This is a genomic window from Novosphingobium aeonii (genome assembly GCF_052279045.1).
GTDB lineage: Bacteria > Pseudomonadota > Alphaproteobacteria > Sphingomonadales > Sphingomonadaceae > Novosphingobium.
On record NZ_CP176832.1, the window covers coordinates 556,187 to 610,678 of the forward strand.

The following is a 54,492-nucleotide window of genomic DNA, read 5'->3' on the forward strand; positions in this document are numbered from 1 at the left end:
CGAATGGGATTGCACGCTGGAGCGGAATGCGAAAGGCAAACTCGCGCTGCGGCTGGGCCTGCGCCAGATCAGCGGATTTCGCGAGGATTGGGCCGACGGTATCAAGGCGCACCGCCCTTACACCAACCTCGAAGACCTCGCCCGGCGTGCCGGCCTGCCCCAGCGTGCGCTCAACCTTCTGGCCGATGCCGATGCCTTGCGATCGATCGGTCTGGACCGGCGTGAAGGCCTGTGGGAAGCGCGCCGCACACCTACCGGAGAGTTGCCGCTTTTCGCCGCCGCCCGCGCCCGCGAACTGGGTGAGGAGCCGCCTGCGGCCCTGCCCGCCATGCCGCTTTCCGAACAGGTCGCGGCCGACTACCAGACGACGCGCCTCTCGCTGAAGGCCCATCCGATGAGCTTCCTGCGCCCGTTCTTCGCGGCAGAAGGCGTACTGAGATGCACTGAACTGGCACAGAAGAAGGGCAAGCACGTCAAAGTCGCCGGAGTCGTGCTGGTTCGTCAGCGTCCTGGAGAGGGCAATGCGATCTTCGTCACGCTGGAGGATGAAGAAGGGATCGCCAACGTGGTGATCTGGGCCCGGCTGTTCGAAACCTATCGCCGCGAAGTCATGGCCGCGCGGCTCATGGTAGTGGAGGGTATCGTCCAGGTCAGCCCCGAAGGCGTCGTCCACCTCATGGCCCAGCGCATCCACGATCGCTCCGCGGAACTGGCCCGGCTGTCGGAAGTTCACGAAACCGACCCGCCACTCTCGCGCGCCGATGAGGTGGTGCGCCCGCAGCATCCGCGCAATGTGCGAATCCTGCCGCGATCACGCGACTTTCACTGAACCGTCGATGGAGGAAATGGTGCACCCGACAGGATTCGAACCTGTGGCCTCTGCCTTCGGAGGGCAGCGCTCTATCCAGCTGAGCTACGGGTGCAGTGCTGGGGCGACTAGCAGAGCCTGCGGAGGACTACCAGCGCCAAATCAATCCATATCGTCATGGGCTTGGGAAAACATGGGGACGGATATCCCTCCGCCCCGCGCATACCCGCAGGGATCGCTTGAAAGTTCCCTCTATGTTCTTATGATGAAGGCATGGCCGACGCTGATTCCCCCCTCGCACCGCCGCTGACTTCGTTCGTTGCCAACGACGTCGCACGCGGAATCGGGCGACTTTTCGCCCGCAACGATATCTGGTGCCTGTCGGAAATGCCGCTGCGCTGCGGGCGCCGGGCGGATCTCATGGGGATCGACGCCAAGGGCCATGTCATCATCGTCGAGATAAAGGTATCCCGCGCCGACCTGCTCGGCGACGGGAAGTGGACCGACTATCTCGACTATTGCGACCGTTTCTACTGGGGCCTGCCGCCCTCGATCGACCGTGCGCCGCTGGAAACCGAGGCTTTTCTGCCGGAGCAATGCGGCGTGATCGTGGCCGACGGTTATGACGCGGAAATCCTGCGCCCTGCCCCGCTGCGCCAGCTTGCCGCCGCCCGTCGCAAGGTGGAGACGGAGAGGCTCGCGCGCGCATCGCTCCGGCGACTCGTCACGCTCGGTGATCCGCAGACGCTCAAATGGGGGAACGAGACGGCGTGAAAATGCAGGGCCTCACGGCCCCGCATTTCCCGAATTCGAAAGCGGCGCTACCGGCTCAGTGAACGAAGCGCGCGATGACGTCGCGGTAGGAACGGCTGACTTTCACCTGCGCGCCCGAATCGAGCACGAGGAAGCATTCGCCGTTGGTGTGCGGCTTGACCTGGCGAACCTGGTTGAGGTTGACGATGGTCGAGCGGTGAACGCGCTGGAACACGCGCGGGTCCAGGCGGCGTTCGAGATCCTTCATCGTTTCGCGCAGGATCAGCGAATTGTCGGCAGTGCGGATGCACATGTAATCGCCGGCCGCTTCGATATGCTCGATCGAATCGACATCGATGCGGAAGATCTGGCCGCGATCCTTGATGTTGATGAGCTTCTCGTAGCGGTCCGCGTTGGGATCGGCTTCCTCGGGGATGTGATCGATCGCATCGGGCGCCACTTCGGCCAGCACCGTCTTGAGCTTTTCCGCCTCGTCCGACGAACGCTTCTCGGCAAGGCGCTGGCGCACGCGGGCGAGGGTATCGTCGAGCTTGGTCTCGTCCACCGGCTTCATCAGGTAGTTCACCGCGTTCGCCTCGAAGGCGCGGACGGCATGTTCCTGATAGGCGGTGACGAAGACGAACAGCGGCGGTTCGATCTCCATGACCCCCTTCACCACCGAGAACCCGTCGAAACCGGGCATCTGGATGTCGAGGAAGACGAGGTCAGGCTTTTCGGTCTTGATCTTGCGGATGGCCTCGCGGCCGTTCGAGCAGGTGTCGATGATCTCGACATCAGGATACTTCTCCAGACGAAGCTGAAGGCCCTGGATGGCGAGTTTCTCGTCGTCGACGAGGATCGTGCGAATGGTCATCAGTTACTTTCTCCGGCCCGGCTAACGCACGTGGGCCAAATATGTTTCATCGCGCGGCGAAAACAGGCTGCCGCGGCTGCTCGATCATGTCTTCCGGGGTGGGTTGGCGCTCGGCGGGAAGTTCGATGAGCACCGCGAAGCCGCCCTCGATCGGTTCGATCGTCTCGAAACGGTGGTGTTCACCATAGGCTTGCGAAAGGCGGTCGCGAATGTTCGCCAGGCCAACGCCGGTGGAGACCGGCTCCCCTCCATCGTAAGTCATGCCCGACAACCTGTTGTCCGTCGTCGGACTTTGCAAGCCCGGCCCGGTGTCCGAGACGGTGATGCGAAGCATCGGCCCGACGAGTTGCGTGGTGATGGTGATCTCAGCCCCGGATTCCTGCGGAGTCACGGCATATTTGATCGAATTTTCCACCAACGGCTGAAGCAGCAGCGAAGGCAGCAGGCAGGTTTCGGTTTCCGGATCGATATGGAAGGTGGTGCGCAGCCGTTCCTCGAATCGCATGAGTTCGATGTCGAGGTAGAGTTCAAGCGTCTCCACCTCGGTTGCCACGGTAACACGAGCCGAGGGCTTGTTCACCAGAGTATAGCGCAGGAACGACGAAAGGCGGCTGAGCATGGCATTGGCCGGCTCGGTCTGCTTGAGCAGGACCAGCGTGGAAATCGAGTTCAGCGTGTTGAACAGGAAGTGCGGATTGAGCTGGTAACGCAGCATCGCAAGCTGGGCCTGCGTTGCCTGGTTCTCCAGCCGGATCATCTGGTCGTTCTGCTCTTCCACCTGAAGGTAGAAATTGATCGCGTAGTAAAGCGCCGACCATGCCCCCAGCAGCGTCGCGTCGAGGTAGAACACCCCGAGGAACAACTGGGTGAAGCTCGCATCGCTGTCCGTTCGGTAGAGCGAGATCACCCAGGCATCGATGAAGGCGTGCAGGCCCACCGCAAACGGCAGGATCAGCGCGGTCAGCCCCCAGGTCACCAGCGCGCGCCGCGTTATCAGCGTGCGATAGACCACCGACAGCACCAGCGAGATCGAGAAGCCAGTGATCGTCGCGATCAGCACCAGCACCAGCGAGGTCAAAGGCTGGGAATTGGCGATCGTGGACATCGTGCGGAGCAGCATGGCGCCACCCCACCCGACGAACTGGAGACGCCAGAAGGCCTTGTCCTTGTTGGCGAAGAAGGGGATCGGTTGGATCGGCAGCACGCTCATGCACGCTTCCTAGCCGAAATCGGTGCCGGGCGGAAACTGCCGAAAATGCGGAAAGACTCCTTCCTCAACCGCCGCGTGCTTCGGACACCGCATCCGATAGCTGGTCCACGCCGACCGCGCCGGAAATCAGCCGCTCACCCGCGACCCAGCTCGGCGTGCCGCTGAAGCCCAGCCGGCTGGCGATTTCGAGGTTGCGCGAAAGCTCCTGCTCCACCGCCGGGCCGGCCGCGACCTTGCGGGCGCGCTCCAGGTCGAGTCCGGCCTGCCGGGCGGCGGCCTCGATGCTCTGCGCATCGACCTGCCCCATGGCGAACATGGCATCGTGGAACTGCGAATACTTGCCCTGCTCGGCGGCGGCGAGCGCCATCTTCGCGGCAGCCGGACTTTCCGGCCCGATGATCGGCAGTTCGCGCACGACGATGCGCAGGTCCGGGTTCTTCTTCAGGAGCTGGGCCACGTCGGGCAGGCTGCGGCGGCAGTAACCGCAGGCATAGTCCGTGAATTCGACCAGCGTCACCTTGCCTTGCGGATTGCCCAGCACCGCGCCGGGGAACGGCGTCTCCACGTTCTGGCGCACGCCGGCAAGTTGCTGGCTGGCCTGCTTGCGCTGCAGATTCTCCATCGCCTGCGGCAGGATTTCGGGATGTTCGAGGATATAGTCGTGAACGATCTTCTCGATCGCCGGGCGGCCGCCGAACCAACCGCCCACGCCGACCAGAGCGACGCATCCTGCGATCACTGCGAATTTCGTGCCACTACCCATTTGTCTTTTCCAGAATCCCGTAATGTGTCCAGCCGCCCTAGCGGCGCTTCCTGGAACGTTCCAGTTCGGCGCGCGCCTGCATCTCGATATCCTGCGCGCGCAGCCAGTCCGGCGAGCCTGTAGGCAGGCCGGTTTCGGCCGCCTGCGCATTCATCAGCGCGGCATCCATCTGGCCCGTCAGCGATTGCTGTTCCGCGCTGGCGAGCCGGGCGCGCGGCATATCGCCGTTGGCGGCATAGATGGTGCCGAGCTGGTACCATGTGAACGGGTTCTCCCGGTCGCGCGCCACCGCGTTCTTCAGCACCGACTGCGCCTCGGCGAAATGGGCCGGGTCTTCGGTGGCGATCAGGGCGTGGCCGAACAGCGTGGCGATCAGCGGCTGGTAGCCGGTCAGTTCGGTCGCCTTGCGCAGCGGCACCAGGGCCTCCGCCGCCTGGCCCGATTCGAGCAGCACCTGCCCCTTCAGTTCCAGGAAATAGGGATCGTCGGGATCGACCATCAGCAAGGCATCGGTCTCGGCGCGGGCGCGATCGAGCTGCGACTGGCGGTGATAGGCATAGGCGCGGGCGTAATGCGCGGGCACCGAATTGTCCGTCTCGGGATAGACGCGCAGCACGTCGCGCGGCTCGGCCAGATAGCCGAACAGCTTGGCCTTCATCCGCACGAAGCGCTGTTGCAGCTTGGCATCGTCCGGCTTGGACCAGGCCGGGTCCTTTTCGTAGACGTCCTGCAAGGTCTGGATGCGGTCGCCGGTGAGGGGGTGCGTGGAGTAGAACTCGTCACCGTCCTGCGCCCGGTAGCCGTAGCGGAACTCGAGGTTCTGGAGCTTCTTGAAGAATTCCACCGAACCGCGCCCGCTGATGCCCGCCGTGGACAGGTATTGCGCGCCCGCCGCATCCGCCGAGGCCTCCTGCGAGCGGCTATAGGCGAGGTACTTGCCCATGGCCGCCTGCTGGCCCGCCATGATGACGCCCATCGCCGCTTCGCCGCCGCCCACGGCCGCGGCCGCCGCGCCCAGCAGGAGCGAGAGAATCGAGATATTGGTGGCCGGCTGCGCGCCCTGGTTCAGCACGGCGTGGCCGCCGGTGACATGGCCCAGTTCGTGCGCGATCACGCCCTGCACTTCGGCGGCGGTATCGGCCTGGTTGATGAGCCCGCTGTTGACGTAGACCGCCTGCCCGCCCGCCACGAAGGCGTTCACCGAGGAATCGTTGACGAGGACGATATCGACATGGCCGGGATCGAGCCCCGCCGCCGTGATGAGCGGTCGCGACATGTCCTTGAGCAGGGCTTCTGTTTCCGCGTCGCGCAGGATCGACTGTGCGCTTGCCGGCGCGGCGGACCAGCCGAGCAGCGCCAGGGAACTCAGGACGAGTGCGGCAATTCGCGCGAAGGGCATGCTCTCTCTTGGGGCTTTGCGGCCTGAACCGGTGCTGAAGCGGCGCGTCTCGCGCTTGGCCGCAGCCTAGCGGCGCGCCTCGCCGTTGCAAGGCGCGATCGCGCGCCGTTCAACCGAGCAGGTGGCGGGCGGCCCGGCGAAGAAGGGCCTCGTCATCGCTCACTTCGCCAAGGAAGCGCAGTTCGCCATGCTCGTCCCGGCGCGCGACCAATACGGTGAATTCGCTGGACCGGCCGATTTCCTCCTCCGCGCGCGGCGAAAGCCCGCGAAGGCCGCGAACAAGCCGCTCATGCCGGGAAAGGCTCGGAGACTCCTTCTCCCCCTCCGCGCGGCGAAGGCGGCGCTCGTCGCGCACCAGCGCCTTGATGCCGCCTTCCGTCCCGGCGATATGCGCAGCAAGCCTGCCGCATTCGAGGCCGAGCCGCATGCCGTGGGCGATCACGGCGGCAAATTCGGTCAGGCGGGTCTTGTCGTAGTCCGTCCCGAAGACGAGCTTGACCAGCGGAACCAGCGGCGCGCGGTCCTGCACCTTGAGACCGGCATCCTCGACAAGCGCGGCAAGGTCCTGCGGTGCATCGGCAGCGGCCAGCGCAAAATCGTAGGCCCTGCCCAGCGCCGCATAAAGCGCCTGCCGCGAACGATCCTCGCTGCCCATGGCAGCCCGCGCCAGTTCGCGCGCGGAAGCCAGCCAGTCCGCCAGTTCCATATCCGCCGTGAGTTCGAGCACATCGGCATCTAACCGGTCCAGATCGAGCACACCGCTGCCGAGCGTGATCGGCGATTCCAGAATTCCTTCCCCGCCGAACGCCACCTGAGGCAGCCGGTCCGTCAGCGACAGCACCTGCTCCACCGGCCCGTCGGCCCATTCCCCCAGCAACGCTTCCCGGCGCGGCGGCAGGTCGAGCGGCCCGAGTTCGGCACCGGGTTCGCCCAGCGTCTCGTCCACCGCGCGCATCAGCATGTCCGTGCTCGACTGGTCGGCGAGCTGCTTCCAGTTGATGACGCCGTAGATGCAGTCGATGGCGTCATGCCCGCGCGAAAAGGGCAGCAGGATGCCGCGATAGAGGATCGTCGCCCCGCGCTGGTTGACGAATTCGGCCTCGAACCCGATCGGCGCCTGATTCGCGAGGATCTGCATGTAGTGATCGGTAATGCGCGACAGCAGCGACCGACTCGGCACGTCGTCCAGCCGGTGAATCGCGCCCAGGGCGCCGCATTCCCCGGCGAGTTCGGCGCCGAGCCAGGCCACCGCCGGATTCTCGATCCCCGCCGAGAAATCGAGCAGGACGCTGTTGGGGCCGAAATCGGGAAGCGTTTCGGGATGAAGCTGGGCGATATCGGGGAACGGTCGGTCCTCGAGCAGGCTGGCCCAGAAATTGTAGGCCCGCACCTGCATGCGGCGCTCGTCCTGGCCGACCGGCGCAACGATCCGGTCGCGCGCGTCGTCGTCGTCGCCGGAGAATCCCGTCGTCGCCCCGTCCGGATCGGAAAACTGGCCGCGCAACGTATCCATCGAAAGCCCCCGCACATTCAACGGCATCGCTTGTCGCGCAACATGGTGAATTAAAGGTTTAGGCCCGGCCGCGTTGCCCTACGCGATCAGGTCGGACGCAGGACACCTTCACCGAGCCGGGGCAGCGGGGCCAGGAAGCGCAGCACCACGAAAGAAACGATGAGGAAGATCGAGGCGGCGTGCAGCGCGAAGGCAAGGTCGCGCCAGTCCGCCAGCGCGCCCCAGGTCCATGCGCCGAGCGCCATGCCGCCGAACGTCACCGCCTGGTAGATCGACAGGCAGCGGCCGAGGATATCGTCGGGAGAACGCAGCTGGACCGCCGTGTTGAGCGTGGTCAGGATCAGCACCCATGCCATGCCCGCCACGAAAGCGGCCGGGAGCGCGTAGATCAGTTCATGCGCGACCGCGACGAGCGAGAACGAGAAGACGAACATCGCCGATCCGAGGGCCAGAATTCCCTCCAGTCCCAGCATCCGGCGAATCTTGCCGATGAACGGCGCGGTTACGATCGAGCCTATGCCGAACAGGCCGAGCATGATCCCGAAGTCGATCTCGGTGCCGTGCATCGAATCGTTGATGACGGCGGGCAGCAGCCCCTGGTAGGCGGCAAGGCTGAAGCCCAGCGCAAAGCCGCGAATGAGCAGGCGGCGCAGCGGCCGGTTGCCGAAACAGAACCGCAGGCCGGTGGCCACCGCAGGCAGGATCGGGCGGCGGTTTATCTGGCGGGCTTCCGGCTTCCACCAGAGCAGCACGCAGATCAGGCCGACATAGCTGACCGCATTGATCGCAAAGGCGAAAGACACGTTCCACAGGGAGATCAGCAGGCCGCCCACCGCAGGGCCGATCGAGCGCGCGATGTTGAACGATATCGAATTCAGCGCGATCGCCTGCGGCAGCTTGTCATGATCCACCTGCTGGCGCACCGAAGCCTGCCAGGCCGGTGAATTGAGCGCGGTTCCCGTTCCCACGCTGAGCGTGAAGGCAAGCAGCAGGAACGGGGTCAGCCAGCCCGCATAGGCCATGATGGCCAGTGCCGCCGAAACCACCAGCATGCCGATCTGCGCTGCCAGCATGACGATGCGGCGATCGAAGTTGTCGGCGATGGCCCCGGCAAAGACGCCGAACAGCATGATCGGCACCGTGGCGGAGGCCTGCACCAGCGCCACGAGCTGGTGCGAAGGGGTCAGTTCCGTCATCAGCCAGGCCGCGCCCACGCCTTGCAGGGTGGAACCGAGGTTGGAGAACAGGTTGGCGATCCAGATCGCGCGGAACACCGGATACCGGAACGGCGAGAACGTGCCGTGTACGGGCGGCGGAACCAGGTCCGCGGTGGCCGTTTCAACCACCTCCTCGACGATGTCCTCTTCCCTGCTCACCGCTCCGGGGTAAGCGGCAGGATCGGGAGCGGCAAGCGCTTTAAATACTGCGCTGTGGCTGCCGCAAATTATCCATGCAGACTACAGGAGATAGCGCATCCTGATCGCGAGGCGGACGTCGGCCCCGCCCACGTCGAACGCGGCCTTCTCGAAGCTGGGCGGCCCCATCCGCACCGGCGCATCCCGGGAAAACCCGAATCCCTCGCGCGGCATCATCAGCGCGGTGTCGAGCTTGCCATTGCCGTTCTCGTCATGAATCAGCGAGATGGCATAGCGCCCCTCGGGAACCCTGCCGAAATCCAGCGTGACCGGCCCCGTCACGGCAACGGTAAGCTTGCGCGCGGCGGGATCCTTCTCGCAATTGGGGAAAGCCTTGGGATTGGTGGTGAGACAGGCCAGTACCTGCCCCTTCTGCGAGCGCAGCGCGGTGACCGCCACGCTCACATCCACTCCCGGTGCTGCGGCCCCACCGGCCAGCGGCGCGCAAAGCAGCAGGATCAGGGCGCCGAAACGCCCCGGTCGGTTCCGCACAGATGATCCCAGAAGCGAAAATAGAGGCCGTAATTGCATCGGTATAGCTCGTGATGGCGGTGATGATGGCTCGCCGTTATCAGCCAGTGGCCGATGCGCGAATAGACGAGGGCGCGGGGGAACATCTCCCAACCCATGTGATTGGCGATTCCCATCACCGTCATGATCGTCAGCACCAGCGCGAGCATGCCGACGTGGATCGGCACGACGAACACGAGCGCGGGAACCACCACGGCGCCGGTCACGGCCTCCAGCGGGTGAAAGCTCATCGCTGCCCAGGCGGTGGGCGGCTTGCTGGCGTGATGGACGGCATGCATCGCCCGGAACACCTTCGGCCGGTGCATCCAGCGATGGGTCCAGTAGAACCAGGTGTCGTGAAGGAAGAGATAGAGCAGCAGCGAAAGCGGCATCCACCACAAGGGGCGGGCCAGCGGATCGGTGTAGATCAGGGTCCAGCCATGGGCCTGCCAGCCCCAGGCGACCACGCCTGCCGGAATGCCGTAAATCGCCGAGGAGGCCAGCGACCAGCCGATCTCGGCCCTGATCTGGCGGTCCATGCCCCGATAGAGGCCCGGGCGCACCCGCGCGGTAACCCATGCGAAGAGACCCGAGGTCCCGAGATAGCGCAATCCCACGATCGCCGTCATCGTGACGGCTGAAACGCAGAGCGCCCAGAGGCCGGGACCGGAAATCGATGGCATGGCCGGGGCTTATGCGCCCGCGCCCGGCCCGTGGCTAGGGCGGCCCCAAAAGAAAAGGATGCAGAAAGGCCCGAGCCCCTGCATCCCTTCCCTTACGATCCGGTGCGATCCGGGTCGGCGATCAGCTCGCGCGGCGGACGGCGCCCTTGTGCGTGCCGACGGTCTTGGCGCCGCGCGGACGGAAACGACGCTTGCGCTCGCCCTGGTCCTCGGCGCCATGCTCACGGCGTTCGCCGCGCGGGGCATCGCTGCGCGGACGGTCGTCCCGGCGACGGTCGTCGCCACGGCGCTCGCCGGTACGCTCGCCCTGCGGACGATCGCTGCGATCGCGGCGCGGCTGCTGGCTGCGGTTGCGATCGCCGCCGCGTTCGTTGCGGTTGCCACCGCGACCGGCACCCTGCGGGGCGGCGGGAGCCTGGCGCGACGGCGCGGGCAGGCGGGCCGCCTGCTTCTGGAAATCCTCGGGCAGGCCAAGGGCAGCCAGCTTGACGCGGGTCAGCTTCTCGATGTCGCGGATATAGGGCTTCTCGTCCGGCGCGACGTAGCTGATCGCAACGCCATCGGCGCCGGCACGCGCGGTGCGGCCGATGCGGTGGACGTACTGTTCGGCAACGTTCGGGATTTCGAAGTTGTAGACGTGGCTGACGCCGCTGACATCGATGCCGCGTGCGGCGATGTCGGTGGCCACGAGGACGCGCACCGTACCCTGGCGGAAGCCGCCGAGCGCTGCGGTGCGCTGGGCCTGGCTCTTGTTGCCATGGATCGCGGCAGCCGGGATGCCGGCGGCGACAAGGTGGCGGACGACGCGGTCGGCGCCGTGCTTGGTGCGGGTGAAGACCAGCGCACGGTCGATCGCGCCGTGCTCCGCCTTTTCGGCGGCGTCTTCGGCCAGGCCGTCACGCAGGCTGAGGGTAAGCAGCGCCTGCTTCTCGGCCTGGTTGATGAAGGTGGCGTACTGTTCGACGCGCTCGGCCGTGGTCGACTGCGGGGCGACTTCGACCTTGACCGGGTTGTTGATGAACTGCTTGCCCAGTTCGGCAATCGCCTGCGGCATGGTGGCCGAGAAGAACAGGCTCTGGCGCTGCTTGGGCAGGAGCGCGGCAACGCGCTTGAGCGGGACGATGAAGCCGAGGTCCATCATCTGGTCGGCTTCGTCGAGCACGAAGATCTCGACATGGCGCAGGGTCAGCGCGCGGCTGTCGATCAGGTCGAGCAGGCGGCCGGGCGTGGCAACGAGGATGTCGGTGCCGCGCTCAAGCGCACGGGCCTGCTTGCCGGCGGGCACGCCGCCGAAGATGCACTGGACCGAAAGGTTCAGGAACTTGGCATAGCCGCGCATGTTGTCGGCGATCTGCGCCGCCAGTTCACGGGTCGGCGAAAGCACCAGCATGCGGCAGCCGGCGTTCTGGCGCGGCTTGGGATCGCTGGCGAGGCGGTGCAGCGAAGGCAGCGAGAACGCGGCGGTCTTGCCGGTACCGGTCTGCGCGATGCCGAGAATGTCGCGGCCCTCGAGCAGCGCGGGAATCGACTGGCGCTGGATCGGCGAGGGATCAGTGTAGCCCTTGGCCGCGAGCGCACGGAGAATCGGCTCGGCCAGACCAAGTTCGGAGAAATAGGACATGTGTCACTTTCACAAGGTGCGGGGCACGCGGAAGGTTCTTGGCCCGCGCACACAGCAAGGTGTCGTTACGGGCGACCCTGCGTGAAGAAGGAAGCTTGTTCAAAAGGACAACCGCTCGTCCGGGCCGGTCCGCATCGGGACGTCACGCTGCTCTCGGATTGCGGCAGGGAAGTACCCTACGCGCCGGTCGTCGGGGGCCATTTAGTGTGCACTTCGATAAAACGCAAGATAATTGCGTAAGTCGGCAGAGACGTTGCCGGCAAGCCCCGCCGGCTCAGGCCGAGAATCGGCGGGCGCGGTCTGCCAGGCGTTCCACCGCGGCCTCGTGGATCGCGGGCGAGCTGACCAGCACGCCAAAGGCGCGGGGGTCGTGCTTGTTGTAATTGAGAGGCTTGCCGAAAGCATCGGTCACGGCGGCGCCTGCCTCGCGTGCGATCAATCCGGCAGCGGCGATGTCCCACTCGTAACCCCAGCGCAGGGTCGCCAGCAGATCGGCCTCGTTCGCCGCGATCAACGCCATGCGCAGCGCGATCGAGTTCGGCTGGCTCACGAGCGTGAGATCGGCATCCTCGCTCGCCAGCTTCTTCGCCGGAACGCGTGCACCGGCCAGCGTCTCGCGGTGGCTGGCGCGCAGCGGCACGCCGTTGCGGCTGCTGCCCTTGCCCGCCTCGCCGTACCAGAATTCGCCGCCCGCATCGCGGCAACGCGCCGGAGCATACAGCAGGCCCAGCAACGGGCGGCGGGTGTTCACCAGCGCTACCGAGATGGCCCAGCCGTCCCTGCCGGCGATGAAATCGCGGGTTCCGTCGATCGGATCGACCAGCCAGACCAGTTCGTGCCCCTGCCGCGCGGGAGAATCGGCAGTTTCCTCGGAAAGCCAGCCCGCCGAAGGCAGCAGGCTGGAAAGTTCGCGCTTGAGAAAGGAATCGACCTCGATATCCGCAGCGCTCACGGGGCTTCCGGGCGTTTTTTCCCAGTGCTCAAGGACATGGCCGTCCCCCGGCCATCCGGCCATGGCGATACGTCCGGCTTCACGGACAATGGCTTCAAGTCTGTCGCGATCGATCATGCGCGAGTCGTTCTGGCTATCCGGACGATCTGGAGGGGTCAGGTGATCCCATTGCGCAGGGAACGGGACTTTTCAAGCGCGCAGGGATGTGCTTATGCGGCGCGGTAAAAATCGGGGCCCTCCCGCGCCTTTCCTCTGACACTCCAGCAGAAAGCGATTTCAGCAATGAACATTCACGAATACCAGGCGAAGGAACTGCTTGCCAAGTACGGCGTCGGCATTCCCGCCGGCATCGCCGCCCTCACCGTCGAGGAAGCGGTTGCCGCTGCCAAGCAGCTCCCCGGACCGCTCTATGTCGTGAAGGCCCAGATCCATGCCGGCGGACGCGGCAAGGGCAAGTTCAAGGAACTCGGCGCCGATGCCAAGGGCGGCGTGCGCCTTGCCAAGTCGGTCGAGGAAGTCGAAGCTTTCGCCAAGGAAATGCTCGGCAACACGCTCGTCACCGTGCAGACCGGTGAAGCCGGCAAGCAGGTGAACCGCCTCTACGTGACCGACGGCGTAGACATCGCCAGCGAATACTACCTGTCGATGGTCGTCGACCGCGCCACCAGCCGCGTCGCCATGATCGTGTCGACCGAAGGCGGCATGGACATCGAGGATGTTGCCCACAACACCCCCGAGAAGATCACCACAGTCACCATCGACACCGCCGCCGGCTTCCAGCCGCACCACGGCCGCGCCGTTGCCTTCGCCCTGAAGCTGACCGGCGACCTCAACAAGCAGGCGCAGAAGATCGCCAAGCAGCTTTACGAAGCCTTCGTCGCGCTCGACTGCGACATGCTTGAGATCAACCCGCTCGTCGAAACCAAGGACGGCAACCTGCTCGTCCTCGACACCAAGATGAGCTTCGATTCGAACGCGCTCTACCGTCACCCCGACGTGCAGGCCCTGCGCGACGAGACCGAGGAAGATCCGGCGGAAGTCGAAGCCTCGAAGTACGACCTGGCCTACATCAAGCTCGACGGCGACATCGGCTGCATGGTCAACGGCGCCGGCCTCGCCATGGCGACGATGGACATCATCAAGCTCAATGGTTCGTTCCCGGCCAACTTCCTTGACGTTGGCGGCGGCGCCAACAAGGAAAAGGTGACCGCGGCGTTCAAGATCATCCTGCGTGATCCGAACGTGAAGGGCATCCTCGTCAACATCTTCGGCGGCATCATGAAGTGCGACGTCATCGCCGAGGGCATCGTTGCCGCGGCGAAGGAAGTGAACCTCTCGGTTCCGCTCGTGGTTCGCCTCGAAGGCACCAACGTCCAGCAGGGCAAGGACATCCTGGCCAATTCCGGCCTGCCGATCGTCCCCGCCAACGACCTGGGCGATGCCGCCAAGAAGATCGTGGCCGAGGTCAAGAACGCAGCCTGATCCTTGGATCACACGCGATCCCATATCGGATAATGCAGCGGCGGGGGTTTACGAGCCCCCGCCGTTTGCGTTTGAAGCCGGGGTCCAAGCCTGCCTTTTCGAACTCAAAGTTATTCTGGGCCCGCCGTTTCTGCCGGGGCGATGCCACTTTTCGCGGATTTGCGATATGGCGCCCATTGTGATCCCTCGAAGGGCTCATCTCGCCGCCGGCAGGACTTGACGTATACGTCAATTGCCTATTAGGCGTGCCTTGAGTGGATTTAATCGAGCGGCTAAACAGTGCCGTGCCTGAAATGAGAGGACCCGATCAGATGAAGATCCTCGTGCCCGTAAAGCGGGTGATCGACTATAACGTGAAGCCGCGCGTGAAAGCTGACGGCACCGGCGTTGACCTTGCCAACGTCAAGATGAGCATGAACCCGTTCGACGAGATCGCGGTCGAGGAAGCCATCCGCCTCAAGGAAGCGGGCAAGGCTGAAGAGATCGTCGCTGTCTCGGTCGGCCCGGCCAAGGCACAGGACACGCTGCGCACCGCACTCGCCATGGGTGCCGACCGCGCGATCCTGATCGAAACCGATGCCGAAGTGGAACCGCTGGCCGTCGCCAAGATCCTCAAGGCGATCGTCGCCGAAGAGAATCCGGGCCTCGTGATCCTCGGCAAGCAGGCGATCGACGACGATTCGAACCAGACCGGCCAGATGCTCGCCGCGCTGCTGGGTCGCCCGCAGGGCACCTTCGCCAGCAAGGTCGAGATCGAGGGCGATCACGTTGCCGTGACCCGCGAAGTCGATGGCGGCCTTGAAACCGTCAAGCTCGCGCTTCCCGCGATCGTCACCACCGACCTTCGCCTGAACGAGCCGCGCTATGCTTCGCTGCCCAACATCATGAAGGCAAAGAAGAAGCAGCTCGATGTGAAGACCGCCGCCGATTACGGCGTCGACATCACCCCGCGCCTCAAGACCCTCAAGGTCTCCGAGCCGCCCGTCCGCTCGGCGGGCGTGAAGGTCGCCGACGTCGATGCGCTGGTCGCGAAGCTCAAGGAACTGGGCGTCGCCTGAGGGCACAGCCCGGGAAGGATTTGAAACGATGAAGACGCTCGTTTGGGTCGAACACGACAACGCGTCGGTCAAGGACGCGACGCTCCATACCGTCACCGCTGCCGCCAAGCTCGGTGAAGTCCATCTGCTGGTCGCCGGCTCCGGCTGCCGCGCCGTTGCCGAACAGGCCGCGAAGATCGCCGGTGTCGCCAAGGTCCACCTGGCCGACAACGCCGCCTATGAGCACGCCCTGGCCGAAAACCTCGCGCCGCTGATCGTCGAACTCATGGGCCACCACGATGCGTTCCTGGTGCCCGCCACGACCACCGGCAAGAACGTCGCCCCGCGCGTTGCCGCGCTGCTCGACGTGATGCAGCTTTCGGACATCCTCTCGGTCGAAGGCGAAAAGACCTTCACCCGTCCGATCTACGCCGGCAACGCCATCGCCACCGTCGAATCGAGCGACGCCAAGCTGGTCATCACCGTGCGCGGCACCGCGTTTGAAAAGGCCGCCGCCGAAGGCGGTTCGGCCGCCATCGAAGACGTGGCTGGTGCCGGTGACGCCGGTCTTTCCAGCTTCGTGGGTGCCGAACTCGCCAAGTCGGAACGCCCGGAACTGACCAGCGCCAAGGTGATCGTCTCCGGCGGCCGCGCGCTCAAGGATTCGGAAACCTTCGAACAGGTCATCCTGCCGCTCGCCGACAAGCTCGGCGCAGCTGTCGGCGCCTCGCGCGCGGCGGTCGATGCGGGCTATGTGCCCAACGACTACCAGGTAGGCCAGACCGGCAAGATCGTGGCTCCCGAAGTCTACATCGCGGTCGGCATCTCGGGCGCGATCCAGCACCTTGCGGGCATGAAGGATTCGAAGACCATCATCGCCATCAACAAGGACGAGGACGCCCCGATCTTCCAGGTCGCGGATGTCGGCTTGGTGGCCGACCTGTTCACCGCCGTGCCGGAGCTTACCGGCAAGCTCTGAGCGGCGCTGAAGGACTGAAACAACGGAACCCCGGCCAGATAATGGCCGGGGTTTTCGTTTAAGTGCAACAGTTTCCCTATATCGCCCTGGTCGGGCATCGGGGGATTCTGCATGAGATGGGTACCGAAACGGCGGGCAAGTTGGCTTGCTGCCGCCGCGTTGTTGTCGCCGGTTTCGCCAGCGCAGGCCGCTCAAGCAATCGACCTCCCGCGGAGCAGTCCATGGACTTTCCGCTACGACGCCGATTCCTGCGACATGGCCGCCGTTTTCGGGGCCGACAACCGCTCTCTCGTCATCACCTTCTCGGGATTCGCTCCGGACGAGCCTTTCCAGATCACGCTGGCCGGTGAGGGAATGGATTGGCACCTTCCCGAAGCCGAGGGCTGGATCGATCTTGGCAATGGCGCGCAACCGCGGCGCGTTACAGTTCTGAGCGCGTCGGGCGCCCATCAGGCATCCATGCTGCTCGTCACCGAAGTCGAACTGGAACCGGGGATCTCCGAAGGTGGAAACAGCACGAATTCCACGCTGACCTTCACTGCACCTTCGCGCATATCGTACAGGCTGGGAGTCAGCGGGTTCCACGATGCGATGCGCGTCATGCGGCAATGCACGGAAAATCTCGAACTCCAATGGGGCTTCAAGCCGTGGGAACAGCGTACACGCTCCCACCCCGAACCCACGCCCGGTTTCAAGGCCTGGATGCGCAAGGGCGACCATCCGGAATTCACGGTGCCTGAAGGTATCGGCGGCTTCCTGCGGTTCCGTCTCGGTGTGGATGCCGAGGGCCAGGTCACGGATTGCCATATTCAACGCGCGATCGGACCCGACAGCTTCGGCGAGCAGGTCTGCCGCCAGTTCGTCCTGCGGGGTCGTTTCATCCCCGCTCACGATGCCAAGGGCGCTCCGGTCGCGTCTTACTTCGCCGGAGCGGCCCTGTTCTGAAAATCCTGGAAGCGTGCCGCCCGGTCAGGAAACCCGCTCGAACAGATTAACGATAACCGTCTCTCCGTTTTCGCCGAGGTCGTGATTTCCGCAAGGAATGAAGCCCAGTGCTCCGGCCACCCGCTCGGAGGCTGTATTGCCCTCCTCGATCATGCAGGCAATGCGGCGTGGTCCGTGAGTCACGTCGAACCAATCCAGTACGGCGCGCATGACCTCCTTTGCCAGGCCGATTCCCCAGTGATCGTACCGGACGATCCAGCCTGCCTCGGGTACATCGTCCATGCCTTTTCCAAAGCCCCGCCAGCTATGGAACACACCGCAGTTGGCAACGATCTCGCCATTCCCGCCACGCCTGCGCACCGGGAAGGTCCCATAGCCGTGCAGCGCCCAGGACCCGCCGTTGCGCTGGAGGCGCTCGAAAACGCCCTTCTTCTCGGCTTGCGTAAGGCCGAGGAACCGCCGCGTCTCCTCATCGGCCAGCAGGCGGACCATATCGTCGAGATCGCTTGCCTGCGGCTTCCAGAGTTCGAAACGCTCGGTGACGAGCAGCGGGCCATCCAGCACGGCAAGGCTCACAGCAACTGGTCCGCAACGTGGATGCATACGCCGAACAGGCCGCCGACCAGCGTGCCGTTGATGCGGATGAACTGAAGGTCGCGGCCCACGGCGCCCTCTATGCGGTCCGTCACGGTGCGCGCATCCCAGCGCTTGACGGTTTCGGATACCAGCCTCACGATTTCCCCCCCATAGCGCGACACGATCCCGACGAGCGTGCGGCGCGCGAAACGATTGACCATGTACTGCAACCGCGCGTCGTCGCCCAGTGCCTGACCCAGTTGCGCAAGGCTTTCCCCCAGCGCACCGGACAACGCCTTGTCGGGATTGCGCACGGCCTTGAGCAAGGCCGCGCGGGTGCGTTCCCACATGCCGTCGAGCCAGGCGGCGACTGCGGGGTTTTCGATCAGTTCGTTCTTGATGCGCTCCACCTTCGCCTGCGTCTCGGGCTTGCTGCGCAAGTCCTCTGCAAGGTTGGCGAGCGCCTCGTCGATCCTGGCGCGTAGGGGATGGTCGGGCTGGACGATCACTTCGGCCAGCAGCCGGTAGGCGCCGTCGAGCACGCCGTTTGCCAGCCGCTCGTCCAGCCCGGTCCAGCGCATGATGCTGTTGGCGCGCTGATGGATCATCTCGCGGATCAGCGGCTCGTTGCTCTCGATAGCCTCGCCGATCTTGCGCAGCACGCTTTCGAGCACCGGCAGGTGCCTGCGGTCGGCAATCGCACTGGTCAGCATCTGGCCGAGCAGGGGCGCCGCATCGATCTTCTCGAGCTGACGGCGCAGGCCGGTCTTGACCATGCCGCCCATCTGCTCGGGATCCAGCGATTCGAGCACGTCGGCCAGCAGGTTGGCCGCGCCGGCACGAATGCGGGATTGCTCGTCACGCGCGGGATCGGAAAGGAACGCCCCGGTGGCGGCCGCAAGGTTGAAGCCCTTCAGACGCCGGGCGACGACTTGCGGCGTGAGGAAATTGTCCCTCAGGAACATCGCCATCGAATCGGCGATACGGTCCTTGTTGTCGGGAATGATCGCGGTGTGCGGGATCGGCAGGCCCAGCGGATGGCGGAACAGCGCGGTCACAGCGAACCAGTCTGCCAGACCGCCGACCATGGCCGCTTCGGTAAAGGAGATCGCGTATCCGAGCGGCCCGCTCCATTCCGGGTGCAGCACCGCCAGCCGTTTGAGAACGATGAAGGCCGCCGCCATGAACAGCAGCAGCCCCGTCGCGAACAGGCGCATGTGCCGGGCCCGGTCGTTCACGACCGGGCCGAGCCGGAAAAAGTCTTGCCGTGCCACGGAGATGCTACGCTTGGGGGCCGGCAATGTTCCTCCTGCTCTTGCTATTCGGCCGCGATCGGCTGGGGAAGTGCGATTCCACCCTGGCTGGCGGCATCCTCATGGGCGTGGTGCGGCTCGAACGTGAGCAGCTTGCGGCGCAGCCACGGACCCACCCGCTTTTCGAAGCCATCAGCCAGGCTGAAGGCAGCCGGCACGATCACCAGAGTCAGCATGGTGGACACCAGCAGGCCGCCGATCACGGTGATGCCCATCGGCGCGCGCCATGCCGCATCGCCCGAAAGCGAGATCGCGGTCGGCACCATGCCCGCCGTCATGGCCACGGTGGTCATGATGATCGGCTGGGCGCGCTTGTGCCCGGCGTCCATGATGGCCGTGAGCTTGTCGACACCCTTCTCCATTTCCTCGATCGCGAAGTCGATCAGCAGGATGGAGTTCTTGGCAACGATGCCCAGCAGCATCAGGATGCCGATGTAGACCGGCATCGAGATCGGCTGGCCGACGATCACCAGCGCCAGGAGACCGCCCAGCGGTGCCAGCAGCAGCGAGGCCATATTCACCAGCGGCGAGACGAAGCGCTTGTAGAGCAGCACCAGCACCGCGAAGACCAGGAAGATACCGCTGATCACCGCGATCACGAAGCTGTTGACCATCTCGGCCTGCCACTTGTCCTCGCCGACGGGGGCGTTCGACACGCCGGTCGGCAGGTTCTTCATGATCGGCAGGTTCTGGATCTGCTCCATGATCGGACCCTTGACCTGCCCTTCGCCAAGGTCGGCGCCGACGAAGATGCGGCGCGACTGGTTGTAGCGCTGGATCTGGGTCGGACCGGCACCGAAGCGAATCTCGGCCACGCGCTTGAGCGGCACCGAGCCGCCGGTTGCGGTGGTCACGGGAAGATTCTCGATCGTGGAATAGTCCCGGCGCGAGGCGCGGGCGAGAATGACCCGGATCGGGACCTGCCGGTCGCTCAGCGAGAACTTGGCAGCGTTCTGGTCGATCTCGCCAAGCGTGGCGATGCGGATGGTCTGGCTGAGCGCCGCCGTCGTCACGCCGAGCTGCGCCGCGAGGTCGAGGCGCGGCACGATCACCAGTTCCGGTCGCTGCAGGTCGGCGGCGATACGGGGTGCAATCACGCCCGGAATCGTACGCATCTGTTCAGCCAGTGTCTGCGCGGTCTTGTTGAGCAGTTCCGAATCGCTGCCCGAGAGCATCACCGAAATATCGCGGCCACTGCCGAATCCGCCCGACTGCGTGGCAAATGTCACGCGGGCATCAGCGATGTTCTGCAGTTCGGGCGCCATGCGGCGTTCGAACTCGATGCTCGTGGCCTTGCGCTGGTCGGCCGGCTTGAGCGCGATGTAGAGCGACCCCCTGCCCTCGCGCGAAGCCTCGAGGATGTGCTGCACTTCAGGCTGCCGTTCGAGCAGGTGCGTGACCTTGTCGGCCACCACCACGGTCTGCTCGATGGTGGTGCCGGGCACCATCTCGATGTTGACGGTGCTGGTGTCGTTGTTGGTGTTGGGCTGGAACTGCGAGGGCAGCCCCGCCAGCAACGCGAACGTCACGACGAGCGCATAGATGCCCGCACAGAATGCGTAGAACCGGTGGTCGTGCATCCGCGCGCTGATCCGCGCCGAGAAATAACGGTACCAGGTGCCCATGCGTCCGGCGAAGTGAGCCAGCCACCGCAGCGCCTTGCCGAGCACATAGATCGCCACGGGAATGCCGAGAGGTGCGATCGCCGAGGCCAGCACGAAGGCCGCCTTGCCCAGCCCCATCTTGCCGAGCACGAAGTTCGCGCCCTGGAAGATCATGTAGGCCGCGCCGATGCCCCCACCCAGCATGAGCAGGATCGCCACCATCGCGATGAGATAGTACCACCAGCGCGACGGCGCCTTGACCAGCCGGGACTTGAGACGAAGCGCCTCACGCGAATCCAGCGTCCAGGCCAGAACCTTGAGATAAAGGTCCATGCCCTTGCCGCCGCCGTGTTCGGCATGGCCGTGAGCCTTGAGGAAGTAGGCCGCGACCATCGGCGTGATAAGGCGCGCCACGGCAAGGCTCATCAGCACCGCCGCAACGACCGTCAGGCCGAAGGCCTTGAAGAATTGCCCCGGAATGCCCGGCATGAGCCCGACCGGCAGGAACACCGCGACGATCGAGAACGTGGTGGCGACGACCGCGAGGCCGATTTCGTCTGCCGCGTCGATCGATGCCTGATAGGCCGATTTGCCCATGCGCATGTGGCGCACGATATTCTCGATCTCGACGATGGCGTCATCGACCAGCACCCCCGCCACGAGGCTGAGCGCCAGCAGCGAGAGGAAGTTCAGCGTGAAGCCGAGCATGTCCATGAACCAGAACGTCGGGATCGCCGAAAGCGGGATCGCGATCGCCGAGATCATCGTCGCGCGCCAGTCACGCAGGAACAGGTAGACGATGACGATGGCCAGCACCGCACCCTCGACCAGCGCTTCCATCGAGCTGGTGTACTGTCCCTTCGTGTAGTCCACGTCGGAGAACAGGCGCGTGATGTGGATGTTGGGGTTTTCCTTGCGGATCTTGTCCAACGCCTTGGCGGCGCCGTCATAGACCGCCACGTCCGAAGCCCCGAGAGCCCGCGTGAAGCCGAAAGTCACGACCTCGCGGCCGCGCAGCTTGGCGATGCGGGTCTGTTCGGAATAGCCGTCGTAGACCTTGGCGATATCCGAAAGCTTGACCTGCCTGCCGCCGCCCAGGTTGATGCGGGTCTGTGAAAGTTGGTACGCATCCTGCGCATTGCCCAGAACGCGGACCGACTGGCGCGATCCGGCGATTTCCGCCTGGCCGCCGGCAGCGTCGGTGTTGACCTGCCGCAACACGCCGTTGATGTCGTTCGCGGTAAGGCCCAGCGCGATCATCCGCTGCGGGTCGACGACGACGCGGATTTCACGGTCCACGCCGCCGTTGCGTTCAACCGAGGCGAGGCCTTCGATCGAGAGCAGGGTCTTCGAGATCGTATCGTCGACGAACCAGCTGAGCTGCTCCATCGTCATGTCGTCGGCACTGACGGCGTAATAGGCCAGATTGTCGCCGTTGGCCTCGATCTTGGTGACCATCGGTTCGAGAATGCCGTCCGGCAGCTGCCCGCGCACCTGATCGACGGCGTTCTTGACCTGGTTCGTCGCGACGTCCGGATTGGTGCCGACCGTGAAGAACACCAGCGTGGTCGACGTGCCTTCCGAGGCGGTAGACTGGATTTCCTCGATCCCGGGAACGGACCGGACCGCGCCCTCGATGATCTGGGTGATCTGCGTCTCGATCTCGGTCGGGGCGGCGCCCGGCTGCGAGATCATGACGTGAACGCCCGGGAATTCCACGTCCGGCATGTTGTTCACGTCCATGCGCATGAACGAGACCACGCCGGCGATCATCACGCCGATGAAGAAGACGATCGGAATGATCGGATTGCGGATCGACCAGGCCGAGATGTTGCGTAGGCTCATCGCGCTATGTCCGATCAATCGGCCTTGGCGGCAAGCTGGGGCTTGACCTTGTCGCCGTCGTTGAGGAACCCGCCGGCACGCAGCACGATCTTCTCGTTACCGTCGATGCCGGACTTCACGACGATGCCCTTGCCCGTCACCAGACCGGTCTGGACGGCGCGGCGATGCACCACGTTCTTGGCGTCCACGACGTAGACGAACGAGCCCTTGTCGTCGTTCTGGATGGCCGATTCCGGCAGCACCGGAGCAACCGTCTGGCCGCTGTTGATCACCACGCTGGCAAACCCGCCCGGACGCAGGGCGTCATTATAGGCGAGCGCGATACGGGCGATGCCCTGGCGGTTTGTGGAATCGATGATCGGGGCGATCTGCCAGACCTGGCCGGTGAAGCTCTGGTTCGAGCCGGTCGGCGTCACGGTGGCTTCCACGCCGACGCTCAGCCGGGCGAGATCGTCCTCGCTAAGCTGGGCGAGCAGTTCCATCTCGCCGCCCTTGGCGAGGCGGAACAGCACGGCACTGCCGCCGCCCACGACCTGGCCAAGCTCGACATTGCGTTCGAGCACGAGGCCGGCCGCCGGAGCAACGATGTTGAGGCGGGCGGTCTGTGCCTGAAGCTGGCCGAGCGTGGCGCGCGCGACCCTGACCTGGGCGACGGCAGCGTCACGCGTCGCCTTCAGCCGGTCGACGTCGGCAGCGGAGATGAAGCCGCGGTCCACCAGTTTGAGCGCACGGTCGAGATTGGCCTGCGCAAGGCGCGCGTCTGCTTCTGCGACGGAGATCTGCGCGGACTGGCCTGCCTGCTGCTGGGCCTGCACCGAGCGGTCGATCACGGCCAGCACCTGCCCCTGCGACACCCAGTCTCCCGCTTCGACGAGCACGGAGCGGACCTGCCCGCCCTCGCCCACCGAACCGACCGGCATCGGGCGGCGTGCCGCCAGCGAACCGGTTGCGCTGATTTCGCCAACAACGGAGGCGCGGCCAGGCACGACCACGGTTACGGCGGGGGTCTGAACGTCGTTTTCGCCGGCGGCGCTGGCTTCACCTCCGCCGCGCGTGGCGAACCAGATGCCGATCGCGAGCACGACGGCGCCCACTATGGCGATCCACAGCCATCGGCGGGATGCACGATCCCGTTCGACATCCCCTTCAAGCGGGTTGCCCGGCGCGGTGAAACCTTCGTTCTCGCTCACATCGATCCTGCTGTCGTAATTCATCTTGTCACCGCAAAAACTGCGATTGCCCCCAATCCCGATGCCCGAACCGATTGCCTGATCCCGGAGGCGTCACCACCCGCGGGCCCGCCCGGCACCGGGGAGCACGATCCGCCGTCGGGGCGCGGGCACACGGGTCCGCGCCGCTGCAACGGCAAAATTTCCTGCGAACGGACATATACCTGCGACAAGCGAGTGGCAATCAGCAGTCGGCCTGTAGCCGACGGGGATCGACAAGCGTCGAGCGCAGGTAATCGGCGGGGCGTAATCCTTGGGTCCTCAAGGATTCGCCGGCCAAATACGGAAACGGCGCCGAACCGAGGTTCGCCGCCGTCTTCCGGGTCTTTCGACCCTCAACAAATTCGAGGCTCAGTACTTCTGCTGGCGCTCGTAAAGATCGCGGTAATGCTGGATTCGCGTGACGCGCAGGCCCTGCATTCCAGAACGGTCCACCGCGCGCTGCCATCCCGCGAATTCTTCCAGCGTGAGCTGATAGCGATCGCAGACTTCGTCGATCGTCAGCAGGCCGCCGTTCACGGCCGCAACGACTTCCGCCTTGCGGCGCACGACCCAGCGCGTGGTGTTCGGCGGCGGCAACGAATCAAGCGTCAACGGCTCGCCGAGCGGCCCGATCACCTGGGCAGGACGGATTTTCTGGTTCTCGATCATCATCACCCTCGTACGCCGGTGCTTCGATTGCCGGCGACAGAAGCGACATTGGCCTCCGCTGGCTTGCGATTGGCTGAAGCATTTGGGTTAACAGGTATTGAGACTGGCTCATACGTATGAATAACGAATGCGGCCGAGCCGGCGAAACTGCCAAAGCGGTGAAGCCTGACAGATTCGGGCCTGATGGAATCAGGCTCTGCCCACGCGGCGCGCAGATCGTGCGCCGCAAACAGTCGGGAACGCAGGGAAAACCAGTCGATCGGCGATGGGTCCGAGATGAACTCCTCGCTGTCGCGACCAGACGCATGCCCTGCTTTGCAGGTTTCATGATCAAAAGCGATGTTCATGGACAAGGCTTTTAGCGCCGCTTGGTCAAGGGACGGTAAAGGCGATGTTTACACTTTTTTAACGATTGTTAACGCGCTTGCGAAGCACGCCTTGGCCGCCCTTTGCGGTTAGATACGGCCCCCTCCTCTCGACAAAGGTAGGAATTCCGTGCGTTCGCCTGTATGGGGCGGCGCATGACCGCCCTTTCCGACCTTGAAGGACTGGTGGCCGGCCTCGATCCCGCCGCGCTGTTCCAGTTGCCCGCGCCGCTTTCCGCGCGCCGTATCGTCGTTGCCATGTCCGGCGGCGTCGACAGTTCGGTCGTCGCCGCGCTTGCCGCCGCGACCGGAGCCGAGACCATCGGCGTCACGCTCCAGCTTTACGATTACGGCGCCGCGACCGGCCGCAAGGGCGCCTGCTGCGCCGGCGACGACATTCGCGATGCCCGCGCCGTGGCCGATCGCCTCGGCATCGCCCATTATGTCTTCGATCATGAGAGCGCCTTCCGCGAGGAAGTGGTCGAGCGCTTCGCGGACGATTACATGGCAGGCCGGACCCCGATTCCCTGCATCCGCTGCAACATGGGGCCCAAGTTCACCGACCTGCTGACGATGGCGCGGGATCTTGGCGCGGATTGCCTTGCCACCGGCCATTACGTGCGCCGCGTCGAAGGCCCCGCCGGTTCGGAACTGCACCGCGCTTTCGATCCCGCGCGCGACCAGAGCTACTTCCTTTACGGCACCACTGAAACGCAGCTCGATTTCCTGCGCTTCCCGCTCGGCGGCCTGCCCAAGAGCGAGACCCGACGCCTTGCCGAAGCCGCCGGACTGCGCGTTGCCGACAAGCCCGACAGCCAGGACATCTGCTTCGTGCCCGACGGCGACTATGCGAAGATCGTCCGCGCCGTCCGCCCCGAGGGCGAGGCGCCGGGCGATATCGTTCACGCCCTTACCGGCGACGTGCTCGGCACCCATCGCGGCATCATTCATTACACCGTCGGCCAGCGCCGCGGCCTCGAGATCGGCGGCCAGCCGGAACCGCTTTACGTCGTGCGGATCGAGGCGGAGGGGCGCCGCGTGCTCGTCGGCCCGCGCAGCCTGCTGGGCGTCGCCGCTGCCACGATCACCGAATCCAACCGAATCGGCCCGCTCCCGGACGCGCCGCTGACCGCCAAGGTGCGCTCGCTGGCAAAGCCGGTGCCGATCACGCTCGAAGGGCCGCTTGGCGACGGGACGACGGCGAGGATCCGCTTCGAGAATCCCGAATACGGCGTCGCCCCGGGCCAGGCGGCAGTGATCTACGCGGGAGATCGCGTCGTCGGCGGCGGCTGGATCGACGGCACCGAAGCCGCCATTCCGCTGGACGGCTGAGTCAGTTCGCCCAGGGTTCGAGCTGGCAGCCGCGATCGGGCGCGAAAGTCGCGGTCTGGCTGGCCAGCAGCGGAACGCTGGCCTTTACGGCGTGCGCCTCCGTATCCTCGGACAGCATCATCAGGCCGGCGGTACGGCCAAGGCCGGCAACCGCGATATCGCCCTTGCAGGTCTTGAGTTCGCGTTCGGAAACAAAGCGGCAGGCACAGGCCACCCGCGCGCCATAGGCGGTGCTGACCAGCGCCTGTTCGCGCAGGCCCTTCCACGAGAAGCCCAGCACGATCGCCAGTACGACCACGGCAAGCAGCACGCCGTTCCTGAGCCAGCGGGACGGTTGTCGTTCGCCGCGGCGGCTGTCCCCCATCCCGTGTGTCCCCACTGTTGCCATCTTCCCGCGCCTCGCACATCACACCCCGCGTCATGCCGGTGCGCCGCCCTTCCCTTATCCTTGCCCTCTCCGTCCTGCCAGCCCTCGGCCTCCTGAGCGGCTGTGGACAGGACGCGCAGCAGGGCCCGCCGCCGCCCAGCGCGGAATCGCAAGCCGCGATCAAGGATGACGGCGGTGCCCCCCGCGAATCGCTCGGCCGCGCCATCGACGGCCTGTTCGGCGATGAAGAGGTAGGCCGCACCGATGCGCTGGTGGTGATGAAGCGCGGCTCGGTCATCGCCGAACGCTACGGTGCTGGGATCAAGCCCGAAACCCGGCTGCACGGCTGGGGCATGGGCCAATGCGTGACCGCGCTGATGATCGGGCAGCTCGTCAGCGACGGCCGCCTGCGCCTGAACGAATCGGCGCCGATTCCCGCCTGGCAGCGCCCGGGCGACCCGCGCGGCGAAATCACGCTGAAGCAGCTCCTGCAGATGCGCTCGGGCCTGCGCCATTCGGAATCGGGCCCGCCCGCCGCCAACGGCAACCCGGAAGCCGGGCTCGCCCGGCAATCCGACCGTATGCGGATGCTCTATCTCGACGGGCGCGACGACATGGCCGCCTACGCCGAGGCCCAGCCGCTGGAGGCCCCTGCAGGCGCGCGCTTCGTGAACAGCGCGGCGACGCCGGTGATTCTCTCCGACCTTGCGGCGCGCGTCCTTTCGCCCGACCGCAATCCCGACCGCCGCCGCAGAGCCGTGGGCGACTATTTGCGCAACCGCGTCCTGCTTCCGCTCGGCATGGATTCCGGCATGGCGGGGTTCGACCGCGCCGGAACGATGATCGGTTCGGCCATGATCCACGCCGATGCCCGCGACTGGGCCAAGCTCGGCGAATTCCTGCGCCACACCGGATCGATCCAGGGCGCCCAGATCCTGCCCCGACGCTGGGTGCAGTTCATGCTGGAGCCTTCGCCCCGCAATCCCGGCTACGGCGCGGGAGTCTGGCTCAACCGGGGGCGCGGCAAGAACGGCGGCGGTGACGAGGCCGTGTTGTTTCCCGGCATGGCCCCCGCCAATGTCTTCGCCTGCGTCGGCGAGCATGGCCAATACGTGATCGGATCACCCGACCAGCTTCTCACCATCGTCCGCCTGGGCGAGAGCGACCCGCAGCAGGAACGCCTCCTGCACGACCGGCTGGGCAAGCTGATGGCGATGTTCCCCGGCGGCATCTGAAAGCCCTTTTTGGCGCTTAAGAGGACTGATCGAGGTTCACGCGGATTGGCGGCAATACGTCCAGCCCCGCCTGCCCTGCTTCGTCCACCAGGCCTTCCGGATCGGGATGGATGAGGATTTCCGTGCCGGGGAACTCGACGGCGAGCCGGTGCTCCAGTTCGTCCATCACACGGTGCGCCTCGCGAACGGTCATGTTCGGGTCTACCCAGACATGAAACTGCACGAAATCCTTGTTTCCCGAAGTGCGCGTGCGCAGGTCGTGAACGCCGGTGATGTCGGGATGGCGGGCAAGTACCTGGAGGAAACGGTCCTTCTCCTCCTCGGGCCACTCATGGTCCATCAACTGGTCCAGCACGTCCTGCGAGGCCCTCCAGGCGCCCCAGCCCAGCCATGCGGCAATGCCGATCCCGAACAGCGGGTCCGCCCCCCTCAGCCCCGCATAATGGTCGAGCACGAGCGCCACGATCACAGCAAGGTTGAGCATCAGATCCGACTGATAGTGGACGCTGTCGGTCTGGATGGCGATGCTGCCGGTCTTTCGGATGACATGGCGCTGCCAGGCCACCAGCATCAGCGTCAACACGATGGCGGCCGCGGATACGGCAATGCCGCCTTCCGCCTTTTCGACCGTGCTCCCTGCCAGAAACTCCTCGACGGCGCGGCTGGCGATGGCGAGCGCGGAGATCGAAATCAGCACGATCTGGAACATCGCCGCGATCGCCTCCGCCTTGCCATGGCCGAAACGGTGCTTGTCGTCCGCCGGTTGCGAGGCGATCCAGACGCCGAGCAAGGTGGCGATACTGGCCACAAGGTCCAGCGCGGTGTCGGCCAGGCTGCCCAGCATCGCCGTCGAGCCGGTCGACCATGCCGCCCAGCCCTTGAGCGCGAGCAGGAACACCGCCGTGCCTATGCTGGCGATGGCGGCGCTGCGGTTCAGGGAGGCATGTTGATGCAAGGAAACGCTCCGGCAGGGCTCAGGGATAAAGCAGCGTGCTGGCCCAGCCGCCTTCGGCGTTCCGCACGAAACGGCGGCGTTCGTGAAGCCGGTAGGGACGGTCGTGCCAGAACTCTATCGCAGCGGGAACCACGCGGAATCCGCCCCAATGCGCGGGGCGCTCGATCTCGCCATCGCCGAAGCGGGCGCGAACTTCCTCGTAGCGGGCCAGGAACGTTTCGCGGCTATCGAGCGAAGCCGACTGGTCGGACGCGACTGCGCCAAGCTGCGAATCGCGGGCGCGCGAGTGGAAATAGGCATCGGCCTCTTCCGTGCTGACCGGCTCGAGCCGGCCCTCGATACGAATCTGGCGGCGCAGGCTCTTCCAGTGGAACAGCAGCGCCACGTGCGGATTGGCGGCTATTTCCTGGCCTTTGCGGCTGTGTCCATTGGTATAGAACACGAAGCCGTCCGGGCCGTAGCCCTTGAGCAGGACCATCCTGACCGAAGGCAGCCCGTCCGGCGTTGCCGTGGCCAGTGCCATGGCGTTTGAATCATTCGGCTCCGCTTCGCGGGCCTCGTCGTACCAGGCCTTGAACAGGGCGAACGGATCGCCGTGGGGAATGACTTCGCGGGCCTGTTCAGCTTCCATCTTCACTTCCTGACGAAATTATGTGCGGTCTTTGCCGGCGGGCAAGATAACCCTCCGGCTCCCCCCCGCTCCCCGCGCCTACAAAAGCACCGCGGTTGCGGCAATTCCTGATGGCCCAGAGGGACATGGGCAAGAACATGGCCGGTGCAATAGACGCACGGCCGGATCTAGGAAAGCACCGCTTGCCGTGCGGCTCGTCCCCACCTAGCTAGGATGCCATGGCAGCAGACCCTTATTCGACCCTTGGCGTATCGCGCACAGCCAGCGAGAAGGACATCAAGTCCGCCTATCGCAAGCTGGCGAAAGAACTTCATCCCGATACCAACAAGGACAATCCAAAGGCTTCGGAACGCTTCTCCGAGGTGACATCGGCTTACGACCTGCTTTCCGACAAGGACAAGCGGGCCAGGTTCGATCGCGGCGAGATCGACGCGGACGGCAACCCGATGGGCTTCGGCGGCATGGGCGGCGGCGGCGGATTCGGCGGCGGCGGTTTTGGCGGCGGGCCGGGCGGGCAGCGCGGATTCGGCGGCGGATTCGGCGGCAATGACGGGATCGACCTTGAAGACCTGTTCGGCGGCATCTTCGGCGGCTCCGGCCAGCGCGGACCCGGCGGCTTCGGGGGAGCCGGAATGGGCGGAGGCGGAGGACGCGGCCGTGCGGCACCGCGCGGCGCCAACGTGAATTACCGCCTTTCCGTGCCTTTGCCCGACGCAGCAGAGCTGAAACCGCAGCGCATCACCCTGTCGGATGGCAAGACCATCGATCTCAAGCTCCCTGCCGGACTTGAGGACGGCACCCAGATGCGCCTTGCCGGGAAGGGCGAAGCCGGCCCCGGGGGCATGGGCGACGCCATCGTCACCCTGAACATCCAGCCGCATGCCTTCTTCCGCCAGGATGGCGACGATTTGCGGGTGGATCTGCCGATCACCCTCGACGAGGCGCTGAATGGCGGCAAGGTCAAGGCGCCCACTGCCTCCGGCGCGGTGATGCTTTCGGTTCCGGTCGGTGCAAGTTCCGGCAAGGTGCTTCGCCTCAAGGGACGCGGCATGACCCGCAAGGACAGCAGCCGAGGCGATCTGCTCATCACCCTCCAGATCGTCCTTCCCGAACACGACGCCGACTTGGCCAAGCGTCTGGAAGGCTGGAAGGACAACCGCGACGTCCGGGCGAAACTCGGAATCTGACCCGGCATCGGCGGCGCGGCGCGGGACGGTTGAGCACCCCTGTGCCGCCCCGCCCTTGGCCAAGCCCCTGCCGGATTTGAATATCCGGCCCCGACCGCCTATGTCGGCAGGGTGAAAGGCGATCCGTCGACAGAACTGGCGACTACGGCCGCGATCTCGCCCGAGGCGCGTCGCCGCGCCGCCTTGCGCTGGCGGGAAATGCAGGAGCGGATTTCGCGCCCCCGGCCCAACAACCGGCCCTACACCGTCATTTCGCGCGTTGTCGCCGGCACCTGGGAAGATGGCTTCATTCACGCGGGCAATTTCGCGTACATGTCGATCGTCGCGCTGTTCCCCTTCTTCATCGCGCTGGCGGCAATCTACGCGGCGCTGGGGGAGCAGGGACAACTCGAAAGCTCGATCAATGCCGTGCTCGCCGCCCTTCCCCCGCGCGTGGAGGAAGCGCTGGCGCCGGTCGCACGCGATGCCGCAACCGCACGCCACGGCTGGCTGCTGTGGATCGGCGGCGCGCTGGGCCTGTGGACCACGACCAGCCTGATCGAGACTATCCGCGATATCCTCCATCGTGCCTACGGCATGACCAAGGGACTGAAATTCTGGAGAAACCGCCTGGCGTCGAGCGGGCTGATCTTCGGTTCGGTGCTGATGCTGCTGCTTTCGCTGTCCTCGCAAGTGATGATTTCCGTGATCGAGGAAGTACTGCTGACGCTGTTTCCGGGGCTCGGACGCTTCGATTACCAGATCACGATTTCGCGCGGGATCACTGCGATCACGCTGTTCGGATCGCTCTACGTCCTGTTTTTCCTGCTGACTCCCACGCGATATCAGGCCCGGCGTTACCCGAAATGGCCCGGCGCCCTGCTCGTCGCCAGCTGGTGGTTCGGCACGGCCTGGCTCCTTCCCAGAGTGTTGCGCAATTTCATCGCTTACGATTTGACGTACGGAAGTCTCGCCGGAGTGATGATCGCGCTTTTCTTTTTCTGGCTTGTCGGACTAGGGATGGTCGCAGGCGCGGAACTCAATGCCGCCCTCACCGTCAGTCCCGAGGAGCAGGAAATGCTCGCCGGCGGCGCAGGCGGGAGAAGCAGCACGACTGCACAGAACAACGAAGTACAGGAAGAACACGAATGACCGGTCTGATGCAGGGTAAACGCGGCCTGATCATGGGCCTTGCCAACGACAAGTCCCTGGCCTGGGGCATCGCGAAGAAGCTGCACGAACAGGGCGCGGAACTGGCCTTCTCCTATCAGGGCGAAGCGCTGGCCAAGCGCGTGAAGCCGCTGGCGGAAAGCCTGGGCAGCGATTTCCTCATCGATTGCGACGTTTCGGACATGGCAGCCCTCGACACCGCCTTCGAAACGCTGGCCGAACGCTGGCCCACGATCGACTTCATCGTCCACGCCATCGGCTTCTCGGACAAGAACGAGCTGCGCGGCAAGTACGTCAACACCAGCCTCGACAACTTCCTGATGACGATGAACATCTCGGCCTACAGCCTCGTCGCCGTCACCAAGCGCGCAGCGCCGATGATGCCCGAAGGCGGTTCGATCCTCACGCTGACTTATTACGGCGCCGAAAAGGTCGTGCCGCACTACAACGTGATGGGCGTGGCCAAGGCGGCGCTCGAAGCCTCGGTCATGTACCTTGCCAACGATCTCGGCCCGCAGAACATCCGCGTGAACGCGATCTCGGCCGGTCCGATCAAGACCCTGGCCGCCAGCGGCATCGGCGATTTCCGCTACATCCTCAAGTGGAACGAACTGAACTCGCCGCTGCGCCGCAACGTCACCATCGACGATGTGGGCGGTTCGGGCCTCTACTTCCTTTCCGACCTGTCCTCAGGCGTGACCGGCGAAACGCATCACGTCGACGCGGGCTACCACGTGGTGGGCATGAAGCAGGAAGACGCACCGGATATCGCGCTGAGCTGATCGGCGCTTTTGCCAGGCAAACGAAAAGGGGCCGGGAAGCGATTCCCGGCCCCTTTTCGCGAGGTATCGGCAAGAACTTACGGCTTGGGCTTGGGCAGCGGAGCAGCGGGCTGCCCAGCGGCGGCGGCGGCCTTGGCATCCTCTTCCGCTTCCTGGCGCTGGCGCTGGTCGAAATAGGCCTTCTCGGCTTCCTCGACCCGCTTCTGCTGCTCGGCGGCATCCGCATCAATGGTGGACAGGCGCTTCTCGCGTTCGGCCTGGATCAGTTCGCTGAACTTAACGTCCGAACCGTTCTTCTTTTCGGCATAGGCACGGTCGATCAGCTTCTGGGTGCACCCTGAAGCACCGCCCGCACCGACCGGCGAACAGCTCATGTTGCCGAAAGCACCCACTGTTTCATAAGCCTGGACCTTGTTGGTCCAGGCATCGGACTTGGGCGAATCGATACCGCGCAGCGGTTCGGGAATACGGTAGCGCTCGGCTTCCGCCTTGCGGGCGCAGACGGTGATTTCGCCGCTGGCCGAGGCCGGGCAAGGATCGTCGCCATAGATGATGAGCTGGTTGACCTTCTCGTCACCGGCCCCGAGGCTGTCTTCCTGCGCCGCAGCCGGAAGCGCGCCGAGGGTCAGCCCAAGCCCGAACGTGGCGATGGCTGCTGCTGTGGTCAGGAGGCGCGTCATGGGAAACTCCAGCTTGGTCGAGAACGTCGCGTGACCCGATATAGGGTCTGACGGCCTTGAACGGTACCTTAAGGTAACATGGCACCCCTCTTGGGCGCCAATATAACGCCCGGATTTCAGATTCTTTCCGAGAGCTTGATCGCTACGCGGCATCCGAGTCGGATCGCATTGAACAGGAGCGGATAGGCAGGCGCCTCTTCAGCCCCGGCCGCCAGGGCAGCGTCGCGGTGTTCGCGCTCCTCATCCCGGAACTTGAGGATGGCCTCGCCCAGTTCTGGATCCTCGTCGCCAAGGTCCTCAAGCTGCTCGGTGTAGTGGCGGTCGATCTCGGTCTCGATCGCGGCGGTGCACGCCATCGCCGCCTTAGGGCCGATCAGCGCCGTTGCCGCGCCGAGCGCATAGCCCGCCACCGACCATACCGGCTGAAGCAATGTCGGGCGCACGCCGCGTTCCGCGATCATCGCATCGAAGCGCGCCTTATGCTCGGCCTCCTGCTCGGCCATGCCGGCGATCTCGGTGGAGTGCGGCGCGCGCGCGCCCATCACCGCAAGCTGGCCCGCATAGATCCGCGTCGCCCCATATTCGCCGGCCTGGTCGACGCGCAGCATCCGCGCGGCCTTGGGTGACGTCATGGCTGGACCTTCAGACTGCGGGCGACGAAGCCGAACACGGCCAGCGCGCCCAGGGTGGAGATGAGGAAGTTGAATCCGGCGAGCGAAATTCCCCCAAGCGTCCAGGGCGCAACGTCGCACCGGATCACCGGCGCGTTCATGATCGCATCCATCGGGTCGACACCGGCCGCGAACGGGCTGGACGTGCAGGCGGTCATGCCTTCCCACCAGCCGTATTCGACTCCGGCATGGAAACCGCCGATGAGGCCCGAAACCAGCACGCCCAGCGCCGCCACCGCCACCAGCGGGCGGACCGGACGCCAGAAAAAGGCGAGCGCGGCAAAGACGATCGCGAACATGTGCGGATAGCGCTGCCACCAGCACATTTCGCAAGGATGCAGGCCGAAGGCATACTGGCTGACATAGGCCCCGCCGAGCAGGACCACGGGAATGGCGAAAGCCAGCGCGCGGGCGGCGCGCAAGGGTGCGGCAACGGCAACGGTCATCGCGGCGGCCTCAGTCCTTCTGCGCGGTCTTGGGCGCGACCTGCCCGCTTGCGGCGGGCGCCGTATAGCGTGCCAGCGCGGGCTTTCCGGCGGTGCGACGCAGCGTGTCGATCGCATACGTGAGCTGGAAATCGTCGATTCCCTGCTTCTTCAGTTCATCGGCGGAGATCTTGAAACGCGGATCGTCCATCTTGTCGGTTTCCAGATCCTTGTCGCCCATCGCCGCCTCGTTGATGAGGTGACCGCGGAGATCGGATTCGCGCACCGCGCGTTCGGCACGGACCCGCGCGTCGGGATCGGAAAGCTGCGGCACCTTGATGTCGGGAACGATGCCGCCCTCCTGCACCGAGTGTCCCGAAGGCGTGAAGTAACGTGCCGTGGTGAGCTTCACCGCGCTGTTCTTGTCGAGCTGGATGAACGACTGGACCGAGCCCTTGCCGAAAGTGCGTTCGCCCATGATGACGGCGCGGTGCTGGTCCTGAAGCGCACCCGCCACGATTTCGGAAGCCGAAGCCGAACCGGCATCGACCAGCACGACGATCGGCATGCCTTTCACGGTATCGCCCTTGAACATCGATTCTGCGCGGTAATACTGGTTCTCGCTGGCGATGCGGCCGCGCTGGGAAACGATCACGCCCTTGTCGAGGAACAGGTCGGACAGCGCCACCGCCTCGTCAAGCGAGCCACCCGGGTTGGAGCGCAGGTCAAGTACGAGCCCGTCCAGCTTCACGCCCTTGGTGGCGGCCTGTTTCTTCAGGTCGGCGATGCCCTTGTTCACGAAGTTGCCGACATCGCGCGAAAACTCGTTCACCGAGATCACGCCCACGTCGTTCTTCAGTTCCCAGGTCACCGGTTCCAGTTCGATCACGCCGCGCGTTACCGTCACGTCGAAAGGTTCGTCACGGCCGGGGCGGTAGATCGTCAGGCGGATCGAGGTGCCGGCCTGGCCGCGCATCTTGGAGACCGCCTCGTCCAGGTCGCGCTCGTAATAGAGCACGCCGTCGAGATGCGTGATGTAGTCGCCCGCCTTGATGCCGGCCTTTTCCGCGGGGCTGCCCTTGAACGGAGAAACGACCTTCACGGCGCCGTCATCCTCGACCACCGAGAGACCGAGGCCGGTGTAATTGCCGTCGATCATGGTCTCCAGCCGCTGGAGCGAGGGACCGTCGAGATAGTTGGAATGCGGATCGAGGCTGGCCAGCATCCCGTCGATCGCGCCCTTGATCAGCTTGTCGTCGTCCACCTGGTCGACATAGTTCGCCTTCACCAGTTCGTAGATGGTGAAGAGCTTGCTGAATTCGGGATTCACGCGGCTGTCCACCGCGGAAAGACCGGACGTCGCCACGGGAAGGACGGCCACGGCCGACACCAGCAGGGCAGCGCGCATCAGGGGAGCGAATTTCATCTGGCTGGAATGCCTTTTCGTACGTCACGTCCGGCCGGGACCGGCGGGGATTTCTGACTGTAATCCTACCGGGGCACGGGCACAATTGCCAGCAGTGCGGTGCATGTTCCGAAGGATTTAGGGTTTCGAAGATGAACGGGGCGCAAACGGGTAAGCGCCTCTCAGAGAGAACGGATATATTGCAGGGGATTCACGGTCTCTCCGCCCCGCCTCAGTTCAACCATCACGCGTGGATCGCGCGGCCCGGTCATGCCGATCGGCGCCCCCGCCACGACCTGCCTGCCGACTTGTGCGTCGAGCCGGGCCAGACCCGTCACCAGCGAGGTCCAGCCGCCGGCATGTTCGATGATGACGATGCGTCCGTAGCCGGGATAGGGCCCGGCGAAAGCGACGCGCCCGGCTGCGGGGGCGACGACTTGCGCATTCGCGCGCGGAGCCAGCGAAAGCCCGCGCGAAGGGGCCTGCCCCGGCAGGACCTCGCCATATCCCGTGACCAGCCGTCCCGTGACCGGCAGCATGTAGCTGGCCAGACCCTCGGGCGTGGCCACGAACTGCGATGCCTCGATCACGCGTGACTCTTCGGGACGGGGCGGGCGCATGATCGGTCCGGGCAGGGCTGCGAGCTGTTCGCGCAGAACGCCCTGTTCGCCCATCCGGTCAACAAGATCGCCAAGATCCCGCGCCTTTTCGGCGAGCGCCAGCGCCCGCTCGCCTTCCCGGGCCGCGATGCCGCTTGCCTGCCTGCCGGCAAGGCGCTGATTCGATTCCAGCACGGCGAGCGCCTTGCGCCGCTGCCGCATCTCGCCTTCCATTTCGGTGAGTTCATGTCCGGCGGCGAGCGCCTGCTGTTCCAGTGCGCGTCCGCGCTCGATCTCCGCCCGCAGGCCTGCGGTGCGCCGCTCGACCTGGGGAAGCATCGTGTCCAGCATCGCCCGGAGATAGACCGCATCCCGCACCGATCCCGGCCGCAGGAGCGCGAGAAGCGGCGGTCTTCGCGACAGGCGCTGCAACGATCCGGTCAGGCGCGAGAGGGGGGCCTGCCGCTCCGCCAACCTCTCCCGCAGCCCTACGCGCTGCAAGGCGATCAGCCTGACCTTGGCCTGCTGTGCGGCGATCCCGGCCTCCGTTTCCTGGATGCGCGCGGCAACGGCCGCAGTCTCTCTCGCGGTCTTCTCGGCCTGTTCGGTGACTTCGCGGGCCTTTCCCTCAAGCTTTTCGGCGCGCTTGCGGGCGGCATCGCTTTCACGGCGCGCCGCGAGCATGTCCTGCTGTGCCTGGGTCGCGTCTGCCGCCGGGTCCAGCACCGCGAGCGCACCCGTCTGGGTAAGGCCATTCCCTGCGACGACAGCCACGCCAAGTCCCAGCGCAATGACGGTGACGACGGGCAGGGGGCGCGGGAAGAGCTTCACGCCGCCGTGATTAGGGCAGCATGAGTCCGGCGGGAAGAGGAGAAAAGCGGGCGTCCCGCAACGGAGACGCCCCACTGGAGTTTCGTGCGGCGGTTCGGCTCAGGCGGCTTCCTTCTCGATCCATTCGGGATAGAAGCTGGGTTCGCGTTCCGACCACCCGTGCGCGGTTGCAGCGGCTTCGCTGATCGAATGGAGCAGCGTGCGGCGGCGATCCGGCCTGATCTGGGGAAGCGCGGCGGCCCCGCAGAACGCGCCCGGAAGCCAGGGGCGAACCCAGGCGCCCAGCAGCCGCTCATAGAGGAAGCGGAAAGCCGGGAAGGATTCGATGCGTTCCTGCGCCAGGTCGAAGGCGGCGATCCGCACCATCCGGCCCACGAAAGTCTCGATATCGTCGAAACCGAACTCGTCCGGACGCATTTCGCGCAGCGACGCGAGATCGGCATAAGCCTCATACTGCTTGCGGATCGAGGAAGCTTCGGCGGCATCGCGCGCCCAGAGCCCGAGGGCATCCTGCCGACCGAGGCCCACGTCGAGGCTGCGCCGGATGTAGCGCTGCTCGCAGGACGTGAAGCTTGCAAACTCGCGGAGTTCGCCGATCGTGATGGTGGCCTTGCCCGTGTGAGTCATGATCGTGATCCTCGTGCCACGGAAGGACAATCCTTCCTGTCACAAAAACCAATTTCGGCCTCTTCGGTTGCTACAGCCTTAACCGCGCAAAGGTTTGTACACGATATTTGCGGTAAGATTCGTGCAAGATTCAATTCGGGACAGTTTGAAAGATGCCCTTTCGGGTATTTTTCAGTTCGTGTCCGGCCTTCCTTCGCGAACTGCCGGACACTAGGAAAGGCCGTTCAGATCAGCCCGGCGAGCGGGCTCGACGGATCGGCATATCGGCGCTGCGCCATGCGCCCGGCGAGATAGGCATCACGCCCCGCTTCGACCGCCAGCTTCATCGCGCGGGCCATGCGGATCGGATCGCGCGCTTCGGCGATGGCGGTGTTCATCAGCACGCCATCGCAGCCCAGTTCCATCGCCACGGCGGCTTCCGAGGCCGTGCCCACGCCCGCATCGACGAGCACCGGCACTTTGGCCCCTTCCACGATCAGGCGGACCGTGACCTTGTTCTGGATGCCCAGACCCGATCCGATCGGCGCACCGAGAGGCATCACCGCCACCGCGCCGCAGTCCTCGAGCTGCTTTGCAGCGATCGGATCGTCCACGCAGTAGACCATCGGCAGGAAACCTTCCTTCGCGAGGATTTCCGTAGCCTTCAGCGTCTCGCGCATGTCGGGGTAGAGCGTGCGCGCCTCGCCCAGCACTTCCAGCTTCACCAGATCCCAGCCGCCCGCCTCGCGCGCCAGGCGCAGGGTGCGGATGGCTTCGTCGGCAGTGAAACAACCGGCGGTGTTCGGAAGATAGGTGATCTTCTTCGGATCGATGAAGTCGGTCAGCATCGGCGCCTTGGGGTCCGAGACATTGACCCGGCGCACCGCCACCGTAACGATTTCCGCGCCGGAAGCCTCTACCGCTGCCGCGTTCTGCTCGAAATCCTTGTACTTGCCGGTGCCCACGATCAGGCGCGAACGGAAAGTACGACCAGCGACAGTCCAGGAATCTGCGGTCGAGGAATCAGATACGGTATCGGTCAAGGTTCTCGTCCTTTCGGGGAACGGTATGTCAGGATTCGGGCCGTTGCGCTTGCTCAGCCGCCGCCGACGAAGTGCACGATCTCCAGCACGTCGCCATCGGAGAGCAGCACATCGGCCAGGGTCGAGCGCGGGGCGATCTCGCCGTTATGCTCGACAGCGACCTTCTTCGGATCGAGGCCGATGCCGGCAACGAGATCGGCAATCGATGAGCCGGGCGCCGCGCGCCGCGGTTCGCCGTTCACGGTGAGGGAGAGTTCTGCAGCCATGGGCCGCAGATAGCGCGGAGAATGGATTTGGAAAGTGCCCAGGGTCCGGTCCCGGCACTTTCAGTGCGCGCGGTGCAGGTTCCGGATGTGCGCGAAGGCCACAAGCGCGACGCCGATGATCGTCAGGATCGATTCAGCAAGCCCGTGGCCAACCGCGATCGCCGTGGCCATGAAAGCAAGGCCCACCCCGCCGATCACCAGCGGGGCGATGCGGCCATGGCGCATGACGCCAAATCCCAGCGAAACCAAACCGACGACCAGCGCCAGCGCCAGTCCGACGCGATGAACTGCCGGCGAAAGCAGAACCTCGCCGCCAAGCCCTAGGAATCCCACGAGAACCACACCCAGAACGCAGTGCAGGGCACACAGTCCACTAAGGACGATGCCTGCCCGGTCCAGCCGGTTTCGAATCGCGTTGAAGGCGGTGCGCATGCGTGACCATGTATGTGACGTTGTAACATTCATCAAGTCCCGACCTTGACGCGCAACATTCGGTCGACGCGCCTCTTGCGCATTTCGTCGCAAGATCGCAGGGATTTGCGCCATGAGAGTCTCTGACGGTCGCCCCATCCTCGGTACAGCCGACGATATCGCCCCCATGGTTCGCTGGCTGCTGTTCGTAGCCGCGCTGGTTGTCCTTATCGTTGCAGTCGGAGGCATTACCCGGCTGACCGAGTCCGGGCTCTCCATCACCCAGTGGAAACCGCTCACCGGCGCGATCCCGCCGCTGACCGACGCCCAGTGGCAGGCAGAGTTCGCCCGCTACAAGCAGATCCCGCAGTACATCGACGTCAACGGCCCGGCGGGCATGACGCTGGCGCAGTACAAGTTCATCTACTTCTGGGAATGGGTCCACCGCCTGCTGGCACGGGTGATCGGGCTGGCCTTCGCGCTGCCGCTGGCGTGGTTCTGGTACAAGCGGACGATTCCACTGGGCTACAAGACCCGCCTTGTCGCACTGCTGGCGCTGGGCGGACTTCAGGGCGTGGTGGGCTGGTGGATGGTCTCCTCGGGCCTCAGCGCCGAAGCAGCCGACCGGGTGAGCCACTTCCGCCTCGCCGCGCACCTGCTGGTCGCGTTGACGACGCTCGGCGGCCTCGTATGGACCGCGCTCGACCTTCGCGAGTTGCGACGCGGGCAGGCGCCGGCCCGCCTGACCCGATTCAGCGCGCTGGCATTGGGCATGTTGTTCTTCCAGCTGTTCATGGGCGCGATGGTGGCCGGCCTGCGTGCCGGTTACGTCGCGGGGATGGGCTGGTTCAGCATGGACGCCTGGCCGCTCATGCAGGGCACGTTCTTCCCGGAGGGCGTGGAATGGGCGGGCGGCGCGCTCCATGCGCTCGTCAACGACCCGTTCCTGACTCACTTCATTCACCGCTGGTGGGCCTGGGCCGTGGTGGCCGCGCTGATCGTGATGGGCCGCCGCCTCAAGGCCCGGCATGCGCGTCTGGCCTCGATCGCGGTGCATTCGGCATTCGGCACGCAAGTGCTGCTGGGCATCTTCACCGTCTGGTCGGGCGTGGCCCTCTGGCTTGCGGTAGCGCACCAGCTCTGCGGCGCGCTTCTCGTCGCCGCCACGGTCTGGGGCGCCCACTGCCTCGGCCGGCGTGATCAGGTCGGGCTGGGGATGTGAGCGGGGATTCCGCGATTCCCGCCCTCATCTGGTGCCCCTTCCCGGACGAGGAAAGCGCCCTCGCGTCAGCAAATATTCTGCTCGACGAGGGACTCGTGGCTTGTGCGAACCTGCTGCCGGGCATGACCTCAATCTTCGTCTGGAACGGCAGGAAGGATAGCGCCCGCGAACACGGGCTGCTGCTGAAGACCAACGCGGGCCTGCTCGATGCGGCAACGGCGCGTCTCGCCGATATCCATCCTTACGATGAACCTGCCGTGCTGGGCTGGCGGTGCGATGCAGCGGCGACCGGAACCGTGGCCTGGTTGGCCGCAACAGGGCTCCATCAAGCATAGAGGTATCATTTTACCTCTATGGAAAACCGCGCTCTGCTTGACTTGCGCGCCCTTTTCGACGATTTGGCCGCCTTCCCGCGGTGCCCGAGATTCGTGAAAGCGAAAGATTCGGCCTCGCGAACTGAACATTAGGGATAGACCAGCCATGAAGGCGCTTACGAAGGTCACCCGGTCGATCAAGCCGGCCGAGGTGGAAAAGAAGTGGCATCTGATCGATGCCGAGGGTCTGGTGGTTGGCCGTCTCGCGGTCGTCATCGCCGACCTCCTGCGCGGCAAGCACAAGCCGAGCTTCACCCCGCACGTCGATTGCGGCGACCACGTCGTCGTGATCAACGCCGAGAAGGTGAAGTTCACCGGCAAGAAGCTGGGCGACAAGACCTATTACAAGCACACCGGCTATGCCGGCGGCATCAAGGAAGTGACCGCGGACAAGGTTCTCGCCGGTCGTTTCCCCGAGCGTGTCCTGGAAAAGGCCGTTGAGCGCATGATCCCCCGTGGTCCGCTCGGCCGCGACCAGATGCGCGCCCTGCACCTCTACGCAGGCACCGAGCACCCGCACGGTGGTACCCAGCCCGAAGCGCTCGACGTCGCTTCCATGAACCGCAAGAACAAGGTGGGCGCGTAATGTCCGATACCGAAACCGTTCAGAGCCTGTCCGACCTCAAGGACCTCGGCGAAGTCGCAACCGCCGTTGAAACGTCGGAAGAGACCTTCACGCCCGTCGTGTCGAACGCTCCCCTGCGCGAGCAGCAGCTCGACGCATACGGCCGCGCCTACGCCACCGGCCGCCGCAAGGACGCCGTGGCCCGCGTGTGGGTGAAGCCCGGCACCGGCAAGGTCATCATCAACGGCCGCGACCAGGAAGTGTACTTTGCACGTCCGACCCTGCGTCTCGTCATCAACCAGCCCTTCCAGGTTGCTGGCCGCGACGGCGCATACGACGTGATCGCCACCGTCAAGGGCGGCGGTCTCTCGGGTCAGGCCGGCGCCGTGAAGCACGGTATCGCCCAGGCTCTCTCCAAGTACGAGCCCGCCCTGCGCGCGTCCGTCAAGGCTGCCGGCTTCCTTACCCGCGACCCGCGCGTCGTCGAGCGTAAGAAGTACGGCCGTGCCAAGGCACGTCGTAGCTTCCAGTTCTCGAAGCGCTAAGCTTCTCGAGAGCTTCGTCTTACGAAAAAGGGTCGCGGGAAACCGCGGCCCTTTTTTGTTGCCTTCGGCAGGCGGCCAGTTTGCCAGGAGGCATCTCGGCCGGGTGCTTCCCGGCGCCCGAAATCGCGGCTGCCGGACTTCTCCAAACCGTCAGCAGATAGCAAGGTACCTGTCATTGGATAGGTACCTTGCCCTGCGTTATATCAACTACAACAAGGTACCTTGCGTTACACAATAGCTTGCGATATACACTGGTCATCCGCAGGAGATGATTCGATGTCCGAAATCGAAATCCAGTTGAAGAAGGGAGTGCTCGGCCTGTGCGTGCTCGCCCTGCTTTCCCGGGGCGACAGTTACGCCTACGAGATCGCCAGCCGCATGGCTGACGCGGTCGACATGGGGGAAGGCACGATCTACCCGCTCATGCGCCGCATGCAGTCGGACGGCCTCGTCGCGACCTACCTTGAGGAATCGCCCTCGGGTCCGCCGCGCAAGTACTACCGCATCACCGATACCGGCCGCAGCCGCCTTGCCGATCAGGTCGAGGAATGGCGCGGCTTCACCGCCGCCGTCGATGGACTGATCCAGGACATCGCACCGGCCCAGGAAGCAGGAGGACCGAGCCATGAAGCGTAACGAGTTCATCAAGCGCCTGAAGGCCGGCCTCAAGGGCATGCCGCAGGACGACATCGCCGAGATCGTGGCCGACTACGAAGCCCACTTCGAAGCCGGCGTCGCCGAAGGCCGCAGCGAGGAGGAAGTCGCCGAGGCTCTTGGCAATCCGGCGCGCCTCGCCCGCGAACTGCGCTTCGAGGCCGGCTTCCGGAACTGGGAAAGCGGCCGCTCGCCGTCCTCGGCCTGGGGGGCGATCCTTGCCTTCATGGGCCTTGCCACGATCGACATCCTGATCCTGCTGCCGATCGTCCTGCCCGTGCTGGGCGTGATGTTCGGGCTGTTCGTGGCCGCCATCGCGATCTTCATCGCCGGTGGCTTCATCCTGATCGCCGGGCCGTTCAGCGGGTTCCCCGGCGGCATCCTGGTCGCGATCCTCGCAGGGCTCGGAACCATGAGCGCCGCCGTGGCGATGGCCGCGCTGCTGACACTGGTCAGCATCTGGATCATCAATGCCCTCATGTGGTTCGGCCGCCTGCATTATCGCGTGATCGAACCCGCCATCCATCCCGAAAACTGAAAAGTTCGAACGAAAGGAACCCAGTGATGTTCAGGAAACTGCTCATCGTATTCGCTAGCGGCCTGATCCTTACGATCGTCGCATTCAGCGCGGCATGGCTCGTCGGCGGCGAAAAGCTCCGCGAAGACATCAACAAGGGCGACGTGAACTGGTCCTTCAGCGATGATGACGACGACGAAAGCCCCCGCATCACCCGCAACTTCCAGATCGAGCCCGGCGCACGCCTGACCATGGACGTTCCCGTGCAGCTCGTCTTCACGCGCGGCGACAAGGCCGGAATGGTCGTCAGCGGCCCCCAGAAGCTGGTCGACCGCCTGACATGGGAAAATGGCCGCCTGGGCGTCAAGGGCAGCTGGCATGGCCGCAAGAGCCTCCGCGTGGAGATCACGGCACCCGAGATCGAAGGCCTCGATTTCGACGCGCCGGGTGACGTCACGCTTACCGGCCTCGATCAGGACAGCCTGATCCTGAACGGCAATGGCGCACTCAGCCTCGAAGCTTCGGGCAAGGTCGGCAAGCTCGCCGTCACCACGGACGGCGCCGGCAACCTCGATTTCGGCAAGGTCGAAGCCAGGGACGCCACCATCCGCGTGAACGGCGCCGGAAACGTGACGATCGGCGCAACCGGCAATGTCGACGTCGAGATCAACGGCATCGGCAACGTCAGCCTCGTTCGCAAGCCGGTTAATCTCAAGACCCGGATCAACGGCATCGGCAACGTCGATCACGACTACAAGTAGGAATTCCCTACAGGAACCAGACCGCCGCGAACCCTTTCGCGACGGCTGAACGAAAAAATGGCCGCACCGTTTCGACGGTGCGGCCATTTCTCGTTTCCGGCTGTCTCGACCTGAATCAGTGGACCGGCGGATCGACGGGCGGAACGGCACCGACCGGCGCCACCGGCTCACCCGGAGTGCGCGGGGGCAGGGCGTTCTCAGGCACTTCGTCGATCTGCATCGCCGGGGTGGGCACTTGCTCAAGGTTGCGGGCAACCACGCGAATCTCGTTCCCGTCGACGGTGATTTCGTTGAAGCTGGGCGGGGTCGAGCGGATGCGCTTCGACAGCGTTCCCGCCCCGATCATGCGCAGTGGGCCTGCCGGAGTCTCTGCGGTCAGGTCGAAGGCGTCATGGATGTGGCCGGACAGGATCGCCATGACCTTGCGCCCCGCAAGCACTTCCATCGCATGCGTTCCGTTGATCGTCAGCAGCTTCCCATCGGCGCGCCGTTCCGGCAGCGGATGATGCGCCGCCACCAATACGCGGGTTCCGGCGGGAAGAGCGTCGATCGCGGCCACCGTTTCGGCCAGCGCCTTTTCGGTGACGCAGCCGTTCGACCAGGGGAAGCGCTGCCATTGCGCCCGCGTCGTCGTCTTGAGCGGAACGATCGCCAGATTCGGCAGATCGAGCTGCGCCTCGACCATCCGCTCAATCGCGTGGAACCGCTTGTAAGGCGTGAAGAACCGTTCGAAGAGATTGAAATAGGGCAGATCGTGATTGCCGACTTCCACCGTGACCGGCACGTTCAGTCCCTTGATCCAGTTCGTGGCCGCCTCGAATTCGGGATGGCGCGCGCGCATCGTCAGGTCGCCGGTAATCGCGACGGCATGCGGATTTTCGCGCGCGATGCAAGCTTTAGCCCAATTTATGGCCCGCTGGTCCTCCAGGCCGAAGTGAATGTCGCTCAGGTGGAAGAGGCGGATCGGATCGCGGGGTGAATCGTCAGGAAGCATCGAGCGTCGTTACCAGATCGACTTCGCAAGTCGCGAGGTAAAACTCCTCCTCCGTGCCGCCATCGAAAGGTTCGCCGTCGATCAGCAGCCCCATCGGCTCGCCCTCGGGGCAGACCAGCTTCAGCCGTTCGTGCTTTCCGAGCGGATCGTGCGGACCGTCGCGGAAATTGCGGTTGAGGAGAGCGATTCCCTGTCCGGCATAGTCGGCCAGCGATTCGGCATAGAATCCGTTCGCTTCGAGACCGTCGTCGCGTGGATTGACGGTGATCGCGGCGTAGCCGTCCTCGCGCCCACAATCGGCCTGGGCACAGAACACTCTCGGGCCATTGGCCGATTGCGAGATCGCCTCTCGCGTCGTCGCCACGAATTCGAGGATGTTCACCGCGCGCATGGCTTCGCGCACTTCGTTCCACACGGTGCCGGGCCCGGCCAGCACCCCCGTCAGCCCGATGCCGTGACGGCTGCGGATCACGGTCGGCCGCCGGGTACGCAAATCCGCGCCTTCGAGGCGGCCGACGATATCCGCCACCGGAACATCGCCATGCATGCGCTTCGCCAGGAGATTCATGGTTCCTCCCGGCAGCACGAGCACCGGTCCGTTCCAGCCCTCGGCCCGCGCCACCACCGAATGGGTGGTTCCGTCCCCGCCGAAAGTGACCAGCAGGGTCACTCCCGCTTCATCTAGCGCTTCAGGGGCCGGGGCATCCTCGTCGGGAAACCGGATCGTGCGTTCCACGTGAAAACCGGCCTGCTCCAATGCCTCTTTCAGTTCGGCGACCGAGGCGTCGTCATTGCTGCCGCTGGCCGCATTGCACACCAGCCAGGTCTTGCGGGGTTCGGGAATATCTCTGTTTGCCATGTCGCCAGAAACCGGCGCCGCCGAAACGGGTTCCCGCCTAAAGTCGGCGGTTGGCGACTAGCCAGGCAGAAAGACCATTGAGCCCGCTATAGAGCAGGTAGATCCACGCCCAGCCCGACGATCCCGCCGCCACCATGACCATCGCGCCGAGCAGCATCGCGAATTCCACCAGCAGGCTCAATCGCCCGCCGAGCGGCCGGAAAAACCACGGGATCTGAGAAAGCATCGGGTGCCCGCTTTCGAGCACCGCCTTGTGAGCGGCGAAGTTGAAAATTCCAAGAAGGAAGACGACGGCCAGTCCCATAAGTACATACAAATCGTACATCGAAAGCACTGCTGCGACCAGTGCTCCAGAATAGTCATCTAATCGGCTGCGTGATTCGCAGTTGTCGTTTGCCGAATGGCAATCAGCGGCAAGTCGTTCGTCGGCCACGGACGTCGTTCATCCCCCGATCCGCCCCTTCGTCGAAGTTGGACAGCCAGCAGTCGACCCTCGCGCGATGCCGTGCCGATTCGGCGGCACAAGGAACTCACAGAGCCGGAAGCGATCAACCGCAACATACGGCTCACCTTTGGAGGAAGAGACGATGTTCAAGACCAACATGATCGCCGCCGCTGCAATTGGCCTGGCTCTGGGTGCAGCTGCCGCCACCGCAACTCCCGCTGCTGCCAAGACCACCAAGGTCTACTACAGCGACCTGAATCTCTCCAGCCCGGAAGGTCAGCGCAAGCTGGACCACCGCATCGAGATCGCCGCTCGCGAAGTCTGCGACTACAACCGCACCGCCACCGGGACGCGCATCCGCAGCGCCGAAGCGACCGAGTGCTACGTCCAGGCCCGCGCCAATGTGCGTGAACAGGTCGCCAGCGCCGTCACCAGATCGAATTCCGCCCAGCACTTCGCGATCAGTCAGTAAGACCGCGCGAAGGGCGTCACGAAGTCCCTAAAAAATAATCTGGATGCTACCTGGCGGGCCCTAGCGGCCCGCCATCTTTTTGACGGTCGGTAAATAGGTTCGGCCGATCCGCAGGGCATCGCCGCCCGCCGTTTCGACCGACCAGACGCCGAGACCCTCGTGGCGCAGCCCGGTCACATGATCGCGGCGCAGGATGCAGCTGCGATGGATGCGGATGAAGTGTTCCGGATCGAGCCGCTCCTCAAGGCTGGTGATGGTCTGGAGCAGCAGGTAGCTCTGTCCGCGCACATGAAGGCGCACGTAGTCGCGCTCGGCGTCGATCCGCTCGACGTCGGCGGCCGGAACACGCACGAGTTCCGAGCGATGCGGCACCCAGAATTCATCGAGCCACTGGCTGGCCGGCTCGGTCCGCTGCGTTCCGCGCCTGGACATGACGCGCCCGACGGCGCGCTCCAGCCGATCGGGCGCGACCGGCTTCAGCACATAGTCGATCGCGTCGAGATCGAACGCCTCCACCGCGAATTCGTCATGCGCGGTGACGAAGATCACCGCCGGCGCATCTTGCTTGCCGGAAAGCCGACGCGCGACGGTAAGGCCGTCAGTCTCTGGCATGGTCAGGTCCAGCAGGACGAGATCGGGCGTCAGTGCCTCGATCAGGCGTAGCGCCGCCTGACCGTCGCTCGCCGTGCCGATCACCGACACCCCCTCTATCCGGGAGCAGATGACCTGCATGCGCTCAACCGCGAGCGGTTCATCGTCGACGATCAGCGCGCGCAGCGGCGCGGCGCTTGAAACTTCAGGACTGTTTTCAGGCAAAACCGCGCTCCAGGGGCAAGCGTAGCGTCGTGGCGAAGCCGCCCTCTGGGCGCTTGCCGGATTCGATGGTGGCAGCCTCGCCATAACGGGCGCGCAGGCGGTCCCGCACATTGCCGAGGCCGATCCCGAAACCGCCGCTGTTGTCCGGGCAGCCCGGACCGTCATCACTGACGGCGATTGCCAGCATGTCGCCATCCCGCCTTGCATGAATGGCGATCGTCACCGGCCGCTGGGTAGCAGCGACGGCGTACTTCACCGAGTTCTCTACAATCGGCTGGAGGATCATGCCCGGCACCATCGCACCGAGAACGGCATCGTCAACATCAATCGTCGTGACCAGGCGATTCGGGAAGCGCACGGCTTCTATTTCGAAATAGAGCTTCTGCATCTCGATCTCGTCGATCAGCGCGAGGTCGTTGGTCGGATCGTCGGACAAGGTTCGGCGGTAGAACGTCGAAAGGTTCTGGATCATCTTCTCGGCATCGTCCTGCCGGCCGATCATGACCAGCGCGGAAAGCGAGTTGAGCGTGTTGAACAGGAAGTGCGGGTTCACCTGGTAGCGCAGCGACCGCAGCTCCGCGGCGGCGGCGGCGCGGCGATATTCGCCCTCGCGCCATTCGGCGGCGCGGGCCTCCTCCGCCTTCACGAGCGCGAAATAGAGCGCCGCCCAGGCGAGGACCAGGAAATAGCGACCGAACGTGATATCCGCGAAAGCCGCCCAGTGCGCATAGCTTTCCCCGAACACCTTGTTGGTGTGAATGGTGATCGCGGAATCGGACGTCTGCGTGTCCGTGGTCGCCGAGGCGTTTCCGCTTGGATCGTCCGAAGGCGCTGCCTCGCTCGCGCTGCCGTCCGGCATGACCGACTTGGGCAGGTCGACAAGGATGTTCCCGGCTTCGTCGCGGCTGATCCGCACCTTGCCCGCAGCCACGGCCGCGGCTTCTTCCTCGTTGCCGTAAGCCTGGGTCGTCACGATGTCGGAGAAGATCGCATCGTTGATGAGCGTCAGCGCCAGCGACAGCGGCAAAGCCCCCACCAGCACCACGACCAGTCGCATCCCCGCCGACTTGCGGTCCAGCAATTGCAGCAGCGGCCAGACCGCCGCCATGAGCAGCATGGAGAGGATACAGATCGTCAGGCGCCGGGAGATGATCGGCCAGACCAGTTCGTATCCGACCACCGCCCCCCGCAGGGTGGCGACGAGGAAGAAACAGGCCCAGAGGGCGGCAAGCGATAGCAGGACGAGCCGCGCTGGCACGCGCGGCTGATTGGCGACAGTCGTCATCCCGGAGGGATAGCGCGAAATATCCCGTCCGCGCCAGCTCCCTGATCGAAGCGGAACCGACGTTCGTCGAACCGGCCCGACCGGAAGGGTCGATCCGGCGAAGCGCTCCGCCGGATCGACCTGAACTTACGCCGGAAGCAGATGCTCCCTGGCGATCTTTTCCTTCCACACCAGCGGGGCGAGCTGGTGGACGTTCTTGCCTTCGGAATCGACCGCCACGGTCACCGGCATGTCCTTGACGGTGAATTCGTAGATCGCCTCCATGCCAAGGTCCGCAAAGCCGACGACCTTGGCTTCCTTGATCGCGCGGGCGACGAGGTAGGCGGCGCCGCCAACGGCCATCAGATAGGCCGACTTGTGCTTGGCGATGGACTCGGTAGCGGCAGGGCCGCGTTCCGACTTGCCGATGCTGGCCAGCAGACCAAGGTCGAGCATGGTGTCCGAGAACTTGTCCATGCGGGTGGCGGTGGTCGGGCCGGCGGGGCCGACGACTTCCTCGCGCACCGGATCGACGGGGCCGACGTAGTAGATCACGCGGCCCTTGAAATCGACCGGCAGCTCTTCACCCTTGGCGAGCATGTCGGCGATGCGCTTGTGCGCGGCATCGCGGCCGGTGAGCATCTTGCCGTTGAGCAGCAGGCGGTCGCCCTGCTTCCAGCTCTGGACGATCTCGGGGGTGAGGGTGTCGAGGTCGACGCGCTTGGCGCCGGCATCGGGGGCCCATTCCACCTGCGGCCATTCATCGAGGTTGGGCGTTTCGAGGAAGGTCGGGCCCGAACCGTCCAGCGTGAAGTGCGCGTGGCGGGTGGCGGCGCAGTTCGGGATCATGGCGACAGGCTTGCCGGCGGCATGGCACGGCCAGTCCATGATCTTGACGTCAAGGATGGTGGCCAGGCCGCCAAGGCCCTGCGCGCCGATGCCAAGGGCGTTCACCTTGTCGAAGATCTCGATGCGCAGCGCCTCGATATCGTTCCGGGGGCCGCGCTGCTTGAGTTGGGCCATGTCGATCGGCTCCATCAGGCTCTGCTTGGCAAGCTTGACGCAGTGTTCGGCGGTGCCGCCGATGCCGATGCCCAGCATGCCCGGCGGGCACCAGCCGGCGCCCATCTGGGGCAGCATCTCGATCACCCAGTCGACAATGGAATCGCTGGGATTCATCATCTTGAACTTCGACTTGTTCTCGCTGCCACCGCCCTTGGCCGCGACGTCCACCGAGACCTTCGATCCGGGGACCATGCTGACCGAGAGCACCGAAGGCGTATTGTCCTTGGTGTTGCGGCGGGTGAAGGCGGGGTCCGCCAGCACCGAGGCGCGCAGCTTGTTCTCGGCATTGTTGTAGGCGCGGCGGACGCCTTCATCGACCACTTCCTGCAGCGACTTCTCGGATTCGAGGCGGCAGTTCTGGCCCCATTCGATGAAGACGTTGACGATTCCGGTGTCCTGGCAGATCGGGCGATGCCCTTCCGCGCACATGCGGCTGTTGGTCAGAATCTGCGCGATGGCGTCCTTGGCCGCCGGGCCCTGCTCCGCCTCGTAGGCATCGCCCAGCGCGCGGATATAGTCCATCGGGTGGAAGTAGCTGATATACTGGAGGGCGTCGGCGACACTGTCGATCAGGTCGTCTTCGCGGATCGTCACCATCTGCGTCATGGAAAAATGCTCCCGTTTTTCGGATCGCGTGATTTTGCCGGCTCCTTAGACCCGGATTGGATTTTGCGCAAAAGCGCATTTCACGCGTCGATTCTTGTGTTCCACGCGCCAGTGGTTGCGTCTCGGGGAACGGTATCGTCAAAGCGTCACGATTGATCGACCAAGGTATTTCAAACCGCTTGGCCTCAATCGCCGCTTCGCCTAGAAGGCCGGGCATAAAGTCCGTATTTGCGGGGGTACAGGCGTCTGCCGTCCTTTCCCGCGACAGCATGAGGAATAGGCCGCAATGACCCTGACCGAGGATCGGTCCGCCACCGAAGCACGTCACGCGATGATCGTCAGCCAGCTGCGTACCAGCGGCGTCAACGAACATTGGGTGCTGAACGCAATGGCCGGTATCGCCCGCGAGGACTTCGTTCCCGCCACCATGCGCGATGCCGCCTATATCGACCGTGCGATCCCGCTCGGGAACGGCCGCTTCCTGGCCGCGCCGCTCGTGCACGGCAAGATGCTGGCCGAAGCCGCTCCGACCAAGGAGGACAAAGTCCTGCTGGTGGGCGAAGTGAACGGCTATCTCGCCGCTTTGCTGCGCCCGCTGGTCGGCTCGCTCGAAGTCGTCGATCCCGCCGAGGTCGCCGGTCTGGCGGGTGAGGGCGGCTATTCGCTCGTGGTGATCGACGGTGCCGTCGAGGAACTGCCTGCGGCCGTTGTGGCCCAGCTTGCCGAAGGCGGCCGCGTGGTCACCGGGATCATCGTGCGCGGCGTCGCTCGCCTCGCCACCGGTCTCAAGACCGCGGGAGCCGTCTCGCTCCTGCCGCTGATCGAAATGGGTATCCCGGCCCTGCCGGAGTTTGCCGCTCCCAAACCCTGGAGCTTCTGAACGTGGCCCGGTTCGCAAGGCGCGCCGGGCTGCTCGTGGGGGGATGTCTGATACTGGCGATGCCGGGCGCGCCTGCGCTGGCCGACACCCTGCGCGACGCGCTCATTGCCGCATACCAGACAAACCCCACGCTTGAATCGGCGCGCGCCCAGCAGCGCGCGACCGACGAGGGCGTGCCGATCGCACGGGCAGCAGGCCTGCCCAGCGTCAGCACGACGGAAACGTTCGTCAGGAACGTGAAGCAGAGCGAAAATTCGCTGACTGCGCCGTCGAAGATATTCACCGCGGATGGGCAGCTTGGCGTGCCGATCTATTCGGGCGGCGCGGTGAAGAACCGCATCAAGGCCGCGAAGATCCGCGTCGAGGCCGGACAGGCGGACTTGCGCGCGACGGAAGCCTCGATCTTCTCGCAAGTGGTCGCCGCCTACATGGACGTGATCCGCACCGAGGCGATCGTCGGTCTCAACCGCAAGAACGTCAGCGTGCTGGAAACCAACCTCCAGGCCACCAGCGATCGTTTCCAGATCGGCGATCTCACCCGCACCGACGTTGCCCAGTCGCAATCACGCCTGGCCGTCGCCCAGAGCGACTTGCTCACCGCCGAAGCGAACCTCGCCGCCGCGCGGGAGACTTATATCCGCTTCGTCGGCAGGGCACCCGAAACGCTGGAAGCCCCGCCGCCGCTGCCCAACCTGCCCACCACGGCCGACGATGCCGCCGCGATCGCACTCGATTCCAACCCCGACCTGATCGGCGCGCGCGAGCGCACCAAGGCGGCGGACAAGGATATTGACGTCGCCGGGGCCAGCCGCCTGCCCACCTTGCGACTGTTTGGCCAGGGCACCTACAACAATTACTTCAACACGCTGGCGCGCGGCGCTGTGAACGCGAACATTTCGCAGAGCGATTCATCCGCGCAGGCCGGGGCGCAGCTGTCGATCCCGATCTTCCAGGGCGGCCTTCCCGCCGCCCAGCGCCGCCAGGCCCAGGCAACCGCCTCGGCGACGCTGGAACAGGAGATCGCCACCGAGCGTGACGTCATCGCGCAAGTCCGTTCGGCCTATACCTCGTGGAACGCGTCGAACGACCTGATCCGATCCTCGCAAGTGGCAGTGGATGCGGCCGCGCTCAGCCTCGAGGGCGTTCGGGCCGAGAACTCGGTGGGCAACCGTACGATTCTCGACATTCTCAATGCCGAGCAGGAGCTCCTGAACGCACAGGTCACGCTCGTGACCGCGCGGCGCAATGCCTATGTCGCCGGCTTCACGCTGCTGGCCGCCATGGGCAAGGCCGAGGCCCGCGATCTCAATCTCGATGGCGGGATTCTCTACGATCCGCAGCTCAACTATGACCGGGTGAAGGGCAAGTTCCTGGATTGGAGCAACGATCCGGCACCCGTCGCAAAGTCCACCCGCACCGTTGACACGCCGGTGCAGGATGGGAACATTCAGGAATAGTGATGTCCCGCCTCGAATCGAGGCGGGATTTCGCCGCGTCCGATGGGCGCGCGATCAACAGGGGCTAGAGTCATGCGTCAGAGCGGTGAACCTTCGGTCGAGGAGATTCTCCAGTCGATCAAGCAGGTGATCGCGCGCGACAATCGCACGGCCGCCAAAGTCGAACGGCAGCGCCGTTCGAACGAAGGCGTCACTGCCGTCATGATCGATGACGAGGATGACGATGTGCTGGAACTGGGCGAAACCGCGCAGCTCGCGGCAGATGCCCCCGGCATCGAGGATGAACCCGGCCTGCTGCCGGACCAGGCCCGCAACTCCATGCGGGAATCGCTGGCCGCGCTTGCCATGCTGTCCGAACCGGGCGTACCCCCGCAGATCGTCCGTTCGGGAGAGACTTCGCTGGAATCGCTCACGCGCGAACTGCTGCGCCCGGCATTGGCCGAATGGTTGGACAAGAACCTGCCGCCGATGGTCGAACGCCTCGTCGCCGCCGAAATCGCGCGGATCGTCGGCAAGAAGGGCTGAGCGTTCGGGCTGGACCATCGGCCCGCGGCTTCCTACCTTCCGCTCCATGGCAAAACCCGATCCCGCGCTGCTCGATCCCGCGCGTTACCCATTCTCCTGTCGGATCGAACCGCGCTTCGGCGACCTCGATCTCAACATGCACATCAACAATGTGGCCATGGCCGGCATGCTGGAGGATGCGCGCGTGCGGTTCTTCCGGGAGGCGGGCGGTCACAAGCACCTCGCGGGCCTCTCTACGATGGTGGCCAGCATCTCGATCGATTATCTGGGCGAGACTCACTATCCCGATGCCGTGACCGTCCACGGTGCGATCGAAAAGCTTGGCCGCACCAGCCAGCAGGTCGTGCAAGTGGTGATGCAGGGGGATAGCCCCGTCGTCTTCGCCCGCACGGTGATCGTGATGGTCGGCCTGGAAGGTCCGGCTCCGCTTACGGACGGATATCTGGAAAATGCCGGACCGTGGATGTTCCGGGCGTGAGTACTTCCGCCGAGGACATCGCCAAGGCATCCGAAGCCCTCGCCAAGGCGGGCGGTAACGATATCCAGCGCCACATCTTCATCTGCGCCGAACCCCAGAAAGGCGAATGCTGTTCGCCGGAAAAAGGCGCGGCGGCCTGGAAATACCTCAAGAAGCGGCTCAAGCAACTCGGTCTCGACGGGCGGGGAGGGGTGGCACGCACCAAGGCGGACTGCCTGCGCATCTGCTTCGCCGGGCCGGTGTCGGTCGTCTGGCCCGACGGAGTCTGGTATCACTCCTGCACGGAAGAGGTGCTGGAGCGGATCATACAGGAGCATCTGATCGGCGGCCGGCCGGTGGAAGACTACCGTCTGCACCCCCCGCAGGACTGACTACCTGCAGACTGACCCTTTCCGTCAGGGCGTGTGATCGTCTTCCAGCGGATCAACGACAGACTCGTCGTGGCCGGTCCCGCTCGACAGGAAAACCAGTCCCATCAAGGCGGAGGCGAGCAGCATCGTGAATCCGATGCCGAGCGCGGCGGCGATGTAGAAGTGGACCGAAACCATCCCGTTCGAACGATAGAGCAGGACGACCGAGGCGATCACGAGGGCCAGCGTGACGGTCATCATGTAGCGCATGATGCGAAGATAGCGCGCCCAGGCATGAGCGGCCTTTTCCGGGTCATCGAGAGGCGAGCGGGGTATCATCGGCTCCATGTGAGGCTTCCGGCCGCACCGGGCAAGAGCCTGTCTGCACCCTTTCGGGAATCCGCCCGGGCATGGCCGAAGTGGCAGAGCGCCAAGGCCTGTGTTATTCTGCCTGCGAAGACCTCGTCCGAACGAGGCTTCACGCCTTAACAGGGGCCAGATTCACGAAGGGAGATTGCGACGATGACGATCGGGCATATCA

Annotated in this window: 60 protein-coding genes and 1 tRNA gene (2 of these 61 only partly in view); 25 read left to right on the forward strand and 36 right to left on the reverse strand. The window is 64.9% G+C overall.

All coding sequences use genetic code 11. The annotated features are described in order from the left end of the window. A protein-coding gene (locus ACLIMP_RS02780) for an error-prone DNA polymerase (protein WP_324697394.1) crosses the window boundary here: on the forward strand, positions 1-829 show its 3' end. The gene continues 2,429 nt to the left of window position 1, outside the view; 829 of the gene's 3,258 nt are visible here — the last part of the coding sequence; the start codon falls outside the window, past its left edge; its stop codon occupies positions 827-829. A 17-nt stretch (positions 830-846) separates the two neighbouring features. Here ACLIMP_RS02780 and ACLIMP_RS02785 read toward each other — a convergent pair. Then, positions 847-923: transfer RNA gene (locus tag ACLIMP_RS02785), tRNA-Arg, on the reverse strand. 158 nt (positions 924-1,081) lie between these two features. Between ACLIMP_RS02785 and ACLIMP_RS02790 the strand changes: the two genes are divergently transcribed. Next, positions 1,082-1,582 (forward strand): MmcB family DNA repair protein, encoded by a 501-nt coding sequence (locus ACLIMP_RS02790; protein WP_054442111.1) that lies wholly within the window; start codon positions 1,082-1,084, stop codon positions 1,580-1,582. 55 nt (positions 1,583-1,637) lie between these two features. Here ACLIMP_RS02790 and ACLIMP_RS02795 read toward each other — a convergent pair whose 3' ends face one another. From ACLIMP_RS02795 to ACLIMP_RS02840, 10 genes are all read right to left on the reverse strand, one after another. After that, positions 1,638-2,435, reverse strand: coding sequence for a LytR/AlgR family response regulator transcription factor (locus ACLIMP_RS02795; RefSeq protein WP_054442110.1), 798 nt, complete (start codon positions 2,433-2,435; stop codon positions 1,638-1,640). A 46-nt stretch (positions 2,436-2,481) separates the two neighbouring features. Beyond that, positions 2,482-3,645: a sensor histidine kinase gene (locus tag ACLIMP_RS02800; protein ID WP_054442109.1), complete on the reverse strand. Its 1,164-nt coding sequence runs from the start codon at positions 3,643-3,645 to the stop codon at positions 2,482-2,484. Between the two features lie 64 nt (positions 3,646-3,709). Beyond that, positions 3,710-4,408 carry a DsbA family protein gene (locus ACLIMP_RS02805; protein ID WP_054442108.1) on the reverse strand — a complete coding sequence of 233 codons (699 nt, stop codon included), beginning with the start codon at positions 4,406-4,408 and terminating at the stop codon, positions 3,710-3,712. 37 nt (positions 4,409-4,445) lie between these two features. Then, complete coding sequence (locus ACLIMP_RS02810; protein ID WP_185998370.1) at positions 4,446-5,807, reverse strand: M48 family metalloprotease; 1,362 nt, start codon at positions 5,805-5,807, stop codon at positions 4,446-4,448. Positions 5,808-5,916: 109 nt separating this feature from the next. Continuing rightward, positions 5,917-7,320, reverse strand: a complete 1,404-nt coding sequence (locus ACLIMP_RS02815; RefSeq protein WP_324697400.1) for a PAS domain-containing protein — start codon at positions 7,318-7,320, stop codon at positions 5,917-5,919. An 86-nt stretch (positions 7,321-7,406) separates the two neighbouring features. Further along, complete coding sequence (locus ACLIMP_RS02820) at positions 7,407-8,696, reverse strand: MFS transporter (protein WP_185998368.1); 1,290 nt, start codon at positions 8,694-8,696, stop codon at positions 7,407-7,409. Positions 8,697-8,777: 81 nt separating this feature from the next. Continuing rightward, positions 8,778-9,227: a DUF2141 domain-containing protein gene (locus ACLIMP_RS02825; protein ID WP_369818363.1), complete on the reverse strand. Its 450-nt coding sequence runs from the start codon at positions 9,225-9,227 to the stop codon at positions 8,778-8,780. After that, the gene (locus ACLIMP_RS02830; RefSeq protein ID WP_185998367.1) at positions 9,194-9,928 is read right to left on the reverse strand and encodes a sterol desaturase family protein; all 735 of its coding nucleotides are present in this window, start codon (positions 9,926-9,928) and stop codon (positions 9,194-9,196) included. The genes ACLIMP_RS02825 and ACLIMP_RS02830 overlap by 34 nt, the downstream gene beginning before the upstream one ends. Before the next feature lie 121 nt (positions 9,929-10,049). Next, a complete protein-coding gene (locus ACLIMP_RS02835; RefSeq protein ID WP_324697403.1) occupies positions 10,050-11,549 on the reverse strand; it encodes a DEAD/DEAH box helicase in 1,500 nt (499 codons plus the stop codon). A gap of 274 nt (positions 11,550-11,823) precedes the next feature. After that, a complete protein-coding gene (locus ACLIMP_RS02840; protein ID WP_054442103.1) occupies positions 11,824-12,618 on the reverse strand; it encodes a 3'(2'),5'-bisphosphate nucleotidase CysQ in 795 nt (264 codons plus the stop codon). 165 nt (positions 12,619-12,783) lie between these two features. Between ACLIMP_RS02840 and sucC the strand changes: the two genes are divergently transcribed. The 4 genes from sucC (at position 12,784) to ACLIMP_RS02860 (ending at position 16,944) form a co-directional block, all read left to right on the forward strand. Further along, positions 12,784-13,983: an ADP-forming succinate--CoA ligase subunit beta gene (sucC, locus tag ACLIMP_RS02845; protein WP_054442102.1), complete on the forward strand. Its 1,200-nt coding sequence runs from the start codon at positions 12,784-12,786 to the stop codon at positions 13,981-13,983. Positions 13,984-14,294: 311 nt separating this feature from the next. Then, complete coding sequence (locus tag ACLIMP_RS02850) at positions 14,295-15,041, forward strand: electron transfer flavoprotein subunit beta/FixA family protein (RefSeq protein WP_054442101.1); 747 nt, start codon at positions 14,295-14,297, stop codon at positions 15,039-15,041. Between the two features lie 28 nt (positions 15,042-15,069). Next, positions 15,070-15,999 (forward strand): electron transfer flavoprotein subunit alpha/FixB family protein, encoded by a 930-nt coding sequence (locus ACLIMP_RS02855; RefSeq protein WP_132468640.1) that lies wholly within the window; start codon positions 15,070-15,072, stop codon positions 15,997-15,999. Between the two features lie 255 nt (positions 16,000-16,254). Then, entirely contained in the window at positions 16,255-16,944 is a 690-nt protein-coding gene (locus ACLIMP_RS02860; RefSeq protein WP_324697407.1) for an energy transducer TonB, read from the forward strand. Positions 16,945-16,968: 24 nt separating this feature from the next. Here ACLIMP_RS02860 and ACLIMP_RS02865 read toward each other — a convergent pair whose 3' ends face one another. The 6 genes from ACLIMP_RS02865 to ACLIMP_RS02890 all read right to left on the reverse strand — a co-directional run bounded on the left by ACLIMP_RS02865 (position 16,969) and on the right by ACLIMP_RS02890 (position 24,509). After that, on the reverse strand, positions 16,969-17,520 hold the full coding sequence (locus ACLIMP_RS02865) for a GNAT family N-acetyltransferase (protein WP_231636291.1): 552 nt from the start codon (positions 17,518-17,520) through the stop codon (positions 16,969-16,971). Beyond that, positions 17,517-18,737: a DUF445 domain-containing protein gene (locus ACLIMP_RS02870; RefSeq protein ID WP_324699097.1), complete on the reverse strand. Its 1,221-nt coding sequence runs from the start codon at positions 18,735-18,737 to the stop codon at positions 17,517-17,519. Before ACLIMP_RS02870 ends, ACLIMP_RS02865 begins: the two co-directional genes overlap by 4 nt. 101 nt (positions 18,738-18,838) lie before the next feature. Beyond that, the gene (locus ACLIMP_RS02875; protein ID WP_185998364.1) at positions 18,839-22,282 is read right to left on the reverse strand and encodes an efflux RND transporter permease subunit; all 3,444 of its coding nucleotides are present in this window, start codon (positions 22,280-22,282) and stop codon (positions 18,839-18,841) included. A 14-nt stretch (positions 22,283-22,296) separates the two neighbouring features. Then, positions 22,297-23,496, reverse strand: coding sequence for an efflux RND transporter periplasmic adaptor subunit (locus ACLIMP_RS02880; protein WP_132468637.1), 1,200 nt, complete (start codon positions 23,494-23,496; stop codon positions 22,297-22,299). Between the two features lie 366 nt (positions 23,497-23,862). Then, entirely contained in the window at positions 23,863-24,162 is a 300-nt protein-coding gene (gene sciP / locus ACLIMP_RS02885; protein WP_054442268.1) for a CtrA inhibitor SciP, read from the reverse strand. A gap of 2 nt (positions 24,163-24,164) precedes the next feature. After that, positions 24,165-24,509, reverse strand: coding sequence for a hypothetical protein (locus ACLIMP_RS02890; protein WP_132468636.1), 345 nt, complete (start codon positions 24,507-24,509; stop codon positions 24,165-24,167). 174 nt (positions 24,510-24,683) lie between these two features. Between ACLIMP_RS02890 and mnmA the strand changes: the two genes are divergently transcribed. Next, the gene (mnmA, locus tag ACLIMP_RS02895; protein ID WP_324697411.1) at positions 24,684-25,859 is read left to right on the forward strand and encodes a tRNA 2-thiouridine(34) synthase MnmA; all 1,176 of its coding nucleotides are present in this window, start codon (positions 24,684-24,686) and stop codon (positions 25,857-25,859) included. Between the two features lies 1 nt (position 25,860). Here the strand turns inward: mnmA and ACLIMP_RS02900 are convergent, their stop codons facing one another. Beyond that, positions 25,861-26,223 (reverse strand): hypothetical protein, encoded by a 363-nt coding sequence (locus ACLIMP_RS02900; RefSeq protein ID WP_292635302.1) that lies wholly within the window; start codon positions 26,221-26,223, stop codon positions 25,861-25,863. 56 nt (positions 26,224-26,279) lie between these two features. Here ACLIMP_RS02900 and ACLIMP_RS02905 point away from each other — a divergent pair, with 56 nt between their 5' ends. Further along, positions 26,280-27,461 (forward strand): serine hydrolase domain-containing protein, encoded by a 1,182-nt coding sequence (locus ACLIMP_RS02905; protein ID WP_185998903.1) that lies wholly within the window; start codon positions 26,280-26,282, stop codon positions 27,459-27,461. Between the two features lie 16 nt (positions 27,462-27,477). Here ACLIMP_RS02905 and ACLIMP_RS02910 read toward each other — a convergent pair whose 3' ends face one another. Together ACLIMP_RS02910 and pdxH are read right to left on the reverse strand one after the other, a co-directional pair. Further along, positions 27,478-28,416 carry a cation diffusion facilitator family transporter gene (locus tag ACLIMP_RS02910; protein WP_443478031.1) on the reverse strand — a complete coding sequence of 313 codons (939 nt, stop codon included), beginning with the start codon at positions 28,414-28,416 and terminating at the stop codon, positions 27,478-27,480. A gap of 19 nt (positions 28,417-28,435) precedes the next feature. Then, the gene (pdxH, locus tag ACLIMP_RS02915; protein ID WP_324697418.1) at positions 28,436-29,047 is read right to left on the reverse strand and encodes a pyridoxamine 5'-phosphate oxidase; all 612 of its coding nucleotides are present in this window, start codon (positions 29,045-29,047) and stop codon (positions 28,436-28,438) included. 218 nt (positions 29,048-29,265) lie between these two features. On the opposite strand from pdxH, the gene ACLIMP_RS02920 reads away from it, so the two are divergent. The 3 genes from ACLIMP_RS02920 to fabI all read left to right on the forward strand — a co-directional run bounded on the left by ACLIMP_RS02920 (position 29,266) and on the right by fabI (position 32,165). Next, positions 29,266-30,234: a DnaJ C-terminal domain-containing protein gene (locus tag ACLIMP_RS02920; RefSeq protein ID WP_054442095.1), complete on the forward strand. Its 969-nt coding sequence runs from the start codon at positions 29,266-29,268 to the stop codon at positions 30,232-30,234. 111 nt (positions 30,235-30,345) lie between these two features. After that, positions 30,346-31,365: a YihY/virulence factor BrkB family protein gene (locus ACLIMP_RS02925; protein WP_054442094.1), complete on the forward strand. Its 1,020-nt coding sequence runs from the start codon at positions 30,346-30,348 to the stop codon at positions 31,363-31,365. Beyond that, positions 31,362-32,165, forward strand: a complete 804-nt coding sequence (gene fabI, locus ACLIMP_RS02930) for an enoyl-ACP reductase FabI (protein ID WP_324697422.1) — start codon at positions 31,362-31,364, stop codon at positions 32,163-32,165. The genes ACLIMP_RS02925 and fabI overlap by 4 nt, the downstream gene beginning before the upstream one ends. Before the next feature lie 77 nt (positions 32,166-32,242). Here the strand turns inward: fabI and ACLIMP_RS02935 are convergent, their stop codons facing one another. From ACLIMP_RS02935 to ACLIMP_RS02975, 9 genes are all read right to left on the reverse strand, one after another. Beyond that, complete coding sequence (locus tag ACLIMP_RS02935; RefSeq protein WP_132468631.1) at positions 32,243-32,845, reverse strand: hypothetical protein; 603 nt, start codon at positions 32,843-32,845, stop codon at positions 32,243-32,245. Between the two features lie 116 nt (positions 32,846-32,961). After that, on the reverse strand, positions 32,962-33,477 hold the full coding sequence (locus tag ACLIMP_RS02940) for a demethoxyubiquinone hydroxylase family protein (RefSeq protein WP_054442093.1): 516 nt from the start codon (positions 33,475-33,477) through the stop codon (positions 32,962-32,964). After that, entirely contained in the window at positions 33,474-33,962 is a 489-nt protein-coding gene (locus ACLIMP_RS02945; protein ID WP_324697426.1) for a disulfide bond formation protein B, read from the reverse strand. Before ACLIMP_RS02945 ends, ACLIMP_RS02940 begins: the two co-directional genes overlap by 4 nt. A gap of 10 nt (positions 33,963-33,972) precedes the next feature. Further along, a complete protein-coding gene (locus tag ACLIMP_RS02950; RefSeq protein WP_324697428.1) occupies positions 33,973-35,367 on the reverse strand; it encodes a S41 family peptidase in 1,395 nt (464 codons plus the stop codon). 161 nt (positions 35,368-35,528) lie between these two features. Beyond that, entirely contained in the window at positions 35,529-36,776 is a 1,248-nt protein-coding gene (locus ACLIMP_RS02955) for a murein hydrolase activator EnvC family protein (protein ID WP_324697430.1), read from the reverse strand. Positions 36,777-36,875: 99 nt separating this feature from the next. After that, on the reverse strand, positions 36,876-37,403 hold the full coding sequence (locus ACLIMP_RS02960; RefSeq protein WP_054442265.1) for a hypothetical protein: 528 nt from the start codon (positions 37,401-37,403) through the stop codon (positions 36,876-36,878). A gap of 224 nt (positions 37,404-37,627) precedes the next feature. Then, on the reverse strand, positions 37,628-38,425 hold the full coding sequence (locus tag ACLIMP_RS02965) for a bifunctional sulfur carrier protein/thiazole synthase protein (RefSeq protein ID WP_324697433.1): 798 nt from the start codon (positions 38,423-38,425) through the stop codon (positions 37,628-37,630). A 53-nt stretch (positions 38,426-38,478) separates the two neighbouring features. Beyond that, positions 38,479-38,691, reverse strand: a complete 213-nt coding sequence (gene thiS / locus ACLIMP_RS02970) for a sulfur carrier protein ThiS (protein WP_054442089.1) — start codon at positions 38,689-38,691, stop codon at positions 38,479-38,481. A 60-nt stretch (positions 38,692-38,751) separates the two neighbouring features. Then, a complete protein-coding gene (locus ACLIMP_RS02975; protein ID WP_185998358.1) occupies positions 38,752-39,123 on the reverse strand; it encodes a MerC domain-containing protein in 372 nt (123 codons plus the stop codon). Positions 39,124-39,235: 112 nt separating this feature from the next. Here ACLIMP_RS02975 and ACLIMP_RS02980 point away from each other — a divergent pair, with 112 nt between their 5' ends. From ACLIMP_RS02980 to ACLIMP_RS03010, 7 genes are all read left to right on the forward strand, one after another. After that, the gene (locus ACLIMP_RS02980) at positions 39,236-40,324 is read left to right on the forward strand and encodes a COX15/CtaA family protein (protein ID WP_185998357.1); all 1,089 of its coding nucleotides are present in this window, start codon (positions 39,236-39,238) and stop codon (positions 40,322-40,324) included. After that, complete coding sequence (gene cutA, locus ACLIMP_RS02985; protein ID WP_185998356.1) at positions 40,321-40,659, forward strand: divalent-cation tolerance protein CutA; 339 nt, start codon at positions 40,321-40,323, stop codon at positions 40,657-40,659. Before ACLIMP_RS02980 ends, cutA begins: the two co-directional genes overlap by 4 nt. Before the next feature lie 145 nt (positions 40,660-40,804). Beyond that, entirely contained in the window at positions 40,805-41,284 is a 480-nt protein-coding gene (gene rplM, locus ACLIMP_RS02990) for a 50S ribosomal protein L13 (protein ID WP_054442085.1), read from the forward strand. Next, positions 41,284-41,808, forward strand: coding sequence for a 30S ribosomal protein S9 (gene rpsI, locus ACLIMP_RS02995; protein ID WP_132468630.1), 525 nt, complete (start codon positions 41,284-41,286; stop codon positions 41,806-41,808). The genes rplM and rpsI overlap by 1 nt, the downstream gene beginning before the upstream one ends. Before the next feature lie 276 nt (positions 41,809-42,084). Continuing rightward, entirely contained in the window at positions 42,085-42,444 is a 360-nt protein-coding gene (locus tag ACLIMP_RS03000) for a PadR family transcriptional regulator (RefSeq protein WP_185998355.1), read from the forward strand. Then, the gene (locus ACLIMP_RS03005; RefSeq protein ID WP_054442082.1) at positions 42,434-43,000 is read left to right on the forward strand and encodes a DUF1700 domain-containing protein; all 567 of its coding nucleotides are present in this window, start codon (positions 42,434-42,436) and stop codon (positions 42,998-43,000) included. Before ACLIMP_RS03000 ends, ACLIMP_RS03005 begins: the two co-directional genes overlap by 11 nt. 26 nt (positions 43,001-43,026) lie before the next feature. Further along, on the forward strand, positions 43,027-43,740 hold the full coding sequence (locus ACLIMP_RS03010; protein ID WP_185998354.1) for a GIN domain-containing protein: 714 nt from the start codon (positions 43,027-43,029) through the stop codon (positions 43,738-43,740). A 115-nt stretch (positions 43,741-43,855) separates the two neighbouring features. Here ACLIMP_RS03010 and ACLIMP_RS03015 read toward each other — a convergent pair whose 3' ends face one another. The 3 genes from ACLIMP_RS03015 to ACLIMP_RS03025 are packed head-to-tail and all read right to left on the reverse strand — an operon-like array spanning position 43,856 to position 46,026. Next, complete coding sequence (locus ACLIMP_RS03015; protein ID WP_324697440.1) at positions 43,856-44,734, reverse strand: metallophosphoesterase family protein; 879 nt, start codon at positions 44,732-44,734, stop codon at positions 43,856-43,858. Then, entirely contained in the window at positions 44,724-45,593 is an 870-nt protein-coding gene (locus ACLIMP_RS03020) for a diacylglycerol/lipid kinase family protein (protein ID WP_324697442.1), read from the reverse strand. Before ACLIMP_RS03020 ends, ACLIMP_RS03015 begins: the two co-directional genes overlap by 11 nt. A gap of 37 nt (positions 45,594-45,630) precedes the next feature. Next, complete coding sequence (locus ACLIMP_RS03025) at positions 45,631-46,026, reverse strand: hypothetical protein (RefSeq protein WP_324697444.1); 396 nt, start codon at positions 46,024-46,026, stop codon at positions 45,631-45,633. Positions 46,027-46,180: 154 nt separating this feature from the next. On the opposite strand from ACLIMP_RS03025, the gene ACLIMP_RS03030 reads away from it, so the two are divergent. Beyond that, positions 46,181-46,510: a UrcA family protein gene (locus ACLIMP_RS03030; RefSeq protein ID WP_165913177.1), complete on the forward strand. Its 330-nt coding sequence runs from the start codon at positions 46,181-46,183 to the stop codon at positions 46,508-46,510. Between the two features lie 60 nt (positions 46,511-46,570). On the opposite strand, the gene ACLIMP_RS03035 is transcribed toward ACLIMP_RS03030, so the two are convergent. The 3 genes from ACLIMP_RS03035 to ACLIMP_RS03045 form a co-directional block, all read right to left on the reverse strand. Continuing rightward, a complete protein-coding gene (locus ACLIMP_RS03035; protein WP_054442077.1) occupies positions 46,571-47,326 on the reverse strand; it encodes a LytR/AlgR family response regulator transcription factor in 756 nt (251 codons plus the stop codon). Continuing rightward, positions 47,319-48,611: a sensor histidine kinase gene (locus ACLIMP_RS03040; RefSeq protein ID WP_324697447.1), complete on the reverse strand. Its 1,293-nt coding sequence runs from the start codon at positions 48,609-48,611 to the stop codon at positions 47,319-47,321. Before ACLIMP_RS03040 ends, ACLIMP_RS03035 begins: the two co-directional genes overlap by 8 nt. Before the next feature lie 126 nt (positions 48,612-48,737). Next, entirely contained in the window at positions 48,738-50,261 is a 1,524-nt protein-coding gene (locus ACLIMP_RS03045; RefSeq protein WP_185998350.1) for a fumarate hydratase, read from the reverse strand. Positions 50,262-50,547: 286 nt separating this feature from the next. On the opposite strand from ACLIMP_RS03045, the gene ACLIMP_RS03050 reads away from it, so the two are divergent. The 5 genes from ACLIMP_RS03050 to ACLIMP_RS03070 all read left to right on the forward strand — a co-directional run bounded on the left by ACLIMP_RS03050 (position 50,548) and on the right by ACLIMP_RS03070 (position 53,972). Beyond that, positions 50,548-51,141, forward strand: coding sequence for a protein-L-isoaspartate O-methyltransferase family protein (locus ACLIMP_RS03050; RefSeq protein ID WP_324697450.1), 594 nt, complete (start codon positions 50,548-50,550; stop codon positions 51,139-51,141). A 2-nt stretch (positions 51,142-51,143) separates the two neighbouring features. Continuing rightward, positions 51,144-52,598 carry a TolC family outer membrane protein gene (locus tag ACLIMP_RS03055; RefSeq protein ID WP_292635274.1) on the forward strand — a complete coding sequence of 485 codons (1,455 nt, stop codon included), beginning with the start codon at positions 51,144-51,146 and terminating at the stop codon, positions 52,596-52,598. A 72-nt stretch (positions 52,599-52,670) separates the two neighbouring features. Continuing rightward, positions 52,671-53,123, forward strand: coding sequence for a DUF2497 domain-containing protein (locus ACLIMP_RS03060; RefSeq protein ID WP_054442073.1), 453 nt, complete (start codon positions 52,671-52,673; stop codon positions 53,121-53,123). Between the two features lie 46 nt (positions 53,124-53,169). Next, positions 53,170-53,601, forward strand: a complete 432-nt coding sequence (locus ACLIMP_RS03065) for an acyl-CoA thioesterase (protein ID WP_185998348.1) — start codon at positions 53,170-53,172, stop codon at positions 53,599-53,601. Next, entirely contained in the window at positions 53,598-53,972 is a 375-nt protein-coding gene (locus tag ACLIMP_RS03070) for a (2Fe-2S) ferredoxin domain-containing protein (RefSeq protein WP_324697454.1), read from the forward strand. Before ACLIMP_RS03065 ends, ACLIMP_RS03070 begins: the two co-directional genes overlap by 4 nt. 24 nt (positions 53,973-53,996) lie before the next feature. Here the strand turns inward: ACLIMP_RS03070 and ACLIMP_RS03075 are convergent, their stop codons facing one another. Then, on the reverse strand, positions 53,997-54,290 hold the full coding sequence (locus ACLIMP_RS03075; RefSeq protein ID WP_324697456.1) for a hypothetical protein: 294 nt from the start codon (positions 54,288-54,290) through the stop codon (positions 53,997-53,999). Between the two features lie 183 nt (positions 54,291-54,473). On the opposite strand from ACLIMP_RS03075, the gene ACLIMP_RS03080 reads away from it, so the two are divergent. Then, a protein-coding gene (locus tag ACLIMP_RS03080) for a CBS domain-containing protein (protein WP_185998347.1) crosses the window boundary here: on the forward strand, positions 54,474-54,492 show its start. The gene runs 407 nt beyond the window's last position; the window shows 19 of its 426 coding nt (coding positions 1-19); the start codon lies at positions 54,474-54,476; the stop codon falls past the right edge of the window.

Bases quoted from the DNA above. Each gene is read 5' to 3' on its own strand.
- ACLIMP_RS02790 (WP_054442111.1), top strand. From the start codon at position 1,082: ATGGCCGACGCTGATTCCCCCCTCGCACCGCCGCTGACTTCGTTCGTT.
- ACLIMP_RS02795 (WP_054442110.1), bottom strand. From the start codon at position 2,435: ATGACCATTCGCACGATCCTCGTCGACGACGAGAAACTCGCCATCCAG.
- ACLIMP_RS02800 (WP_054442109.1), bottom strand. From the start codon at position 3,645: ATGAGCGTGCTGCCGATCCAACCGATCCCCTTCTTCGCCAACAAGGAC.
- ACLIMP_RS02805 (WP_054442108.1), bottom strand. From the start codon at position 4,408: ATGGGTAGTGGCACGAAATTCGCAGTGATCGCAGGATGCGTCGCTCTG.
- ACLIMP_RS02810 (WP_185998370.1), bottom strand. From the start codon at position 5,807: ATGCCCTTCGCGCGAATTGCCGCACTCGTCCTGAGTTCCCTGGCGCTG.
- ACLIMP_RS02815 (WP_324697400.1), bottom strand. From the start codon at position 7,320: ATGGATACGTTGCGCGGCCAGTTTTCCGATCCGGACGGGGCGACGACG.
- ACLIMP_RS02830 (WP_185998367.1), bottom strand. From the start codon at position 9,928: ATGCCATCGATTTCCGGTCCCGGCCTCTGGGCGCTCTGCGTTTCAGCC.
- ACLIMP_RS02835 (WP_324697403.1), bottom strand. From the start codon at position 11,549: ATGTCCTATTTCTCCGAACTTGGTCTGGCCGAGCCGATTCTCCGTGCG.
- ACLIMP_RS02840 (WP_054442103.1), bottom strand. From the start codon at position 12,618: ATGATCGATCGCGACAGACTTGAAGCCATTGTCCGTGAAGCCGGACGT.
- sucC (WP_054442102.1), top strand. From the start codon at position 12,784: ATGAACATTCACGAATACCAGGCGAAGGAACTGCTTGCCAAGTACGGC.
- ACLIMP_RS02850 (WP_054442101.1), top strand. From the start codon at position 14,295: ATGAAGATCCTCGTGCCCGTAAAGCGGGTGATCGACTATAACGTGAAG.
- ACLIMP_RS02855 (WP_132468640.1), top strand. From the start codon at position 15,070: ATGAAGACGCTCGTTTGGGTCGAACACGACAACGCGTCGGTCAAGGAC.
- ACLIMP_RS02860 (WP_324697407.1), top strand. From the start codon at position 16,255: ATGGCCGCCGTTTTCGGGGCCGACAACCGCTCTCTCGTCATCACCTTC.
- ACLIMP_RS02870 (WP_324699097.1), bottom strand. From the start codon at position 18,737: ATGCGCCTGTTCGCGACGGGGCTGCTGCTGTTCATGGCGGCGGCCTTC.
- ACLIMP_RS02875 (WP_185998364.1), bottom strand. From the start codon at position 22,282: ATGAGCCTACGCAACATCTCGGCCTGGTCGATCCGCAATCCGATCATT.
- ACLIMP_RS02880 (WP_132468637.1), bottom strand. From the start codon at position 23,496: ATGAATTACGACAGCAGGATCGATGTGAGCGAGAACGAAGGTTTCACC.
- sciP (WP_054442268.1), bottom strand. From the start codon at position 24,162: ATGATCGAGAACCAGAAAATCCGTCCTGCCCAGGTGATCGGGCCGCTC.
- ACLIMP_RS02890 (WP_132468636.1), bottom strand. From the start codon at position 24,509: ATGAACATCGCTTTTGATCATGAAACCTGCAAAGCAGGGCATGCGTCT.
- mnmA (WP_324697411.1), top strand. From the start codon at position 24,684: ATGACCGCCCTTTCCGACCTTGAAGGACTGGTGGCCGGCCTCGATCCC.
- ACLIMP_RS02900 (WP_292635302.1), bottom strand. From the start codon at position 26,223: ATGGGGGACAGCCGCCGCGGCGAACGACAACCGTCCCGCTGGCTCAGG.
- ACLIMP_RS02905 (WP_185998903.1), top strand. From the start codon at position 26,280: ATGCCGGTGCGCCGCCCTTCCCTTATCCTTGCCCTCTCCGTCCTGCCA.
- pdxH (WP_324697418.1), bottom strand. From the start codon at position 29,047: ATGGAAGCTGAACAGGCCCGCGAAGTCATTCCCCACGGCGATCCGTTC.
- ACLIMP_RS02920 (WP_054442095.1), top strand. From the start codon at position 29,266: ATGGCAGCAGACCCTTATTCGACCCTTGGCGTATCGCGCACAGCCAGC.
- fabI (WP_324697422.1), top strand. From the start codon at position 31,362: ATGACCGGTCTGATGCAGGGTAAACGCGGCCTGATCATGGGCCTTGCC.
- ACLIMP_RS02935 (WP_132468631.1), bottom strand. From the start codon at position 32,845: ATGACGCGCCTCCTGACCACAGCAGCAGCCATCGCCACGTTCGGGCTT.
- ACLIMP_RS02940 (WP_054442093.1), bottom strand. From the start codon at position 33,477: ATGACGTCACCCAAGGCCGCGCGGATGCTGCGCGTCGACCAGGCCGGC.
- ACLIMP_RS02945 (WP_324697426.1), bottom strand. From the start codon at position 33,962: ATGACCGTTGCCGTTGCCGCACCCTTGCGCGCCGCCCGCGCGCTGGCT.
- ACLIMP_RS02950 (WP_324697428.1), bottom strand. From the start codon at position 35,367: ATGAAATTCGCTCCCCTGATGCGCGCTGCCCTGCTGGTGTCGGCCGTG.
- ACLIMP_RS02960 (WP_054442265.1), bottom strand. From the start codon at position 37,403: ATGACTCACACGGGCAAGGCCACCATCACGATCGGCGAACTCCGCGAG.
- thiS (WP_054442089.1), bottom strand. From the start codon at position 38,691: ATGGCTGCAGAACTCTCCCTCACCGTGAACGGCGAACCGCGGCGCGCG.
- ACLIMP_RS02975 (WP_185998358.1), bottom strand. From the start codon at position 39,123: ATGCGCACCGCCTTCAACGCGATTCGAAACCGGCTGGACCGGGCAGGC.
- ACLIMP_RS02980 (WP_185998357.1), top strand. From the start codon at position 39,236: ATGAGAGTCTCTGACGGTCGCCCCATCCTCGGTACAGCCGACGATATC.
- rplM (WP_054442085.1), top strand. From the start codon at position 40,805: ATGAAGGCGCTTACGAAGGTCACCCGGTCGATCAAGCCGGCCGAGGTG.
- rpsI (WP_132468630.1), top strand. From the start codon at position 41,284: ATGTCCGATACCGAAACCGTTCAGAGCCTGTCCGACCTCAAGGACCTC.
- ACLIMP_RS03000 (WP_185998355.1), top strand. From the start codon at position 42,085: ATGTCCGAAATCGAAATCCAGTTGAAGAAGGGAGTGCTCGGCCTGTGC.
- ACLIMP_RS03005 (WP_054442082.1), top strand. From the start codon at position 42,434: ATGAAGCGTAACGAGTTCATCAAGCGCCTGAAGGCCGGCCTCAAGGGC.
- ACLIMP_RS03010 (WP_185998354.1), top strand. From the start codon at position 43,027: ATGTTCAGGAAACTGCTCATCGTATTCGCTAGCGGCCTGATCCTTACG.
- ACLIMP_RS03015 (WP_324697440.1), bottom strand. From the start codon at position 44,734: ATGCTTCCTGACGATTCACCCCGCGATCCGATCCGCCTCTTCCACCTG.
- ACLIMP_RS03020 (WP_324697442.1), bottom strand. From the start codon at position 45,593: ATGGCAAACAGAGATATTCCCGAACCCCGCAAGACCTGGCTGGTGTGC.
- ACLIMP_RS03030 (WP_165913177.1), top strand. From the start codon at position 46,181: ATGTTCAAGACCAACATGATCGCCGCCGCTGCAATTGGCCTGGCTCTG.
- ACLIMP_RS03040 (WP_324697447.1), bottom strand. From the start codon at position 48,611: ATGACGACTGTCGCCAATCAGCCGCGCGTGCCAGCGCGGCTCGTCCTG.
- ACLIMP_RS03045 (WP_185998350.1), bottom strand. From the start codon at position 50,261: ATGACGCAGATGGTGACGATCCGCGAAGACGACCTGATCGACAGTGTC.
- ACLIMP_RS03050 (WP_324697450.1), top strand. From the start codon at position 50,548: ATGACCCTGACCGAGGATCGGTCCGCCACCGAAGCACGTCACGCGATG.
- ACLIMP_RS03060 (WP_054442073.1), top strand. From the start codon at position 52,671: ATGCGTCAGAGCGGTGAACCTTCGGTCGAGGAGATTCTCCAGTCGATC.
- ACLIMP_RS03065 (WP_185998348.1), top strand. From the start codon at position 53,170: ATGGCAAAACCCGATCCCGCGCTGCTCGATCCCGCGCGTTACCCATTC.
- ACLIMP_RS03075 (WP_324697456.1), bottom strand. From the start codon at position 54,290: ATGATACCCCGCTCGCCTCTCGATGACCCGGAAAAGGCCGCTCATGCC.